49 protein-coding genes are annotated in these 53179 nt (G+C 62.2%); 22 read left to right on the top strand and 27 right to left on the bottom strand.

The window, feature by feature from the left end; genetic code table 11:
• Window positions 1-385: 385 nt before the first annotated feature.
• The 5 genes from accC to BM300_RS25245 form a co-directional block, all read right to left on the bottom strand.
• Entirely contained in the window at window positions 386-1741 is a 1356-nt protein-coding gene (gene accC / locus BM300_RS25265; RefSeq protein WP_092464296.1) for an acetyl-CoA carboxylase biotin carboxylase subunit, read from the bottom strand.
• Between the two features lie 17 nt (window positions 1742-1758).
• Window positions 1759-2223: an acetyl-CoA carboxylase biotin carboxyl carrier protein gene (gene accB, locus BM300_RS25260; RefSeq protein ID WP_003197423.1), complete on the bottom strand. Its 465-nt coding sequence runs from the start codon at window positions 2221-2223 to the stop codon at window positions 1759-1761.
• A 47-nt stretch (window positions 2224-2270) separates the two neighbouring features.
• Window positions 2271-2723, bottom strand: coding sequence for a type II 3-dehydroquinate dehydratase (gene aroQ, locus BM300_RS25255; RefSeq protein WP_063323112.1), 453 nt, complete (start codon window positions 2721-2723; stop codon window positions 2271-2273).
• Between the two features lie 306 nt (window positions 2724-3029).
• Window positions 3030-4073 carry a methyl-accepting chemotaxis protein gene (locus tag BM300_RS31870; protein ID WP_371914670.1) on the bottom strand — a complete coding sequence of 348 codons (1044 nt, stop codon included), beginning with the start codon at window positions 4071-4073 and terminating at the stop codon, window positions 3030-3032.
• Window positions 4074-5028: 955 nt separating this feature from the next.
• Window positions 5029-6699, bottom strand: a complete 1671-nt coding sequence (locus tag BM300_RS25245) for a GGDEF domain-containing response regulator (protein ID WP_092147078.1) — start codon at window positions 6697-6699, stop codon at window positions 5029-5031.
• 284 nt (window positions 6700-6983) lie between these two features.
• Between BM300_RS25245 and BM300_RS25240 the strand changes: the two genes are divergently transcribed.
• The 6 genes from BM300_RS25240 (at window position 6984) to BM300_RS25215 (ending at window position 13806) form a co-directional block, all read left to right on the top strand.
• The gene (locus BM300_RS25240) at window positions 6984-8051 is read left to right on the top strand and encodes a DUF2333 family protein (protein ID WP_003197431.1); all 1068 of its coding nucleotides are present in this window, start codon (window positions 6984-6986) and stop codon (window positions 8049-8051) included.
• Window positions 8052-8054: 3 nt separating this feature from the next.
• Window positions 8055-8612 (top strand): NUDIX hydrolase, encoded by a 558-nt coding sequence (locus BM300_RS25235; protein WP_063323109.1) that lies wholly within the window; start codon window positions 8055-8057, stop codon window positions 8610-8612.
• 168 nt (window positions 8613-8780) lie between these two features.
• Complete coding sequence (locus tag BM300_RS25230; RefSeq protein WP_003197435.1) at window positions 8781-9152, top strand: translation initiation factor Sui1; 372 nt, start codon at window positions 8781-8783, stop codon at window positions 9150-9152.
• Between the two features lie 211 nt (window positions 9153-9363).
• Entirely contained in the window at window positions 9364-11277 is a 1914-nt protein-coding gene (speA, locus tag BM300_RS25225) for an arginine decarboxylase (RefSeq protein ID WP_014336393.1), read from the top strand.
• Between the two features lie 427 nt (window positions 11278-11704).
• Entirely contained in the window at window positions 11705-13012 is a 1308-nt protein-coding gene (locus tag BM300_RS25220) for a type VI secretion system Vgr family protein (protein WP_092413218.1), read from the top strand.
• Entirely contained in the window at window positions 13009-13806 is a 798-nt protein-coding gene (locus BM300_RS25215) for a DUF4123 domain-containing protein (protein ID WP_092464295.1), read from the top strand. The genes BM300_RS25220 and BM300_RS25215 overlap by 4 nt, the downstream gene beginning before the upstream one ends.
• A gap of 3 nt (window positions 13807-13809) precedes the next feature.
• On the opposite strand, the gene BM300_RS25210 is transcribed toward BM300_RS25215, so the two are convergent.
• Together BM300_RS25210 and BM300_RS25205 are read right to left on the bottom strand one after the other, a co-directional pair.
• Window positions 13810-15159: an MATE family efflux transporter gene (locus BM300_RS25210; RefSeq protein WP_092464293.1), complete on the bottom strand. Its 1350-nt coding sequence runs from the start codon at window positions 15157-15159 to the stop codon at window positions 13810-13812.
• A gap of 277 nt (window positions 15160-15436) precedes the next feature.
• On the bottom strand, window positions 15437-15730 hold the full coding sequence (locus tag BM300_RS25205) for a hypothetical protein (RefSeq protein WP_018607618.1): 294 nt from the start codon (window positions 15728-15730) through the stop codon (window positions 15437-15439).
• A gap of 164 nt (window positions 15731-15894) precedes the next feature.
• On the opposite strand from BM300_RS25205, the gene BM300_RS25200 reads away from it, so the two are divergent.
• Genes BM300_RS25200 through BM300_RS25185 form a run of 4 tightly spaced genes read left to right on the top strand, consistent with a single transcriptional unit; the run spans window position 15895 to window position 18151 of the window.
• Window positions 15895-16200 carry a MazG-like family protein gene (locus BM300_RS25200; protein ID WP_003186192.1) on the top strand — a complete coding sequence of 102 codons (306 nt, stop codon included), beginning with the start codon at window positions 15895-15897 and terminating at the stop codon, window positions 16198-16200.
• A complete protein-coding gene (locus tag BM300_RS25195; RefSeq protein ID WP_063323105.1) occupies window positions 16197-16946 on the top strand; it encodes a methyltransferase in 750 nt (249 codons plus the stop codon). The genes BM300_RS25200 and BM300_RS25195 overlap by 4 nt, the downstream gene beginning before the upstream one ends.
• Before the next feature lie 12 nt (window positions 16947-16958).
• Entirely contained in the window at window positions 16959-17576 is a 618-nt protein-coding gene (locus BM300_RS25190; protein ID WP_092464291.1) for a DUF4136 domain-containing protein, read from the top strand.
• A gap of 20 nt (window positions 17577-17596) precedes the next feature.
• On the top strand, window positions 17597-18151 hold the full coding sequence (locus BM300_RS25185) for a DUF4136 domain-containing protein (RefSeq protein ID WP_092147088.1): 555 nt from the start codon (window positions 17597-17599) through the stop codon (window positions 18149-18151).
• Window positions 18152-18224: 73 nt separating this feature from the next.
• Here BM300_RS25185 and BM300_RS25180 read toward each other — a convergent pair whose 3' ends face one another.
• Window positions 18225-19079 (bottom strand): MaoC family dehydratase, encoded by an 855-nt coding sequence (locus BM300_RS25180; protein WP_092347213.1) that lies wholly within the window; start codon window positions 19077-19079, stop codon window positions 18225-18227.
• Between the two features lie 2 nt (window positions 19080-19081).
• The gene (locus tag BM300_RS25175; protein ID WP_092464288.1) at window positions 19082-20434 is read right to left on the bottom strand and encodes a 3-oxoacyl-ACP reductase; all 1353 of its coding nucleotides are present in this window, start codon (window positions 20432-20434) and stop codon (window positions 19082-19084) included.
• A 195-nt stretch (window positions 20435-20629) separates the two neighbouring features.
• On the opposite strand from BM300_RS25175, the gene BM300_RS25170 reads away from it, so the two are divergent.
• Window positions 20630-21907: an acetyl-CoA C-acetyltransferase gene (locus BM300_RS25170; RefSeq protein ID WP_092464286.1), complete on the top strand. Its 1278-nt coding sequence runs from the start codon at window positions 20630-20632 to the stop codon at window positions 21905-21907.
• Here BM300_RS25170 and BM300_RS25165 read toward each other — a convergent pair.
• A complete protein-coding gene (locus BM300_RS25165; RefSeq protein ID WP_092347207.1) occupies window positions 21894-22922 on the bottom strand; it encodes a bile acid:sodium symporter family protein in 1029 nt (342 codons plus the stop codon). The two genes, BM300_RS25170 and BM300_RS25165, sit on opposite strands and share 14 nt — an antisense overlap.
• Window positions 22923-23001: 79 nt before the next feature.
• On the opposite strand from BM300_RS25165, the gene BM300_RS25160 reads away from it, so the two are divergent.
• The gene (locus BM300_RS25160; RefSeq protein WP_092464284.1) at window positions 23002-23793 is read left to right on the top strand and encodes an AraC family transcriptional regulator; all 792 of its coding nucleotides are present in this window, start codon (window positions 23002-23004) and stop codon (window positions 23791-23793) included.
• A 239-nt stretch (window positions 23794-24032) separates the two neighbouring features.
• Window positions 24033-24926 carry a PA4780 family RIO1-like protein kinase gene (locus BM300_RS25155; protein ID WP_079301706.1) on the top strand — a complete coding sequence of 298 codons (894 nt, stop codon included), beginning with the start codon at window positions 24033-24035 and terminating at the stop codon, window positions 24924-24926.
• Window positions 24927-25217: 291 nt separating this feature from the next.
• Here BM300_RS25155 and cueR read toward each other — a convergent pair whose 3' ends face one another.
• The 3 genes from cueR to BM300_RS25140 all read right to left on the bottom strand — a co-directional run bounded on the left by cueR (window position 25218) and on the right by BM300_RS25140 (window position 28598).
• Entirely contained in the window at window positions 25218-25631 is a 414-nt protein-coding gene (cueR, locus tag BM300_RS25150) for a Cu(I)-responsive transcriptional regulator (RefSeq protein ID WP_092464282.1), read from the bottom strand.
• On the bottom strand, window positions 25628-28021 hold the full coding sequence (locus tag BM300_RS25145) for a heavy metal translocating P-type ATPase (protein ID WP_092464280.1): 2394 nt from the start codon (window positions 28019-28021) through the stop codon (window positions 25628-25630). The genes cueR and BM300_RS25145 overlap by 4 nt, the downstream gene beginning before the upstream one ends.
• Before the next feature lie 193 nt (window positions 28022-28214).
• Complete coding sequence (locus BM300_RS25140; RefSeq protein ID WP_092147097.1) at window positions 28215-28598, bottom strand: hypothetical protein; 384 nt, start codon at window positions 28596-28598, stop codon at window positions 28215-28217.
• A gap of 148 nt (window positions 28599-28746) precedes the next feature.
• Here BM300_RS25140 and BM300_RS25135 point away from each other — a divergent pair, with 148 nt between their 5' ends.
• Window positions 28747-28944, top strand: a complete 198-nt coding sequence (locus BM300_RS25135; protein ID WP_092413210.1) for a heavy-metal-associated domain-containing protein — start codon at window positions 28747-28749, stop codon at window positions 28942-28944.
• 95 nt (window positions 28945-29039) lie between these two features.
• On the top strand, window positions 29040-30242 hold the full coding sequence (locus BM300_RS25130; protein ID WP_092413208.1) for a multidrug effflux MFS transporter: 1203 nt from the start codon (window positions 29040-29042) through the stop codon (window positions 30240-30242).
• Between the two features lies 1 nt (window position 30243).
• Here BM300_RS25130 and BM300_RS31100 read toward each other — a convergent pair whose 3' ends face one another.
• Window positions 30244-30414 (bottom strand): hypothetical protein, encoded by a 171-nt coding sequence (locus BM300_RS31100; RefSeq protein WP_170845930.1) that lies wholly within the window; start codon window positions 30412-30414, stop codon window positions 30244-30246.
• Window positions 30415-30588: 174 nt separating this feature from the next.
• Window positions 30589-31602: a zinc-binding alcohol dehydrogenase family protein gene (locus BM300_RS25125; protein ID WP_092347198.1), complete on the bottom strand. Its 1014-nt coding sequence runs from the start codon at window positions 31600-31602 to the stop codon at window positions 30589-30591.
• A 113-nt stretch (window positions 31603-31715) separates the two neighbouring features.
• Here BM300_RS25125 and BM300_RS25120 point away from each other — a divergent pair, with 113 nt between their 5' ends.
• The 3 genes from BM300_RS25120 to BM300_RS25110 all read left to right on the top strand — a co-directional run bounded on the left by BM300_RS25120 (window position 31716) and on the right by BM300_RS25110 (window position 35008).
• Window positions 31716-32645, top strand: a complete 930-nt coding sequence (locus BM300_RS25120; protein WP_092147108.1) for a LysR family transcriptional regulator — start codon at window positions 31716-31718, stop codon at window positions 32643-32645.
• A 141-nt stretch (window positions 32646-32786) separates the two neighbouring features.
• Window positions 32787-33521: an ArsR/SmtB family transcription factor gene (locus BM300_RS25115; protein ID WP_063323090.1), complete on the top strand. Its 735-nt coding sequence runs from the start codon at window positions 32787-32789 to the stop codon at window positions 33519-33521.
• A 110-nt stretch (window positions 33522-33631) separates the two neighbouring features.
• Window positions 33632-35008, top strand: coding sequence for an MFS transporter (locus BM300_RS25110; RefSeq protein WP_092147114.1), 1377 nt, complete (start codon window positions 33632-33634; stop codon window positions 35006-35008).
• Between the two features lie 170 nt (window positions 35009-35178).
• Here the strand turns inward: BM300_RS25110 and BM300_RS25105 are convergent, their stop codons facing one another.
• The 3 genes from BM300_RS25105 to BM300_RS25095 form a co-directional block, all read right to left on the bottom strand.
• On the bottom strand, window positions 35179-36132 hold the full coding sequence (locus BM300_RS25105) for an adenosine deaminase (RefSeq protein ID WP_092147117.1): 954 nt from the start codon (window positions 36130-36132) through the stop codon (window positions 35179-35181).
• Between the two features lie 83 nt (window positions 36133-36215).
• Complete coding sequence (locus tag BM300_RS25100) at window positions 36216-37181, bottom strand: 2-oxoglutarate and iron-dependent oxygenase domain-containing protein (protein WP_092147120.1); 966 nt, start codon at window positions 37179-37181, stop codon at window positions 36216-36218.
• A gap of 84 nt (window positions 37182-37265) precedes the next feature.
• A complete protein-coding gene (locus tag BM300_RS25095) occupies window positions 37266-38348 on the bottom strand; it encodes a BMP family ABC transporter substrate-binding protein (RefSeq protein ID WP_063323087.1) in 1083 nt (360 codons plus the stop codon).
• Window positions 38349-38662: 314 nt separating this feature from the next.
• On the opposite strand from BM300_RS25095, the gene BM300_RS25090 reads away from it, so the two are divergent.
• Window positions 38663-39754 (top strand): calcium:cation antiporter, encoded by a 1092-nt coding sequence (locus tag BM300_RS25090; protein ID WP_092147123.1) that lies wholly within the window; start codon window positions 38663-38665, stop codon window positions 39752-39754.
• Window positions 39755-39997: 243 nt separating this feature from the next.
• On the opposite strand, the gene BM300_RS25085 is transcribed toward BM300_RS25090, so the two are convergent.
• The 3 genes from BM300_RS25085 to BM300_RS25075 form a co-directional block, all read right to left on the bottom strand.
• Window positions 39998-41356 (bottom strand): 8-oxoguanine deaminase, encoded by a 1359-nt coding sequence (locus tag BM300_RS25085; protein WP_092147126.1) that lies wholly within the window; start codon window positions 41354-41356, stop codon window positions 39998-40000.
• Window positions 41357-41603: 247 nt separating this feature from the next.
• Window positions 41604-42290: an SDR family oxidoreductase gene (locus BM300_RS25080; protein WP_063323084.1), complete on the bottom strand. Its 687-nt coding sequence runs from the start codon at window positions 42288-42290 to the stop codon at window positions 41604-41606.
• Window positions 42291-42315: 25 nt separating this feature from the next.
• On the bottom strand, window positions 42316-42666 hold the full coding sequence (locus BM300_RS25075; RefSeq protein WP_092147129.1) for a MerR family DNA-binding transcriptional regulator: 351 nt from the start codon (window positions 42664-42666) through the stop codon (window positions 42316-42318).
• Window positions 42667-42748: 82 nt separating this feature from the next.
• On the opposite strand from BM300_RS25075, the gene BM300_RS25070 reads away from it, so the two are divergent.
• Complete coding sequence (locus tag BM300_RS25070) at window positions 42749-43186, top strand: hypothetical protein (protein ID WP_063323082.1); 438 nt, start codon at window positions 42749-42751, stop codon at window positions 43184-43186.
• A 52-nt stretch (window positions 43187-43238) separates the two neighbouring features.
• Here BM300_RS25070 and BM300_RS25065 read toward each other — a convergent pair whose 3' ends face one another.
• From BM300_RS25065 to BM300_RS25040, 6 genes are all read right to left on the bottom strand, one after another.
• Window positions 43239-44165: an ABC transporter permease gene (locus tag BM300_RS25065; RefSeq protein WP_092464278.1), complete on the bottom strand. Its 927-nt coding sequence runs from the start codon at window positions 44163-44165 to the stop codon at window positions 43239-43241.
• A complete protein-coding gene (locus BM300_RS25060; RefSeq protein WP_063323080.1) occupies window positions 44165-45271 on the bottom strand; it encodes an ABC transporter permease in 1107 nt (368 codons plus the stop codon). The genes BM300_RS25065 and BM300_RS25060 overlap by 1 nt, the downstream gene beginning before the upstream one ends.
• Before the next feature lie 12 nt (window positions 45272-45283).
• Entirely contained in the window at window positions 45284-46837 is a 1554-nt protein-coding gene (locus BM300_RS25055; protein ID WP_092147132.1) for an ABC transporter ATP-binding protein, read from the bottom strand.
• 532 nt (window positions 46838-47369) lie between these two features.
• Window positions 47370-47951: an IMPACT family protein gene (locus BM300_RS25050; RefSeq protein WP_092147136.1), complete on the bottom strand. Its 582-nt coding sequence runs from the start codon at window positions 47949-47951 to the stop codon at window positions 47370-47372.
• Window positions 47952-47958: 7 nt separating this feature from the next.
• Window positions 47959-48609: a TetR/AcrR family transcriptional regulator gene (locus tag BM300_RS25045; protein WP_063323077.1), complete on the bottom strand. Its 651-nt coding sequence runs from the start codon at window positions 48607-48609 to the stop codon at window positions 47959-47961.
• A 201-nt stretch (window positions 48610-48810) separates the two neighbouring features.
• A complete protein-coding gene (locus BM300_RS25040; RefSeq protein WP_092147139.1) occupies window positions 48811-49731 on the bottom strand; it encodes a LysR family transcriptional regulator in 921 nt (306 codons plus the stop codon).
• 122 nt (window positions 49732-49853) lie between these two features.
• Between BM300_RS25040 and BM300_RS25035 the strand changes: the two genes are divergently transcribed.
• The gene (locus BM300_RS25035) at window positions 49854-51203 is read left to right on the top strand and encodes an omega-aminotransferase AptA (protein WP_003197518.1); all 1350 of its coding nucleotides are present in this window, start codon (window positions 49854-49856) and stop codon (window positions 51201-51203) included.
• Between the two features lie 71 nt (window positions 51204-51274).
• Window positions 51275-52768 carry a CoA-acylating methylmalonate-semialdehyde dehydrogenase gene (locus BM300_RS25030; RefSeq protein ID WP_092147142.1) on the top strand — a complete coding sequence of 498 codons (1494 nt, stop codon included), beginning with the start codon at window positions 51275-51277 and terminating at the stop codon, window positions 52766-52768.
• The last annotated feature ends 411 nt before the right edge of the window (window positions 52769-53179 follow it).

Genomic DNA, 53179 nt, shown 5'->3' with positions numbered 1-53179 from the left:
TAGCACACTGGCAAACGGGCAGATCTCCCAAGGTAATTCGCGCGACCTTCCTGCTTATGCCTGTCGGATCTACGTCACAGCGTTCCGTGCAAGTATTGGGCTTTGGCAATTTTGGCTACCTTACCCCGCTGCACCGCCTAATCCGCTTCCTGTTCGTCAGGCCAGCATTTTGCCTCGGGCTTCCTTCAGATTCGCAGTCACCCGCGACACCCTTGCCTCTGGCTAACACTTCCCCTTGCCGGGTGTGTAGAGGACTTTCACCTCCAAGTCACCAGCGTGACCACCACAGCCAAGCTGGTTGCGCTTGCGCGCAACGCGCCATGCCTGGCGCACCAAAAAAAGACCCCGGCCAATGGACCGGGGTCTTTTTAGATCACTTGGAATATCAGTGCTGGTTGCCCAGCTTGTGTTCCAGGTAATGGATGTTGACGCCGCCTTTGCAGAAGCCTTCGTCGCGTACGAGGTCGCGGTGCAGCGGGATGTTGGTCTTGATCCCGTCGACCACGATTTCGTCCAGCGCATTGCGCATGCGCGCCATGGCTTCGTCACGGGTCGCCCCGTAGGTGATCAGCTTGCCGATCAACGAATCGTAGTTCGGCGGAACGGCATAACCGCTGTACAGGTGCGAATCGACGCGAACGCCATTGCCGCCCGGGGCATGGAAATGCTTGACCGTGCCTGGGCTTGGCATGAAGGTTTTCGGGTCTTCGGCGTTGATCCGGCATTCCAGTGCGTGACCGCGGATGACCACGTCTTCCTGGGTAAATGACAGCTTGTTGCCGGCGGCGATGCTGAGCATCTCCTTGACGATGTCGATACCCGTGACCATTTCCGAAACCGGGTGCTCCACCTGAACACGGGTGTTCATTTCGATGAAATAGAAACGACCGTTCTCGTACAGGAACTCGAAGGTGCCGGCGCCGCGATAGCCGATGTCAATGCAGGCCTTGACGCAACGCGCCAGGACTTCCTTGCGAGCCTGCTCGTCGATGCCCGGTGCCGGCGCTTCTTCGAGGACTTTCTGGTGACGACGTTGCAGCGAGCAATCGCGGTCGCCCAAATGGATCGCATGGCCCTGCCCGTCGGACAGCACCTGGACTTCGACGTGGCGTGGGTTGGTCAGGAATTTTTCCAGGTAGACCATCGGGTTGCCAAACGCTGCGCCCGCTTCGGAGCGGGTCAGTTTCGCCGAGGAAATCAGGTCTTCTTCCTTGTGTACCACGCGCATGCCACGACCACCGCCGCCGCCAGCGGCCTTGATGATCACCGGATAACCAACTTCGCGACCGATGCGCAAAGCGGTTTCTTCGTCTTCAGGCAGCGGGCCGTCGGAACCCGGAACGGTTGGCACGCCCGCAGCGATCATGGCGTGTTTGGCCGAGACCTTGTCGCCCATCAGGCGGATGGTGTCGGCTTTCGGACCAATGAAGGCAAAACCGGAGTTTTCGACCTGTTCGGCGAAGTCGGCGTTTTCCGCCAGGAAACCATAGCCCGGGTGAATGGCGGTGGCGCCGGTCACTTCGGCAGCGGCGATGATCGCCGGGATGTGCAGGTAGGAGTGCGCAGCCGACGCCGGACCGATGCAGACGGATTCGTCCGCCAGGCCCAGGTGCATCAGTTCTTTGTCGGCCTTGGAGTAAACGGCGACGGTCTTGATGCCCATCTCTTTGCAGGCACGCAGAATCCGCAGGGCGATCTCACCGCGGTTAGCGATCAGAACTTTTTCCAACTTCGCAGTCATCAAAGGCTCTCCGCGGTTCAAACGATGGTGAACAGCGGTTGGTCGTACTCAACCGGCTGGCCGTCTTCGACGAGGATGGACTCGATCACACCGCTGGTTTCAGCTTCGATGTGGTTCATCATCTTCATGGCTTCGACGATGCACAGGGTGTCGCCTTTCTTCACGGTCTGGCCGACTTCAACGAAGGACGGCGAGGATGGCGAAGACTTGCGATAGAACGTGCCCACCATTGGCGAACGGGCAACAGTGCCGTTGAGCGCTGGCGCAGCCGGTGCGGCGGGCGCGGCTGCGGCAACCGGCGCTGCTGCTGGAGCAGGCGCGGCGGCTGGAGCATGCATCGGTGCCGGTGCATAGAACTGCTGGGCCGGGGTCTTGCTGTGGCGGCTGATGCGTACGGACTCTTCGCCTTCCTTGATCTCAAGCTCGTCGATGCCGGACTCTTCCAGCAATTCGATCAATTTCTTAACTTTACGGATATCCATGAATCATCAACTCCCAAGGGTCGGTCAGGGGCGTTTAACGCTTGTTTTCAAGCTGTCGCCTGTCTTTCAAGCTGCTCTAGAGCGGCCTCCAGGGCCAGTCGGTAACCGCTGGCGCCAAGGCCGCAGATCACTCCCACCGCTACATCGGAGAAGTAAGAGTGATGGCGGAAAGGTTCGCGTTTGTGCACGTTAGACAAATGCACTTCGATGAATGGGATGCTCACCGCCAGCAGCGCGTCACGTAATGCGACGCTTGTGTGTGTAAAAGCTGCTGGATTGATCAAAATGAAGTCCACGCCTTCGCCACGCGCGGCATGGATACGGTCGATCAATTCATATTCGGCGTTGCTTTGCAGATAGAGCAAATGATGGCCGGCGGCGCGGGCCCGCTGTTCCAGGTCCTGGTTGATCTGGGCCAGTGTCACGGCGCCATAGACGCCCGGTTCACGGGTGCCCAGCAGGTTCAGGTTGGGTCCGTGCAGGACCAATAGGGTCGCCATCTGCTGTTCCTTGTTATCTGTGAGCAGGTATCAGAACCTGGCGACTATGCCGCAAAGCCTTTGTGACTGTCCAGTTCTCTGCAATAGCCAGCACGATGACCGATGTTTGCGCGAAATTTGTGACCATGGTCTCTGATCCGGTCATACGGTTGCAAACCGCACCCCGTGGGGGCATCAATTCCAGGGGCCCCTCGAATCAATGTGAGCGAGCTTGCTCGCGATGGCGGCGGCACATCCAGCATCGAAGCAAGCTGACCCACCGCTATCGCGAGCAAGCCCCCATAGTGCTTCATGCCGTCTGTGGCGCTAAACCCGAAAGGCCTGCACGGCGGTGTGCAAACGTCCGCCCAGCACCAGCAGATTGTCACCCTGTTCCCGCCCCTGTCCGATGCGCAGCAGGTTGTCGCCGCCCAGTTGGTGAATCCGCTCGCTGTGATCGCGGATTTCGCTGACGGCGCCGCTTTGTTGGGCGGTGACGTCGGCGATGCGTACTGCCGTGTCGGAGATGGTCTGGATGGCGCCGACGATCTCATCCAGCGCGCCGTCGGCCGCTTGCGCCTGGTTGGCGGTGGCTTCGGCGTGTTCGACCTGGGCGCGCATGCCGTCCACCGATTGGCGTGCGGCCTGTTGCAGACGGGCGATCAGTGTCTGGATTTCGGCGGTGGCACCGGCCGTGCGTTGGGCCAGGGAGCGGACTTCCTCGGCCACCACCGCGAAACCCCGGCCCATTTCCCCGGCGCGGGCCGCTTCGATGGCGGCGTTGAGGGCCAGCAGGTTGGTCTGGTCGGCAATCGAGCGAATCACCGTCAGCACGCCACCGATGGTGGCCGACTCCTCGGCCAGTTGTTCGATCATCTGCGCGTTGCCTTGCACTTCGCCCACCAGCGCATGCAGACCGGTGAGGCTCAGGCCAATGACCTTCTGCCCTTGTTCCACGGCATGCCCGGCGCTGCGGCTGGCGTCTGCGGCCTGGCTGGCATCGCCGGCCACCTGCTGGATCGTCGCTTCCAGTTCGCTGAGGGAGTCGCGGATCAGCGCCGTGTCGCTGGCCTGATCCTCGGCGCCGCTGTGCAGCTCGCCACTCAACTCGGCCAGGGTACGGCTGCTGCCGGCGACCTGTTCGGCGTTCACCCGAATGGTGCCCACCAGATCCACCAGATAAGCCCGCAGGCGATTGAGCGACGCTTCGATGTCTTGCAGTTCGCGGTTGCTGGCGCCCACGCGGATATCACGGCTGAAGTCGCCCTCGGCCCAGGTCGACAGGGCCGGCGCCAGGTGCGTCAAGGTCCGCGCCAGGCGTCGCTGCAAGGTGTCGATGAGCAGGGCGATCAGCAGGATCAGGCCAATCATTACCCCTTGGATCAAGCGAACCTCTCCCTGGATCTGCCCATGCTGGGCGCGCACCGCTGGTTCCATGGCATCGATCGCCTGTTGTACATCGGCGATTTTCAGGTGCGTGGCGCTGCTCAGTTCGGTGCGTTTCTGGATCAGTTCACGGGTGCGGGCCAATTCTGCCGGGTAACGACCGAGCAGGCTGTTTAGCTCGCGCTTGAGGGCGATGCCCGCATCTTCGGCGGCGGTTTTTTCCTGGATTTGCAAACCCATCAGCGCGGCGAAATCATCGCTGCCTGATTCGCTGCTGGCGGTGACGCCCAGCAGTGGCAGGTTGTCGAGGCGTTCGGCCTCCACACGGATGCTCGCCAGTTCCCGCTCGACGTCGGCGGCCAATTCGCTGCGGCCACTGCTGACCAGTTTGTCCCGCGTGAGGGATAGGCGGCCCAGGTGCTGCGACGCGGCAAACAGCGCGGGCAAGTAGGCCGGGGCGCCATTGGCGTATTGGGCCAGTTGATCGAGGCTGGCGCTCAACTCTCGTTCGGCCTGTAGCAGCAAGGCCTGCGGATCACCGGCCAGTTTGCCGGCGGCCAGCAGATCGGTCTTGCTGAAGCTGTCGAGGTTCGCCAGGCTCGGGCGCAGGGTCTTGGCCATTTCCGGGGGAAATTGATCCAGGTCTTTTTGCAGGGTTTCCAGCGCCTGGGTGGCGGTGCTCAAGCGCAGGGCATCGCCGCTGGCCAGATAGTCCTCGATGTTGCGCGCCACTTCGCCCTGGAATTGTCGCGACAGGCCCAGGTAGCGCTCCATCAGCAGATAGGGTCGCTCCAGGGCAATCTGCGACCACCACAGCGTGGCGCCGAGGCCGAGGCACACGGCAACTAAAAGAAGGGTATTGAGATTGGTCAGCAGCTTCAGGCGCATCAAGTGTCTACCAGGGGCAGAATCGTAAGCGCTTGAAGTTATTGCGTTTGCGTTACAGGTTTATGACCGAATCGGTCGATTCCGATGAAAAGGTGGCACTTTGCTTTGATTGGCGGGCGCTCTGTATCCGGTTGCGCCCGGCATGCTTGGCGCGATACAGCGCTTCATCCGCCTGGCTGGCCATCATCAGGCTGTCGGAGTCATCGCTCATCTCCACCACGCCGGCGCTGAAGGTGCACCACAAATCATGGGGCTGGGCTGGATAGTGGATTTCGGCAAAGCGCTGGCGAATTTCATCCAGCACTTTGCAGGCGGCGTCGATGTCGGTGTCGGGCATGACGATGGCGAACTCTTCGCCGCCGTAACGGCCGATGAAGTCGGTCTTGCGCAGGCGTTGCTTGAGAAACAGCGCCAGGCTCTTGATCACCCGGTCGCCCATGGGGTGGCCGTGGCTGTCATTGACCCGTTTGAAATGGTCGATATCGAGCATGGCAAAGCTCAGGGGCTTGCCTTCGCGACGAGCGCGAAAGCTGCAATCCTCGAGCAGTTGCAGGATATGGGTGTGGTTGTACAGGCCGGTGAGGCTGTCGCGCACCATCCGCGCCTTGAGGTTGCGTGCCCGGGCGGCACGGTTGCGCACCGTGGTGATCAGGTGCCGGGGCTTGATCGGTTTGGTCAGGAAGTCGTCGCCACCTTCGCTCATGGCATCGAGTTGCTTGTCCAGGTCGTCTTCGGCGGACAGGTAGATGATCGGCACGCTGACGTAGCGGTCGTTGTGACGTATCACCTTGGCCAGTTCCGTGCCGGTGCAGGCCGGCATGTACATGTCGAGAATGATCAGGTCGGGTTGGAAGTCCGCGAGTTCGGCCATGGCCTGGATCGGCTCGATCAGCGTGCGGGTGATGATGCCGGCGCTATTGAGCAAGCGTTCGGTATGCATGGCCTGGGCACGGGAGTCATCGATGATCAGCACTTTGTACGGATCGTACTGGGCAACGCAGGTCAGCACTTCGATCTTTTCCAGCAGGCTCGAGGCTTCGAGGGTGCCGGTGAGAAACTCCTGCCCACCGGCACGCACCGCGGCCAGGCGTGTCGGCGTGTCGGTTTCCAACAAACTGAAGAACAACAGCGGCAGCGGCTGCTCCAGGCCTTCCTGGGCTTCGGCGGCCAGTTTCAGGCCAGCGCCGGGTCCGCTGAAATCCACATCCATGACAATCGCCGCCGGCAGGCGTTCGACCATGGAGGCGCGGAACCCCGCGACGCTGTCCAGCGCCTGGGCGCCGAGGCCGAAGAACTCCAACTGCTTGGCCAGGCGCTCGGCGCGGTCATGATCTTGCAGCAACACGTAGATGGGTTTGCGCAGCGGCGGCAGGAAGGTTTGTTCGAGTTGGTCGCCATGACGCAGGCCGGTACGCGACAAGCGCTGCATCAAGCGGTTGATTTCGGTGATCAGGTGGCTGCTCAGGCGCCCACGATTGGCGTCCACCGCTTGCAGTGACTGGCTGATGCCTTGGGCCAACTGGGCGTGCTCGGGCTGTTCGAAGCGCTCGGCAAAGCGCAGCAGGCGCAGGTTGGCTTCGCTGAGCTCCGACAGGTCGGTGCTTGACCACTCACTGCGTTGCAGGCGCTGCCAAATCTCCAGGATCTGACGAGCCTGATGAATTACCCGCTGGGCAAAGTGGTGCTTGAGGCGCTCACGGCTGGGGTCTTCTGGCTCGGTCATATCCTGACTACTAGTTAGGGTGCATGCTGAGATCGACTGGTGGCTCTATGCTAGCACCTCTTTTCCTCTGCATGAGTGTCATACGTCAATATTCTGTCCAGTCGCGAAATTCAGTTTGTGACTGACCAGTCTCGTAGGCCGATGGCAACGCTTCCTTTATAGTGCTGTTCGATTGCCCTGTCGCGCCCGGCATGATGGGCGCCGCATTATCGCGTTTCAAATCAGGCACGATGGCGTAGGGTTGTGGTCGAACCGAGAACTCAAGTGATTGAAGGGATATCACCATGCTGGACTGGAAAAACCGCGCGGGCAGCGCGCCTGAACGTGCCGCCGAGCCGAAATCGGACACCCGCAGCTACCTGGGTGGGCTTTTTTTCAGCCGCGCACTGGCGACGCTGATCGGCCTTTACCTGCTGGTGACCATTGCCGTCGGCTGGTATTGGAGCCAGGAGCCCGCGCTGTTCCCTGTGCAGCAGAACGCCCAGGCCGCAGCCGAGAAAGATGGCCGGCAGATGGTGGTGGGCTACACCACGGTCGAGACGCTCAAGACGGTGGCCGGGACCCTGCTGAGCAAGCCGGGTGGCTACATCTCCAACGACCGCTTCCCACCTGGCCTGTGGATGGACAACATGCCGAGCTGGGAATACGGCGTGCTGGTGCAGGTCCGCGACCTGAGCCGTGCCCTGCGCAAGGACTTCGCCCGTTCCCAGTCCCAGTCCGCCGAGGACGCCGACCTGGCCAAGGCCGAACCGCGCTTCAACTTCGACAACCGCAGTTGGGTACTGCCCTCCAGCGAATCTGAATACCAGGAAGGCATCAATTCCCTGAGCCGCTATCAGGCGCGTCTGTCCGACCCAAGCCAGAAAAGCGCACTGTTCTACGCCCGCGCCGACAACCTGAACAACTGGCTCGGGGATGTCGGCACTCGCCTGGGGTCGTTGTCCCAGCGTCTGTCGGCCAGCGTTGGCCGGGTCAAGCTCAACACCTCGCTGAAAACCGAAGTCCCGGCCCCGGGCCAGGTGCCACAGGTGGATGAAGAAGTGGTCGAGACCCCGTGGCTGCAAATCGATAACGTGTTCTATGAGGCCCGTGGCCAGGCATGGGCGTTGTCGCACCTGCTGCGCGCCATCGAAGTGGACTTCGCCGATGTCCTGGCGAAAAAGAACGCCACGGTCAGCGTGCGGCAGATCATCCGTGAACTGGAAGCGTCCCAGGAACCGGTCTGGAGCCCGATGATCCTCAACGGCAGCGGCTTCGGTGTATTGGCGAACCACTCGCTGGTCATGGCCAACTACATTTCCCGAGCCAACGCAGCGGTCATCGACTTGCGGCAACTGCTGAACCAGGGTTGATTCATGAGCGAAAGCCCCCGGGAGGTCGCCCATCGAGTGGCCTCGGATGCCGAGCTGATTGCGTGGGTCGATGAGCAGGACAACCTGCTCGGCAGCCTGGTGCGTTCAGAGCTGCGCGAGCGTGGCCTGATCGGACGCGGCACCTACATCATGCTGTTCAATTCGTCCGGTGAGCTGTGTGTTCATCGGCGCACCCTGAGCAAGGCCATCTACCCGGGTTTCTGGGACGTGGCGGCGGGCGGCATGGTCCAGGCCGACGAGACCTACGCCGAATCGGCTGCCCGTGAACTGGCGGAAGAGCTGGGCGTGAGCGGCGTGGAACTGACCGCACACGACCATTTTTATTTCGAAGACCCTGGCAGTCGTCTGTGGTGCTCGGCGTTCTCGGCGGTATGGGACGGCCCGTTGGTCCTGCAGCCCGAAGAAGTCCTCGAAGCGCGTTTCCTGCCCCTCGAGCAGGTGCTTGATGAAATCCAGCGCAAGCCTTACTGCCCGGACTCTCTGGCGGCGCTTGAACGCTATTTGCGGGTCCATGGCGGCAGCGTCGCAAAGAAGCTATAAATTGGCGCTGATTGGCCCTTAGCAAGTCGGCTTTTTGCCGTTACACTGCGCGACTTTTCAAGCTGAACCGTGTCTGCGGTCCAGTAGCGCTGCCCCTGCCTGAGTGGGGTTTCGCGGTCGAGGCACATTCCCCCTCGACCAGTCTTTGTCCTCCCGAGAGGATTGCCGGTGGCCAAAAAAGCCGCATCCTTCGCCGCCCTGGGCGGCCTGGTATTTTCTACCGACGCCGGTCGTCATTGCCCTGATTGCCGTCAGCCGGTGGATGCCTGCATCTGCAAACAGACCGCCATCCCTGCCGGTGACGGCATAGCGCGCGTGCGCCGTGAAAGCAAAGGTCGCGGCGGCAAGACGGTGACCACGATCACTGGCGTGCCGTTGGCCGAAGACGCGCTCAAGGAGCTGGCCACCACGTTGAAGAAACGCTGTGGCACCGGCGGTGCGTTGAAAGACGGCATCATCGAGATCCAGGGCGATCACGTCGAGCTGCTGCTGGCGGAACTGGTCAAGCACGGCTTCAAGGCAAAGAAATCCGGCGGCTAGCAGCCTCTGTGAAAACCACCCTCGGCTTGACCCGAATCCAACGTTCGAGGTCGCCCGCATGGTTTTCACAGAGCCTGTTCTGAACGGGTTTCTAAACTCATCGCTGGGAGCAGGGTCTACCTTGCTAACAGGCAATTCGTCATTTTCACTCTCTAGACTGCCCCAGCCTCCGACCGGATGGTGCATTTTGACTTCTTTATAGGGGACTTCGATGTCCGTACGACGCACACGCAAAGACGATGGCAGCCAATGGACAGTTGCGGACAGCCGCAGTGTTTACGGGATTCGTCATTGGGGGGCCGGGTATTTCGCGATCAATGAAGCCGGTCGCGTCGAAGTCCGTCCGAACGGTCCCGACAGCTCGCCCATCGACCTGTTCGAGCAAGTCGATCAGTTGCGCCAGAGCGGCCTGTCGCTGCCCTTGCTGGTGCGCTTCCCCGACATCCTGCAAGACCGTGTGCGCCAGCTCACCGGCGCCTTCGACAGCAACATCGCGCGCCTGGAATACCAGAGCAAGTACACCGCGCTCTATCCGATCAAGGTCAACCAGCAGGAAGCGGTGATCGAGAACATCATCGCCACCCAGAACGTCTCCATCGGCCTGGAAGCCGGTTCCAAGCCGGAGCTGCTGGCGGTCCTGGCCCTGGCGCCGAAGGGCGGGACCATCGTCTGCAACGGCTACAAGGACCGCGAATTCATCCGTCTGGCGCTGATGGGCCAGAAGCTCGGTCACAACGTCTTCATCGTCATCGAGAAAGAGTCTGAAGTCGGCCTGGTGATCGAAGAGGCCGCGACGCTCAAGGTCAAGCCGCAGGTCGGCTTGCGCGTGCGCCTGTCATCCCTGGCGTCGAGCAAGTGGGCCGATACCGGTGGCGAGAAGTCCAAGTTCGGCTTGTCGGCCGCGCAACTGCTGTCGGTGGTCGAGCGTTTCCGTGCTGCCGGCCTGGACCAGGGCATTCGCCTGCTGCACTTCCACATGGGTTCGCAGATCGCCAACCTGGCGGACTACCAGCATGGCTTCAAGGAAGCGATCCGTTACTACGGTGAGCTGCGCAACCTCGGCCTGCCGGTGGATCACATCGACGTCGGCGGTGGCCTGGGCGTGGACTACGACGGCACGCACTCGCGCAATGCCAGCTCGATCAACTACGACATGGACGATTACGCCGGTGTCGTGGTCGGCATGCTCAAGGAGTTCTGCGATGCCCAGAGCCTGCCGCATCCGAACATCTTCTCCGAAAGCGGCCGCTCGCTGACCGCTCACCACGCCATGCTGGTGGTGCAAGTGACCGACGTCGAGAAACACAACGACGACGTGCCGGTGATCGACAACAAGCAGGAACTGCCGGAAACCGTGCAATGGCTGGTTGACCTGCTGGGCCCGACCGATATCGAGATGGTCACCGAGACTTACTGGCGCGCCACCCACTACATGAGCGACGTGGCGACCCAATATGCCGACGGCAAGCTGACCCTGGCCGAAAAAGCCTTGGCCGAGCAATGCTATTTCGCGGTGTGCCGTCGCCTGCACAACTCGTTGAAGGCGCGCCAGCGCTCGCACCGCCAGGTGCTGGATGAGCTCAACGACAAGTTGGCCGACAAATACATCTGCAACTTCTCGGTGTTCCAGAGCCTGCCGGACACCTGGGCCATCGGCCAGGTGTTGCCGATCCTGCCGCTGCATCGTCTGGACGAAGAGCCGCTGCGCCGCGCCGTGCTGCAAGACCTGACCTGCGACTCGGACGGCAAGATCAAGCAGTACGTCGACGAGCAGAGCATCGAGACCAGCCTGCCGGTTCACGCTCTCAAGCCGGATGAAGACTATCTGCTGGGCATCTTCCTGGTGGGTGCCTACCAGGAAATCCTTGGTGACATGCACAACCTGTTCGGTGACACCGACTCGGTGAACATCTACCAGAACGCCGATGGCAGCGTGTACCACGCCGGTATCGAAACCCACGACACCATCGAGGACATGCTGCGCTACGTGCACCTGTCGCCGGAGGAGTTGATGACTCACTACCGCGACAAGTGCGCCAGCGCCCGTATCAGCGCCGCCGAACGTACCCAGTTCCTCGATGCCTTGCGCCTGGGGCTGACGCGTTCCTCCTACCTGTCTTCCTGATGAGTCATGAGTATTCGCTGAGCAAAGAACTCCCTTTGTGGCGAGGGGATTTATCCCCGCTGGGTCGCGAAGCGGCCCTAAATGCCGACAACCGGTGTGTCAGGCAGATTGAGTTGGCTGCTTAGGGGCTGCTGCGCAGCCCAGCGGGGATAAATCCCCTCGCCACAAGATTGCAGCGAGGCTCACCTTTTTTACTGATCGGCAATGCCCTCCAGGGCTGTCAGAAAATACACCGCATGCTGCGGGTTTTTTCGGACAGTCCTGAAGGGCATTTTTATGTGTGCCGCCGCTGTTTCAGCACATCGGTGCGTTTAACCGGCGATGTCCTTATTTCGTGTAGTCCCTTTCCTAACTTGTACTTGGCCCCTCTACTCGGCCATGGCTCTCGGCGAGAATCCCCGACCGCCCCTCCTGTAGAGAAACGCCGATGTCCGATCCAGCCAGCGAGCCAGCCTTTCGTCTGGAGATAGCCGGTCTGCCCGAGCCTGTTGACGTCGTGGCCTTCACGGGTAGCGAAGCGATCAGCGAACCCTTCGTCTATGAAGCGCAGCTGTCGTTGCGCGACGCGAACCTGGACCTGGCGGGCCTGTTGTACCGCAGCGTCTGGTTGAGTTTCGGGGCCCCGGGCCGAGGTGTTCATGGGCAGCTTCATGAGTTGGTCCAACACAGTCATGGCGCCGGCTGCCAGGTGCGTATCGGGCCGAAGCTGGCCTGTCTGGCGCAGCGATTCAGCCAGCGGGTTTTCAGCGCCCGCTCGGTGCCGCAGATCATTCGCCAGGTGCTCAAGGCCCATGACATCATTGGCCGCAGCCTGTGCCTGGATTTGAGTGGCGATTATCCACCGCAGGATTTCTGTACCCAGTATCGAGAGTCGGACCTGCAGTTCCTGCAGCGCGTATGCGCCCAGGCGGGTATCCACTTTCATTTCGAACACACCCGGGACGGGCATTGCCTGGTGTTCGCTGATAATCCACACAGTTTTCCCCCTGCCGGTAAGGCGGTCTACGCGGACGACGACCCGATTGCCGCGGTGCGCTCGTTCAGCGTGCAAACCGATGTGTCGGAGGAGCAGGTCGCCCAGGGGCGCAGCGACTTGATGAGCCTGCACGGTGGTCAGGTGCTGAAGCTGACGGGCCATCCGTTTGCCGACTGGAACCGGCGCTGGCTGCTGACGAAGGTCGAGCACCGCGCACAGGCGGGGGTGTACGGCAATCATTTCAGGGCCATTCCCCGGGGCGTGCTGTTCGTGCCGGAGGAGGTCCCGGTAAAACCGCGCATGGTGAGCCGGCAACGTGGCTGGGTCGTGGCGGTGGACGAGCCGTCGGAGCTGGGAGCGGGGCGCGTGGCGGTGCAGTTTGACTGGCTCTACCAGGGCGAAGGCGCGAGCCCCAGTCATTGCTGGCTGCCTTTGGCGCCCGAACTGGTCCCGGGCGTGGCGGGCGCCTTGAGTGACGGCACCGAGGTGCTGGTGAGCTTTATCGAAGGCGATCCGGATCGGCCAATGATCAGTGCATTTCTGGATGCGCCTGCCTCAGTAGAGATTGTGGATGAGTCATCCACAGGCGAAACGCGTGGGCCATCGGTTGCCGATCCGTTTCTGTTGTCTGCAATCCGGGATGCCGAGCCGCTGGTCTTGTTGTGCTTGTTGCCCGAAGGCGGGCCTTTCAGCCCCTGCTCCCAGCCACTGTGCACCTGCCGTATGCTCATGCGGCGTGGCGCGAGTGTCGCTCGATGAACGCCGCGCCCCTGTCTGGATCACCGCCGCAATGGCTGCTGCTCGACGTACCGAGTGCGCCTGGCGCTGCGCGGCTGGTGCGCGCGCAGTTCGCCAAGGCCCGGTGCTTTGCCTTGTTTGAAAACACCGAGCTGCATGGGCTGCGAGAGCACGGTCCGCTGTTGGTGGATCTGCGCCATTCGCCTGCGCTGGCCAGCCTTTGTCACCTGGACCCAGGTTCCTGGCCGGGGCTGTTGTTGGTCAGCCCATCGCCCGCTGCGCAATTGCTGGCGCATCTGCGGCGCATGCTGACGGTGACCCTGGGTCTGCACCACAAAGCTTTGTTGAGCTACTACAACCCGTACATCGCCAGCTATTTCTTCGACGGTTGCGACCCTCAAGAACTCAGTTGCTGGCTGGGCCCGATCAGTTTGTTGCGCTGGTTTGGTGGCACCTGGGCCGACCGGGCGATCGGCAGCCAGGGTTGGCAACAACTGTCCAACCCTGGGCTGCCGGTGGCGGCGCTGGAGAAAGAGCATGGGCTCAGCGACCGGCAGCAGGACCAGTTGCAACGGTGCCTGCTGGAGCGTCACGCCTGGCAATGGTGCCGCTCCACCGGATGTAATTACCAGCGGCTCTGGGGGGATTTGCAGCAGGGCCTGTCGCTGGGGTTTACCGAGCGGGCGGTGCTCGATGACTGGCTGTGGCTACGCCTGCAATACCCCGATGCCCGGCCAGTGCCTGGCCTGGTGGGTGGTTCGCAGCGCGAGCGGTTCGAGCATCTGCGCCGGCGCTGGCAGGGCAGCCAGGATTGAGCGTTAGTGGGCTGATGCGCCGAGCCAGCGATCGTGCCGCTGCAAGTGCCAGGCGAAAGCGCCGAGGGTCAGGCTGCGCAGGGCCATGAACAGCAGGAAGGTTATCCATAGCCCATGGTTGCCCAGCCCTTGCAGCGCCCAGGCGATGGGCAGCACCAGCAGCAGGGTCAGCAGCATGCCGTTGCGCATTTCCCGGGCACGGGTGGCGCCAATGAACAGCCCGTCGAGCAAGTAACTCCAGACCGCAATCAGCGGCAAGGCGGCCAGGTAGGGCAGGTAGTGATAAGCGGTGGCGCGCACGTCAGGAATATCGGTCTGCATGTCGATGAACAGGTGGCCGGCGAGCAGGAACAGCAGTGCAAAGCCCAGGCTTGCGATCAACGACCAGCCGCACGCCACCACCAGCGAGCGACGCAGCGCCAGGCGGTCGCGCGCGCCAATGGCATGGCCGCACAGCGCTTCGACGGCATGGGCCAGGCCGTCCAGGGCATGGGCTGTCAGCAACAGGCCGTTGAGCAGCAGGGCATTGGCCGCCACGGTCGCATCCCCCAGGCGTGCGCCTTGCACGGTAATCAGGAAAAACACCGCTTGCAGCACCAGGCTGCGGATGAAAATGTCCCGGTTCACCGCCAGTAGCGGACGCCAGCTCTGCCACACCCCCAGGGCGGCCCAGGCAATCTGTCCAGGCCAGGCGCGGAGTGTGTGACGAGCCAGGGCCAGGCCGACCAGCGCACCGGTCCACTCGGCGATCACCGACGCCCGGGCCGAACCGGTCACGCCCCAGTCCAGGCCGATCACGAACCACAGGTTCAGGGCGATGTTGATCAGGTTGGTTACCAACAGGATCGCCAACGGTGCCCGGGCATTCTGGGCTCCGAGGAACCAGCCCACCAGCGCATAACTGGCCAGCGCCGCCGGCAGGCCGAACAGCCGGGTGTGAAAGAAATCCTGGGTCAACTGGTTGAGCTCGGCGGACGGCTGCATGAAGTGCAACGCTACGTCGCTCAATGGCACGCCGACGGCAGCGAGCAGTACCGCCAACCCTATCGCCAACAGCAGCCCTTGCAGCAGCACTTGTCGCAACGTCGCCCCATCACCGCGCCCGGCAGCCTGGGCGGCGAACCCGGTGGTGCCCATGCGCAGGAAACCCATGGCCCACGCCAACACCGTATACAAACTCGCCCCGACCGCCACCGCGCCCAACTGATGGGCATGGGGCAAATGGCCGATGACGGTACTGTCCACCAAGGCCACCAGCGGTACGGAAATGTTCGAGAGAATCATTGGCGCAGCCAGCGCCCAGACCCGGCGATGGGTAAGGCGGTCGCGCCAGTCGGTGGTCAGGTTGGACATGCGGGCTCCTTGATGGAGCGCGATTGTAGCGGGTTCCTGAATTGATCGTGCCCGGTGCGGAGGGGAACACGCAATTCTCCAAAGTGACTTCGGACTCATTGTGGCGAGGGAGCTTGCTCCCGCTCGGCTGCGAAGCAGTCGTAAAGCCGGCTGGCGCGATGTGTCTGAAAGATTGCGTCAGCCCATTTGGGGCGGCTTCGCCACCCAGCGGGAGCAAGCTCCCTCGCCACAGGTGCTGTGTCCGGCGCGGGCTCTTTGGTGGGGAGCGATCCGAGTGCTAGTGGATAATCCAGCTCAACAACCACAACCCCAGCACCAGCCAGATGATGCCCATGACGATCGAGGCCCGCATGAACGCGCGGATCGCCGAGTAAAGCAACATCAGCCCGAGGATCAGCGCGATGATGCTGATGATCGAGGTGTCCATGCCCAGGGTACGTGACAGCCCATCGACAAAATTGCCGCCGGCATTGGCCAGGGTGTTGAAGAGACCGCTGAGCAGGTCGACGATGAAACGGATCACCGAACCGAGCGCCTGGCCGAGCCATTCGAAAAAGCTTTCTGCCTGCATGTGTGCATCCTGATGGGAGGGGATCTGAGCTGAGCCGTTGGCTCCTGATTGTAGGAGCTGTAGCGGCCGAGTTGGTTCGATTATGGGGCAAACTGTCGCTTCGTACCGAGACTCTTGCCTTCCCAGGTCATCCCCCTGAAGCTATGCGCATTCAGGAGAACCCGATGAACCTTGTTGAACTGACCGAACGCCTGCATGCCATTCGTGACCGTAACGACTGGCGGCAATTCCACAGCCCGAAAAACCTCGCCATGGCCGCCAGTGTGGAAATGGCCGAACTGGTGGAGATTTTCCAGTGGCTGACCGAGGACCAGTCGCGCCAGTTGCCGGCGGACAAACTGGCCCACGCCGGGCAGGAGGTCGGTGACATCGTGTTGTACCTGTTGCTGCTTTGCAGCGAACTGGGCCTGGACATGGACGCCGTGGTGCGCAGCAAACTGGCTGACAGCGAACGGCGGTTCGGCCAATGAGCGACCGTCATTTCGATCAGCTCGCCACGCGTTTTGCCGAAAAAATCTACGGTGGGGCCAAGGGCGCGATCCGCCTGGCGGTGCTTCAGGCCGATCTGCTGGAAGCCTTGCCACAGCGTCCATTGCGCGTGCTGGACATCGGCGCCGGCCTGGGCCACATGTCGTTGTGGCTGGCCGAACGCGGTCACCAGGTGACCCTGGCCGAGCCGGCCGAGCCCATGCTCGAAGGCGCCCGCCAGCGCTTTGCCGAGGCGGGCCAGAGCGCCACGTTCATCCAGGCGCCGTGGCAGGACCTGCTCGGCCAGCTCACTGAACCTTACGACCTGGTGTTGTGTCACGCGGTGCTGGAATGGCTGGCCGAACCTCACGCGATCCTGCCAGTGCTGCATCAACTCACGGTCCCTGGCGGCTGGCTGTCCCTGGCATTCTACAACCGCGACGCGCTGGTCTATCGCAACCTGCTCAAGGGGCATTTTCGCAAGTTGCGCAAAAATGACATGGCCGGCGAAAAACAGAGCCTGACGCCGCAACAACCTCTTGATCCACGAGAGTTGGCGGCGCAACTTGAAGGCCTGTGGCAGGTCGAAAACCAGAGTGGTGTGCGGGTTTTCCATGACTATATGCCGGTAGAGTTCCAGGGCCGCGTGGAGCTTGCGCAGTTGCTGGAAATGGAACTGGCCCACCGTCGCCATCCGGCGTTTGCCGGGTTGGGACGTTATCTGCACTGGATCTGCCGTCCAGTGTGACCGGAGAGCGAAATGAAAGGTCGTTCAGGGTTGTTGATGCTGTGCCTGGGACTGGCGGCCTGCCAGGGCAGCAACCCCTATGTCGCCACGTCCAATCCACTGCCGCCGGCACCGGCCGAGGCCGCCACGGTGTTCGACCGCAGCGCTTACCCTGCGCCGCCCCGTGACTATGGGCGCTATCGCAGTTGGGCCTGGCGTGACGGGCGCCTGCCGTCGGGTTCCGCCTGGGCGGATTCGGCCCAAGTGGCCGAAGCGGTGAGCAATGCCCTGGACCAGCGTGGCCTGCGCCCGCTGCATGACAACCGGCCCGCCGACCTGTTCGTCAGCGCCGACCTGCGTCTGGAAACCCGCGTGCGCCAGGTCCGCGACGACTATGATGCCGGTTACTACGGCGGCTATAACCGTTATGACCGCTATGGCCCGGGTTATGGGATGTACCATCCGGTGCCGATGGTGCGCACGTATCAGGAGCAGGTCGTGGTGGTGCGGGTGGATCTGTTCGATGCCCGCACGGGGCAACCGGTATGGAGCGCCAGCGCCGAGAGCGGCCAGCGGGGCAGTCAAAGCGAGCGCACCGATGCCATTCGTGCTGCAGTGGAAAAAGCCATGTCGGCGTATCCTCCAAGTTGATTACGCAACGGAGTAAAACCATGTTTCGCCGTCTTGCTCTACTGGCCTTCACCCTATTGTTGGGCGCTTGTGCCTCTAATCAGGTCAACCATGATTTCGACACCAGCCGCGATTTCGCGGCGTATCGCAGTTGGAGCTGGAAAGACCCGGCGCTGCAATATCGCCCCGATGACCCTCGCATCAAGAGCGACCTGACCGAACAGCGGATCCGCCAGGCGGTTGCCGATCAACTCGACCAGCGCGGCTTGCGTCCGGCGGCTGGCGGGCATGGCGATGTGCTGGTCCAGGCCTATTTGATCGTCGAGGACCGCCAGCAGCAGGTCACCACCCACTACGGCGGCGGCTGGGGCGGCCCTTGGAATGGCTATTGGGGCGGGCCGATGTACAACGAAACCCGCAACATCAGCTACAAGGTCGCCACCGTGCAGATCGACCTGCTCGATGGCAAGGACGGCAAGCTGGTGTGGCGTGGCAGTGACGAACAACTGCTCAGCAACTCCCCCAACCCGGCTGACCGCAACACCGCCGTGCGCGAGACGGTTGGGCGGATCCTGTCTAACTACCCGCCGCGCTGAGCACGGCGAATTCAAAATGGGGGGAGGCTGAGCCACTGCCATCGCGAGCAAGCTCGCTCCAACATTGGGGGGCTCAGGTCACCGGCCGCCACTCTCCCACCATATGCTCCAGCGCCCCGGTCCCCACCAGTTGCAGTTGTCCACTGGATCCCGCCGCGCTGGACAGCAGGGTCACTTCGCTGGGCAGGCGTACCGGTTTCTTGAAGGTCACCTCGATCTCGATGTTGGCCTCGGGCAGGTGGTCATCCAGCGCCGCGAGGGTCCTGGCCTTGTTCCACAAGCCGTGGGCGATGGCGGTGGGGAAGCCGAACAGCCTGGCGCTGATACCGCTCAGGTGAATCGGGTTGTAGTCGCCAGACACTTTGGCATATTGCCGCCCGATGTCTGCCGGTGCGGTCCAGTGCGCGACTTCAATCAAGGGCAGGCTGGCCTGCGGTGAGTCCTCCACAAGTGCCCCGTCGAGCTGGACGCCTTTGCAAAGCATCTGGCTCTGGGCCTCCCATAGCGGCCCCAACTGGTCATCGAGGCGGGTCACCAGGTCGAATACCGCGCCCTTGGGGTGGGCTTGAAGATTCTCGACATTGACGCTGGCACGCACTTGGCCAACCCCGCCCATGGGCCGCAATAGACGAATGCGGTTGCTCAAGTGGATCAGCCCCAGCAGTGGAAATGGAAAATTCCGCGCGGTGAGCAATTGCATTTGCAGGGCAAACGCCAAGACGTGGGGATAGGTCGGCGGCAGCAGTCCGTTATCGACGAACCCGCAGACTTTGCGATAGGCCGCCAGGCGTTGCGGGTCGACCTGAAGCATTTGACGCAGCCCTTCCTCGGGCAGGGTCGTTCCGGTGACCTTGCGCCGTGTCGCCGCTTTCGAATAAAGCCCGGACATGGAGGGCGGGCTGCTGACTTCATGCCATTGGATCGTCATGGTCACGCTCCCAGAAGGCTTTGCCCGCATACCCGCAGGGCCTGGCCGGTCACGGCACCCGTGCCCGGTTGCGCCAGCCATGCAACGGCTTCGGCGACATCCTGGGGCAGGCCGCCCTGGCCCAGGGAACTCATGCGCCGCCCGGCTTCGCGTAGCGCGAAGGGAACCTCGGCGGTCATGCGCGTTTCAATGAAACCCGGCGCCACGGCGTTGATGCTGATGCCCCGTGGTTGCAACAACGGTGCCCAGGCCTGGGCCAAGCCGATCAGCCCGGCCTTGCTCGCCGCATAGTTGGTCTGCCCACGGTTGCCGGCAATGCCGCTGATGGAGGCCAGCAGCACGACGCGGCCATTGTCGTGCAGGGTGCCGCTGTCGAGCAGGGCCTTGGTCAATACTTGCGGGGCATTGAGGTTCACGGCCAGCACCGCGTCCCAGAATTCCGGGGTCATGTTGGCGAGGGTCTTGTCCCGGGTGATGCCGGCGTTGTGCACCAGGATATCGACGCCGTCGGGCAGGTGCTCGATCAGCTGTGCCGCGGCATCTTGGGCGCAGATGTCCAGCGTGACGCTGCGCCCGCTCAAGCGAGCCGCCAGGGCGTCGAGGTCGGTCTTGGCCTGCGGCACGTCCAGCAGGATCACGTCGGCGCCATCACGGGCCAGGGTTTCGGCGATGGAAGCGCCGATCCCGCGGGCTGCACCGGTGACCAGTGCCTTGAGCCCAGTCAGTGGTCGGGTCCAGTCCTGGACCTGGGTGTCACAGGCGTTGAGGCGAATGACCTGCCCGGAGATGAAGGCGCTCTTGGGCGACAGGAAAAACCGCAGTGCGCCTTCCAGCTGGGCTTCGGCGCCGTCGCCGACGTACAGCAGTTGCAGCGTCCCACCGTGGCGCAGCTCTTTGGCCAGGGAACGGCTGAAACCCTCCAACGCCCGCTGGGCACTGGCGGCGAATGGGTCGGCAAGACTTTCCGGCGCGCGACCGAGGATGACGACATGGGCGCTGTGGTCGAGGTTTTTCATCAGCGGCTGGAAGAATTCCCGCAACTGCTTGAGCTGGTCGACCTGCAGCAAATGGCTGGCGTCGTACACCACCGCCCTGATTTTCGGGCCATGGCCGGGGATCCACTCGGTGGCCAGGGTCGGCTCGCCGCCGTAGATGAAGATGGTGTCGGTCAGGCGCTTGGCAAACGTGCCGATCTGTTCGGTCAACGGTCCGCCGCCCAGTAGCAATGCGCCTTCGATCGGCCGCAGGCGCCCGGCCTGCCAGCGTTCCAGGCGCACCGGCGATGGCAGGCCGAGGGACCCGACCATGCGCCGGCCAATGGGCGAATTGGCGAAGTCGATATAACGGTCAGACATGGAACACACTCCGGCTGATGAGGTTCCAAGTGTGGACCATGATTGGCAATCAGTCGTTCGATTGGCGAGATAAAGCCTAAGCTTGAGCGGGAGCGCTTTTTTCCAGGGCACCGAATTCCTGTGGGAGCAAAGTTTGCTCCCACAGGGTTCGGTTGAGTCTTCATAGGGCACTAGACCTACACAGGGGAGTTCTTCATGACACAACTACGCCGCGTCGCGATCATCGGTGGTAACCGCATTCCGTTCGCCCGCTCCAACGGGGCCTATGCCACCGCCAGCAACCAGGCGATGTTGACGGCTGCCCTCGAGGGGCTGATCGAACGCTACAACCTGCATGGCTTGCACATCGGCGAAGTGGCTGCCGGTGCGGTGCTCAAGCACTCCCGGGATATGAACATGACCCGCGAATGCGTGCTCGGCTCGCGGCTGTCACCGATGACGCCGGCCTATGACGTACAGCAGGCCTGTGGCACCGGGCTGGAAACGGTGCTGCTGGTGGCCAACAAGATCGCCCTGGGGCAGATCGACAGCGGTATTGCCGGCGGCGTCGACACCACCTCGGATGCGCCGATCGCGGTCAATGAAGGCCTGCGCAGGATCCTGCTGCAAGCCAATCGCGCCAAGACCACCGCCGACAAGATCAAGACCTTCCTGCAGCTGCGTCCCAAGCACCTCGTCCCCGACCTGCCGCGCATCAACGAACCGCGCACCGGCCTGAACATGGGGGAGCATTGCGAATTGATGGCCCAGACCTGGCAGATCCCCCGGGAGGCGCAAGACCAGTTGGCCCTGGAAAGCCATCAGAAAATGGCCGCGTCCTATGCCGAAGGTTGGCAGAACGACTTGATGACACCGTTTCTTGGCCTGACCCGGGACAACAACCTGCGCCCGGACCTGACCCCGGAAAAACTCGCCTCCCTCAAGCCGGCCTTCGAAAAAAGCGCGAAGGGCACGATGACTGCGGGTAATTCCACGCCACTGACCGATGGCGCTTCGTTGGTGCTGCTGGGCAGCGAAGAGTGGGCCAAGGCCCGAGGCCTGCCGATCCTGGCGTACCTGCGCGACGGCGAAACGGCGGCGGTGGATTTCGTCAATGGCGCCGAAGGACTGTTGATGGCCCCGGTCTACGCCGTGCCGCGGTTGCTGGCGCGCAACGGCTTGACCTTGCAGGACTTTGACTACTACGAGATCCATGAAGCGTTCGCCGCCCAAGTGTTATGCACGCTGAAGGCCTGGGAAGACCCGGACTACTGCAAGACGCGCCTGGGCCTCGACGCGCCACTCGGGTCCATCGACCGCAGCCGGTTGAACGTCAAGGGCAGTTCCCTGGCCGCCGGGCACCCGTTTGCCGCCACGGGCGGGCGCATTGTCGCCAACCTCGCCAAGTTGCTTGATGCCGCCGGGCGAGGTCGCGGCTTGATCTCCATCTGCGCCGCCGCAGGCCAGGGGGTGACGGCGATTATCGAGCGTTGAGGACGGCGCCGTCCTGGCGGGACGCCAGTTCCCGGTGATGGCTGGCGTAGCGTTCGGCGAGGATCGAGCAGACGATCAACTGCAGCGGGTGATAGATCATGATCGGCAGCAGGATCAGCCCCAGGCCGGGATGGTTGCCGAAAATCAACGCCGCCATGGGCACTCCGGCGGCGAGGGATTTCTTGCTGGCACAGAACACCGCGGCAACCTCATCGGCGCTGCTGAAGTGCAGGGCGCGGGCGGTGCGGGTGGTCGCCCACAAGATGATCGCCAACAGTACGGCACTGCCAAGCACTGCGCTCAAGAGCACACCGTGGCCTTGCTGTTGCCAGATGCCGGATACCATCGAGTTGCAGAACGCCGCGTAGACCAGCAGCAGGATCACCAGCTTGTCGATGATGCTGGTGTAGCGTTTATACCGACCGAAAAAGCCGGCCAGCCAACGCCGCAGGAACTGCCCCAGCACCAGTGGCAGCAGCAACATCAGGCACAGGTCGAGCAAGGTTGACCCCAGGTCGATACCTCCGGCGCCGCTGCCGACCACGAAACTGACCAGCAGCGGTGTCAGGAAAATCCCCAGTACGCTGGACAGGCTCGCGTTGAGAATCGCCGCCGGCACGTTACCTTTTGCACTGCCAGTCAGGGCCACCGAGGAAGAAATCGTCGAGGGCAGGGCGCACAGGTAGAAGAACCCCAGCATCAACAGCGCAGGCACATGGCTGCCGACTAGCCAGTGGCTGATCAGCCAGATCAATGGAAACACGCCAAAGGTGAAACCCTGCACCATCACATGCAGGCGGATGTTCTTCAAACCGTGGCGGATCTGTTCGCCGGACAGGTTGACCCCGTGCAGGAAGAACACCACGAAGATGCCGATGTTGACCACCCATTCGGCATGCATGGCACCGCCCGTGGCGCCAAAGGTGGGAAAGAAGTACGCCAGCAGCGTGGCGAGCACCATGCCGCACAGGAACCAGTCGGTCACCATGCGTTTGAGGTGTCTGAGGATATGCATAGGGCACCGCAAGTTGTAAGAAAAGTCGACTTAGCCTAACGTCGTCCTCACTAGTCGTCTTGCGACATAAGGCCAATCAATGCCGCCTAACGGACACCGACAGCTCGAACGCCACATCCCCGACCTGGTGCAATTGCCCAGGCCGCTGTACGCCCGCGTCGAAAGCTTGAGCGCCGGCTCCTGGACGCAAGCCCATCGTCATGACTGGGTGCAGTTTTCCTACGCCATCAGCGGCGTTCTCGGCGTACACACCGCCGCGGGTAGCTTCTTTGCCCCGCCACAACGGGGCATCTGGATCCCGGCCGACCTGGAACATCAGGTGGTGACTTCCACTCGAGCGGAAATGCGCAGCTTGTATGTTCATCGTCACGCCTGCCCCTGGGCCGATGAACGTTGTCGGGTGCTGGAAGTCACGCCACTGGCCCGTGAGTTGATCAAGGTGTTCTGTCAGCTTCCGGTCGATTACCCGCAAGGCGATACCCAGGAACAACGGTTGGTGCAGGTGTTGCTGGACCAGCTGGCGGCCCTGCCGGAAGTGGGATTCTCCCTGCCGCTGCCGCGACATGCCCGTCTGCTGGGGCTGTGTAACGAGTTGATCGAACAGCCTGAGCAGAACGTCACCTTGCACGCCTGGGCTGAGCGTCTGGGTACGTCGGAAAAAACCCTGATGCGCCTGTTTCAGCGCGAGACCGGCCTGAGCTTTCGCGCCTGGCGCCAGCGCATGCGCCTGTTGTCGTCCCTGGGGTCGCTGGAGCAGGGCGACAGCGTCACCAGCGCTGCGTTGTCCTGTGGCTATGATTCAACGTCCGCGTTCATTGCCGCGTTCAAGGGGATGTTCGGCTTTACGCCGGGGGAACTGTTCAAGCATTGAGTCGTCGCATCGCTTACAACCGACGGTAGGCACGGCTGTCAGCTCTTGTCGCAAATGCCTTCGCATTCAGTTGCCAACGCCAAGTCCGGTCTCGGCTATGATTCGGCTCGGTCGATTAATCAGGCACATTGTGTGCATCGCAAGTTCATAGGTCGGCAACCCCTCCCCGTGGAGGAAGGATTGCCGTATAACGACTGTCATTCGCGTGTTTGGTAATAAAGGACCCACAATAAAAGCTGATGAAGACTCCAAAACGCATTGAACCCCTGATCGAGGACGGTCTGGTCGACGAGGTGCTGCGCCCACTCATGAGTGGTAAAGAAGCAGCTGTTTATGTGGTGCGCTGCGGCAACGAGCTACGTTGCGCGAAGGTCTACAAGGAGGCGAACAAGCGAAGTTTTCGTCAGGCGGCCGAATATCAGGAGGGCCGCAAGGTCCGCAACAGCCGTCAGGCCCGGGCCATGGCCAAGGGCTCGAAGTTCGGGCGCAAGGAAACCGAGGACGCCTGGCAGAATGCCGAAGTGGCGGCACTGTTCCGCTTGGCCAGCGCGGGTGTGCGCGTGCCCAAGCCGTACGACTTCCTTGAAGGCGTGCTGCTGATGGAACTGGTGGCCGACGAGTACGGCGATGCAGCGCCGCGTCTGAACGACGTGGTGCTGGAGCCGGACCAGGCCCGTGAATATCACGCCTATCTGATTTCCCAGATTGTGCTGATGCTGTGTACCGGTCTGGTGCACGGCGACCTGTCGGAGTTCAACGTCCTGCTCACGCCGACCGGGCCGGTGATCATCGACCTGCCTCAGGCCGTGGATGCGGCGGGTAACAACCATGCTTTCAGCATGTTGGAGCGGGACGTGGGCAACATGGCGTCCTACTTCGGCCGGTTCGCTCCGGAGCTCAAGCGCACCAAGTACGCCAAGGAAATGTGGGCGCTGTATGAAGCCGGCACCTTGCATCCGGCCAGTGTGTTAACCGGCGAGTTCGACGAGCCGGAAGAGCTGGCGGATGTCGGCGGGATCATGCGCGAGATCGAGGCCGCGCGCCTGGACGAGGAACGTCGCCAGGCCGTCCGCGCCGCCGATGATGCCCCACCGGGCAAAGCTGAAGAGCCGCCTCCGCCTTGGATGCAATGATCGGTTGACCAGAAACCCGGCCAAGGCCGTAATGCTGTTCACTTGAGGCCATCGACAAACCCGTGGCGAGGGAGCTTGCTCCCGCTGGGCCGCGAAGCAGCCCCCTAAACCTGCCAAATGCGCAGCGTCAGACACACCGCTCCCGTCGGTTTACGACTGCTTCGCAGCCGAGCGGGAGCAAGCTCCCTCGCCACAGGTTCCTCATTTTCTTGAATGAATAGCATTAGGCCAAGGCCGGGTTTTTTGTAGGCACTGCAAAATCCTAGACCCACCGCGCTCCCACTGGGAATGTCAGAGGGGGGCGTTTTCCTGGCAGCACCCCGACGCCAGTTCCTTGAGGATCGGGCAATCCGGACGGTGGTCGCCGTGACAGTGTTCCACCAGGTCCTGGAGGGTGTCGCGCAGTTCGGCCAGTTCGCGGATTTTCTGGTTCAGCTCGTCGATGTGTTGCCGGGCCAGGGCCTTGACGTCGGCGCTGGCGCGTTGGCGGTCTTGCCAGAGGGTCAGCAATTTGCCGACCTCTTCCAGGGAAAACCCCAAGTCGCGGGAGCGCTTGATGAACGCCAGGGTGTGCAGGTCATCGGCGCCGTAGATCCGGTAGCCGTTGTCGGTGCGATGGGCGGTTTTGAGCAGGCCGATGGACTCGTAGTAACGGATCATCTTCGCGCTCAGGCCACTCTGGCGGGCCGCTTGGCCGATGTTCATCGCTTGTCCTCCAACTGCTTGGGTGTCCAGAACTTCAACAGTAACGCATTGCTGACCACGCTGACGCTCGACAACGCCATGGCCGCGCCGGCCAGCACCGGGTTGAGAAAACCGAACGCCGCCAGGGGGATGCCGATCAAGTTATAGACGAACGCCCAGAACAGGTTCTGGCGGATCTTGGCGTAGGTCTTGCGGCTGATATCCAGCGCCGCCGGCACCAGTCGCGGATCGCCGCGCATGAGGGTGATGCCCGCGGCATGCATCGCCACGTCGGTGCCGCCGCCCATGGCAATGCCGATATCGGCGGCGGCCAGGGCCGGGGCGTCGTTGATGCCGTCGCCGACCATCGCCACTACCGAGTGTGTTTTCAACTGCTGGACGATGGCGGACTTATCCGCCGGCAGCACTTCGGCATGGACCTGGGTGATCCCCAGCGCCTCGGCCACCACCCGGGCGCTACCCCGGTTATCGCCCGTGAGCAAGTGACTGGCGATGTGGCGCTCATTGAGGGCCTGTACGGCAGCGAGGGCGCCGGGCTTGAGGGTATCACCGAAGGCGAACAGGCCCAGCACCCGAGGCGTCGCGCCTTGTTCGATCAGCCAGGACAACGTGCGGCCTTCGGTCTCCCAGGCCTGTGCCGACTCGGCCAGCGAGCCGGGGGCCAGGCCCAGTTCGTCCAGCAGGCGTCGATTGCCCAGGGCCAGGCGGCGTCCGTCGAGGCTGCCGGCGATACCGCGTCCAGCCAGGGACTGGCTGTCGCTGACATCCGGCGCATCCAGGCCGCGCTCGGCGCAGGCATCCAGTACGGCTTTGGCGAGCGGGTGTTCGCTGCCGCGTTGCAGGGCGCCGGCCATTTTCAGCAGCGCGTCTTCATCACCTTCCAGGGCCGTCAAGTGGGCGATGCGCGGTGTGCCGGAGGTCAGGGTGCCGGTCTTGTCGAACACCACGGTGTTGACTTCATGGGCACGCTCCAGCGCCTCGGCGTCCTTGATCAGAATCCCGTGACGCGCGGCCACGCCGGTGCCGGCCATGATCGCCGTGGGCGTTGCCAGGCCCAAGGCGCAGGGGCAGGCGATCACTAGCACGGCGACGGCGTTGATCAGCGCGGTTTCCAGTGGCGCACCGTACAGCCACCAACCGATGAGCGTCGCCAGGGCCAGCGCCAGCACCACCGGTACGAACACCTGGCTGACTTTATCCACCAGTTTCTGGATCGGGGCCTTGGCGGCCTGGGCGTCTTCTACCAGGCGGATGATGCGCGCCAGGACGGTTTCGGTACCCAGGGCCAGCGTGCGTACCAGCAGCCGACCTTCGCCGTTGATGGCGCCGCCGGTGACTTTGTCGCCGGGCTGCTTGGGCACCGGCAGGCTTTCACCGCTGATCAGCGCTTCGTCGGCGTGGCTCTGGCCTTCCAGTACTTCGCCGTCCACCGGGAAGCGTTCGCCGGGCTTGACCAGCACCAGGTCATTCAAGCGCAGGGCACTGATGGCAACATCCCGCTCCTGGCCATCGATCACCTGGATCGCCCGTTCCGGACGCAAGGCTTCGAGGGCGCGGATGGCGCTGGCGGTTTGTCGCTTGGCGCGGCTTTCCAGATATTTGCCGAGCAGTACCAGGGCAATCACTACGGCCGAGGCTTCGAAGTACAGGTGCGGCATGCCGCCAGGGCGGGCGATCACCCATTCATAAAGGCTCAAGCCGTAGCCGGCGCTGGTGCCCAGGGCCACCAGCAGGTCCATGTTCCCGGCACCGGCACGCACGGCCTTGAAGGCGGCGACATAGAAACGCGCACCGAAGATGAATTGCACCGGCGTCGCCAGGGCGAACTGCACCCAGGCCGGGAGCATCCAATGCACGCCGAACGGCTGCAGCAGCATCGGCAGTACCAGCGGCACGGACAGCGCAATCGCCAGCGCCAATATCAGGCGCTCACGGTTCAGACGGTTGGCCTGCGTGTCGGCGGGCTGTTCGGCCTGCCAGACAGTGGCGTCATAGCCGGCGCGCTTGATCGCATCGATCAGGTCTTGTGGATCCACCTGGCCGAGCAGTTCGAGGTGGGCCCGCTCATTGGCCAGGTTGACGCTGACCTTGTTCACACCGTCGACCTTGCCCAAGGCGCGTTCGACCCGGCCGACACAGGAAGCGCAGGTCATGCCTTCGATGTTCAGTTCCAGGGTGTGCACCGGAACGCTATAGCCTGCCTGTTCGACGGCCTGCTTCAAGGCCGGCAGGCTACCTTCGGGGGCCTGGACACGCGCCAGTTCCGTCGCCAGGTTGACGCTGACGGCGCTGGCACCGGTGACTTTGCTCAAGGCCCGCTCGACCCGTCCGGCGCAGCTGGCGCAGGTCATGCCGGCAATGGGTAGATCGAATGTGGTGGATTCGGACATCGGTCACGCTCCCTGTAGTGAATGACTACAGGATCAACCTTGCCATGTTGGCAAGGTCAAGCGCCAATCCTCTGTGGGAGCGAGCTTGCTCGCGATAGCTGCAGGTCAGTCGACATCCATGGTGGATGTTAGATCGCCATCGCGAGCAAGCTCGCTCCCACATGGGCTCGCAGCCACAAGTTCAAGTGGCGTGTCAGTAACCGAGCCCCGCCTGCTTGAGGAACATGCCTTGTTCAGTCATGGCGATGCGGAACTTCAAGATGTCACCGGCCTTGAGGGTGATGTTCTGCGACCCTGGCGCGAGCATGCCCGGGTTGCACCCCTGTGCCTGGCCTGGCAGCAACTTCAGGCGCAAGGAGAACTGGCCCGGCGGCAGGTTGAACGAGGTGCTTTGCTCCTGGAACAGCCTGGCCGAGAGCTGATCCTGGATGTAGATGCCGATTTCGCAACTGGTCGCCACTTCCAGGCGCTCGCGAGAAATGATCAACACGCCGTAGTCTTCGCCGGCGGCCGATGCCTGGGGCGCCACCGCTGAAAAACCGAGCATGCAAAACAGGCTGAACGCTGACCAGCGCATGGCTGAACCTCCGGTGTTAAATCCTTGATGTGTGCAGCTTGGCTGAGCGCGATGCCGATTGCCAGCCCGGCAGTTTTTGTCAGAACTTGACCTTGCCATGATGGCAAGCTTGAGACTGCTGGCAACCTCAATCCCAAGGAGTTATCTCATGCAAACTTTCAATGTCCAGGGCATGTCCTGCGGTCACTGTGTCAAGGCCATCACCCAGGCGCTCAAGTCCAAGGACCCGGCGGCCGATGTGCAAATCGACCTGGGCGCCAAGACTGTCCAGGTCCAGAGTTCGTTGCCGGCCGATGTCGTGCTCGCGGCCATCAAGGAGGAGGGCTACGAGGCCAGCCCTGCTTGAAGTTTTTTAATCGTTAGCGACCTACCGGAATGTTCAAGAGCGTCCGGCACGGCTAGACTGTCGGGCTGTCGAACGACGCCTGAGCTGGACGCCCGATGAACCTCCGTACCATTCTGATTCTTGGCGCCTTGAGCGCTTTCGGTCCCTTGGCGATCGACTTCTACCTGCCTGCCTTTCCAGCGATGGCCACGGCCTTCGGTACCGATGAAAAACACATCCAGTTGACCCTGGCGGCCTATTTCCTCGGCTTGTCCATCGGGCAACTGGCCTATGGGCCGGTGGCGGACCGGTTCGGGCGGCGCATTCCGCTGCTGACTGGCGTCGGCCTGTTCACTCTGGCCTCCCTGGCCTGCGCCTATGCGCCGAGCCTGGAATGGCTGATCGGCGCCCGTTTCGTCCAGGCCCTGGGTGGATGCGCCGGGATGGTGATCTCGCGGGCGGTGGTCAGCGACAAATGCGATGCGGTGGGCTCGGCCAAGGTGTTTTCGCAGTTGATGCTGGTGATGGGCCTGGCGCCGATTCTCGCGCCGATGCTGGGCGGGTTGCTGGTGAACCTGCATGGCTGGCAGTCAATTTTCATTGCCCTGACCCTGTTCAGTGCATTGGCGTCGACGGCGGTGGCCTTGTGGCTGCCGGAAAGTTTGCCGGACTATGTGCCTCGGCAACCGTTGTCGGGGGCGTTGCGCCAATATGGCCGGTTATTGACCGACGCTGTCTTCCTCGGCCATGCGCTGACGGGGGGTATCGCTATCGCTGGGATGTTTGCCTACATCGCTGGTTCGCCTTTCGTCTTTATCAAGCTCTACGGTGTACCGGCCGAACATTTCGGTTGGCTGTTCGGCACCAACGCGGCGGGCTTCATCCTGGTTGCGCAGGTCAACGCCCGGCTGCTGTCCAAGCGCGGCCCGGCGTTCCTGCTGAGCCGCGCGGTATGGGTCTACCTGGGCGCCGGGCTGAGCCTGCTGGCCGTCAGTTCATTGCAACCTGCGCAGTTGTGGCCGCTGCTGCTCCCGCTGTTTATCTGCATCGCCAGCCTGGGGTGCATCCTTCCCAACGCCTCGGCCTGCGCCATGAATGGACAGGGCGCCCGGGCCGGCAGTGCTTCGGCGATGCTGGGATGCCTGCAGTTTTCCGTCGCCGCCGGGGCAGCCTCGTTGGTGGCGGCGCTGCATGACGGCACCGCCGTACCAATGGCGCTGGTCATCAGCCTGTGCGGGCTGTTGGTGGTGGGCGTAGCGATGCTGACTCGTCGCCTGCAAAATGCCCGGGCATTGGCCCAGGCCAGTCGCGAGGGCTGACTCAGCCGACCGCGCGCTGCTGTTGTTCGGGGAAATGATGGGGTGCGAGGATTCGCGCTTGCAGGGTGCTGGCGAAGGCCTGGGCTTCGGCCTCGGTACGGAAGGTGACGACGTGCTGGTCAAGGCGCACTTGCCACTGGGATTTTGCCACTTCTTTTATCAGGATCTTCATTGCTGACCTCCTCACGAAAAGATTGCGTTGCAAAGGCCTCGAGTGTAGACCCGAATGCGATCGCAATTGTGACAAGGATCAATTCTCGGACTGACGGTGCGTTCCCAAGTTAATGCAACACCTGTGGAGAGGGAGCAAGCTCCCTCTCCACAGGTGAAGTGTTTCGACCTGCCGTCAGAAGCCCTCGAGCACAATCTTGCCCTTGGACTTGCCGCTTTCCAGCAAGGCATGCGCCCGGCGCAGGTTCTCGGCGTTGATGGTGCCGAAATGTTCGCCAACCGTAGTCTTCAGTGTGCCTGCGTCGATCAGGGCGGCCACGCGGTTGAGCAGTTTGTGCTGTTCAAGCATGTCGGCCGTTTCGAACAGCGAGCGGGTGTACATGAATTCCCAATGCAACGACAGGCTCTTGCGCTTGAGCTTGGTCACGTCCAGCGCCTTGGGATCGTCGATCAGCGCCAGTTTGCCCTGGGGCGCGAGGGCTTCGACCAACTGGTCCAGATGCTGGTCGGTCTGGGTCAGGCTGGCGACGTGAGTCACCTGGGGCTGGCCCGCTTCTTTCAACACTTCGCTCAATGGCTGGCTGTGGTCGATCACCAGGTCGGCCCCCAGGCTGCGCACCCAATCCTGGGTCTGCACACGGGACGCGGTGCCAATCACCTTCAGCCCGGTGAGTTGGCTGGCCAGTTGCGTCAGGATCGAACCCACGCCTCCCGCCGCGCCGACGATCAACAGGCTCTGGCCCAGGTCGCTTTGGCCTTCCTGGATTTGCAGGCGCTCGAACAACAACTCCCAGGCGGTAATGGCCGTCAGCGGCAGCGCCGCCGCTTCGGCGAAACCGAGGGTCTTGGGCATGTGGCCGACGATGCGCTCATCCACCACGTGCAGCTCGCTGTTGCCGCCGGCCCGGGCGATGGAGCCGGCATAGAACACCTGGTCCCCGGCCTTGAACAGCGTAACCTCGCTGCCCACCGCCTTGACCACTCCGGCCACGTCCCAGCCCAGCACCTTGGCTGCGCCGTCTTCGGGCTGGACGTTCTGGCGGACCTTGGTGTCCACCGGGTTGACCGAAATAGCCTTGACCTCCACCAGCAGGTCCCTGGGACCGGCGACCGGTTCTGGCAGCTCGATGTCCTGGAGCGATTGCGGGTCAGTGATAGGCAACGAGTGGTAGTAGGCGATGGCTTTCATGAAGCGGCTCCGTGAGATGAATTCGATGGAAGCCATGTTTAGCTATTTATCGTCGAGATAAAACCGGCTAAAAGAACAGGCTCTTTCAATGATTTTTTGATAATGGAGTCGTCATGCTTCGCTTCGATGACTTGCAGTTGTTTGTCCGGGCGGCGGACCTGGGCAGTCTTTCGGCTGCGGCCAGGGTCATGGACCTGTCGGCGGCGGTGGCCAGTGCCGCGTTGAAACGGATCGAGCAGCACCTCGGCGCGCGGCTGTTGGCCCGTTCCACCCGTAGCCTGCGCCTGACGGCCGAAGGCGAGGGCTTTCTCGAATATGCCCGGGCTGCATTGAGCAGCCTTGACGAGGGCCGGCGGTTGTTGACCAGTGGCCAGGACCAGGTCAGTGGGGTGTTGCAGTTGTCCGCACCGTCGGACCTGGGACGCAACCTGCTGCTGCCCTGGCTGGATGCGTTCCAGCGCGAGTACCCCGGGCTGACGGTGCGGCTGTTGCTGGGCGATCGCATAGCCGATCTGTTCAAGCAGCCGGTGGACATCGCCTTGCGTTATGGCGATCCGGAAGATTCGAGCCTGGTCGCCCTGCCCATTGCCCCGGATAACCGCCGGGTGCTGTGCGCATCGCCGGACTATCTGGCTCGCCACGGTGCACCCCATCAGTTGGAACAACTGGCCCAGCACAACTGCCTGTTGTACATGCTGGGCAGTCGGGTCCATGACCGGTGGGGTTTTCATGACGGCAAACGGGAAGTGAGCCTCACCGTCAGTGGCGACCGTTTCAGTGACGACGCCGATGTGGTGCGACGCTGGGCGGTGGCGGGTGCCGGGATTGCCTATAAATCGTGGCTGGATGTGTCCACGGACGTGCTGGCCGGACGCTTGAAAATCCTATTGCCGCACCTGCAATGCGAACGCGCGCCCCTCAATCTGCTGTGTGCCCACCGGGCGCAATTAAGCAAGCCCATCAACCTTTTACGGGACATGCTCCAGGCCCGCTGCGGTGAGTTGACGGCTCGTTTTCCAGTCTTGACGGGGGCCGGCCATTAGTCGCGGGCAAATAGAGAATTTTCCCTCAGGAACAATCGCCTCCAAAGGTTTCCGGAGGACAGGAAAGCTCGACCGCCCCGCTTATACTATCGGCCGCCTGCGCCAGAGCAGTAGACGAATGATTCAACAGGGAGTGAATACATGGAACATGCACCTTGCATCAGCCAGATCGCCACGCTGCTGGCTGACCCCAAGCGCAGCGCAATGATGTGGGCCTTGATGGACGGCACGGCCCGCCAGGCCGAGGAGTTGGCATTGCTCGCCGGGTTGTCGCCGTCCTCGGCCAGCGCGCATCTGGGACGCCTGTCCGCTGGAGGCCTGTTGAAAGTCGAAGCCCGGGGCCGCAAGCGGTTTTTCCGCCTGGCAGCCCCTGAAATCGGTGCTGCCGTCGAAGCGCTGGCCAGCGCGACGCTGGTCAGTACGCCGCGCCAGATCCCGGACATCTTCAAGCGCCGGGTCATGCCGACCAAAGCGCCGTCGGCTCCCACGTCGTTGATGCGGGCCAGACTTTGCGACGATCACCTGGGGGGCACCCTGGCGGCGGACCTGTATCAGCAACTGCTGGATGCCGGGTGGATCGAGCAGTTCGAGCAGCGGGTGATCGTCACCCACAAAGGCGCCAATCAGTTGGCCGAACGTGGCCTGTTCATCCAGGCCCTGGCCCATCGCAACGCCCGCATTGCTTGTGCCTGCCCGGACTGGAGCGAGCGTCGTCCACACCTGGGGGGCGCGCTGGGGGCGGCCCTGCTGCAACTGTTCATGCAGTCGGGTTGGCTGAGCTTGCCGAACGATTCGCGAGCCCTGCAGGTGACGACGCTCGGCCAGCAGGAAATCCAGCGGTTCGCCCGGCAGGACACGGTGGAGATGGCAATCTAGAGAACGCTCGATGCGTCGCTCAGGGCTGTCGGCAGGTCGTATTCAGCAATAGCCACCTGCGAGGTTCGCGCACACTCGGTCCGGGGAATTATCGGATTGGGGGAGGCAGCATGGACACTCACGGCTACAGTGCGGCGGAACGATTGGAACGGTTACCCATCAGCGGTTACCACCGGGTCATCTTCATCATCATCGCCCTGGCGTTTTTCTTTGACTCCATGGACCTGGCGATGATGACGTTCCTGTTGGGATCGATCAAAGCCGAGTTCGGCCTGAGTACCGCCCAGGCCGGTTTGCTCGCCAGCTCCAGCTTCTTCGGCATGGTGGTGGGGGCGTCGCTGTCGGGCATGCTGGCCGATCGTTTCGGGCGCAAGCCGGTGTTCCAGTGGAGCATCGTGCTGTGGGGCATTGCCAGTTACTTGTGCTCCACGGCCCAGGACATCGAGACCTTGACGCTGTTTCGCATCCTGCTGGGCATCGGCATGGGCATGGAATTTCCGATTGCCCAGTCGATGCTTTCGGAGCTGATCCCGGCCAAGCGTCGGGGCCGCTACATCGCCTTGATGGACGGCTTCTGGCCGCTGGGTTTCGTGGCGGCGGGGGTGCTGTCGTATTTCCTGCTGCCGGTGGTCGGCTGGCGCGACATCTTTCTGGTGCTGGCGGTGCCAGCGGTGTTTGTCCTGGCGATTCGTTTCTTCATTCCCGAGTCGCCACGCTGGCTGGAGCAAGCCGGTCGGGGCGATGAAGCGGACGCGGTGCTCAAGCGAATCGAAGATAAGGTCCGGACCTCGCTGGGGCATCAGACCCTGCCGGAGCCGATCCGTTTGCCAAGGGTTGAGAGCACGCCAGGCAATTTCTTTTCGGCCCTGGCGCAGATCTGGTCACCGCTGTATCGCCAGCGCACGATGATGATCTGGAGCGTCTGGTTCTTTGCCTTGCTCGGTTTCTACGGCCTGACGTCCTGGCTCAGCGCGTTGTTGCAGCAGTCGGGGTTCGCGGTGACCCAATCGGTGTATTACACGGTGCTGATTTCCCTGGGCGGGATTCCCGGTTTCTTGATGGCAGCCTGGCTGGTGGAGCGCTGGGGGCGCAAACCGGTGTGCGTCATCACGCTGTTGGGCGGTGGGGTGATGGCGTTTCTGTACGGGCAGAGCGCGGTGTTTGGCGGCAACGTCGGCCTGTTGATCGGCACCGGGTTGCTGATGCAGTTTTTCCTGTTCGGCATGTGGGCGGTGCTCTACACCTACACGCCGGAGCTGTACCCCACCTCGGCCCGGGCCACGGGCTCAGGCTTTGCTTCGGCGGTGGGACGCATCGGTTCGCTGCTCGGCCCGCTGGTGACCGGCCTGGTCTTTCCCATCACCGGCCAGGGTGGCGTGTTCGCCCTGGGCGCGTTGTGCTTCGCCGTGGCGGCGGGGGTGGTCTGGTTGTTCGGGATGGAGACCCGGGGCAAGACGTTGGAGGAGTTGAGCGAGGCGATAAGGTGATAGGCATTCCCGTGGCGAGGGAGCTTGCTCCCGCTGGGCTGCGTAGCAGTCCTCTCGTCACATGAACGAAACCCATCGGTTGCGACCGCTTCGCGCTCGAGCGGGAGCAAGCTCCCTCGCCACAGGTTGTTCTTTGTTCCCTGTGGTAAGGGCAGCTCATTTCCACAACGCTAAGGTTTTACCAGCCGCGCGTCCAGGCTGTTCTGCGCCAGGCGCTTGGCCTGGTCCTGGGTCATGCCCAGATGGGTATACAGCGCGTGGAAGTTTTCGGTGACGTAGCCGCCGAAGTACGCCGGGTCATCGGAGTTCACCGTCACCTTCACACCGCGTTCGAGCATGTCGAGGATGTTGTGCTGCGACATGTCGTCGAACACGCACAGCTTGGTGTTGGACAGCGGGCACACGGTCAGCGGAATCTGCTCGTCGATGATCCGCTGCATCAGTCGCTCGTCTTCAATGGCTCGCACGCCATGGTCGATGCGCTGGATCTTCAGCAGGTCCAGGGCTTCCCAGATGTACTCGGGCGGACCTTCTTCGCCGGCGTGGGCGACAGTCAGGAAGCCTTCGTTGCGTGCGCGGTCGAATACGCGCTGGAACTTGCTCGGTGGATGGCCCATTTCCGAGCTGTCCAGGCCCACGGCCACGAAGGCCTCGCGGAACGGCAGCGCCTGGTCGAGGGTCTTCTCGGCTTGTTCTTCGCTCAGGTGGCGCAGGAAACTCAGGATCAGGCCGCTGGTGATGCCCAGTTGCTGCTCACCGTCCTTGAGGGCGGCGGCGATGCCGTTGAGCACCACTTCGAACGCGATACCACGGTCGGTGTGGGTCTGCGGGTCGAAGAACGGTTCGGTGTGGATCACGTTCTGCGCCTTGCAACGCAACAGGTAGGCCCAGGTCAGGTCATAGAAATCCTGGGAGGTGCGCAGCACATCGGCGCCCTGGTAATACAGGTCGAGGAATTCCTGCAGGTTGTTGAAGGCATAGGCCTTGCGCAGGGTATCGACGTCGCTCCACGGCAGGGCGATCTTGTTGCGTTCGGCCAGGGCGAACAGCAGTTCGGGCTCCAGCGAGCCTTCCAGGTGCAGGTGCAGTTCAGCCTTGGGCAGGGCGTTCAGCCAGTCGTACATGGTCTTTTCTCATCAGCGAATCGATGGCGGGCATTCTACAGGCGCTGGCCGCCCTGTCGGGTAAAACCTGACCGGCTGATCCACTACACGGCGAGCGACTCACGCCGATAAGCATAGGTGTCGGCGAAGCGCGACAGCAGGAATTCGGCGCAGGTCGTCGTTGGGTACTTTGGCGGGTGGGCGTCATCCTGGCAACCGGGCAGGCATTGGATCAGCGTGTCGGGGTGCGGCTCGGCAAAGAACGGCATCGAGTACCGGTCCACCCCCAGCGGGCTGATCACTCGATGCGGCGTCGACAGGTAACGGTCGTTGCTCCAGCGCGCCATCATGTCGCCGAGGTTGACCACGAAGGTGCCGTCGATGGGCGGCGCGTCGATCCATTGGCCGTCGACGTTGCGCACTTGCAGGCCGCCGGCGGCGTCCTGATAGAGCAAGGTGATGCAGCCATAATCGGTATGGGCGCCGGCTCCTTGCTGTTCGGCGCTACTGGCAGTGCGGCGGGGCGGGTAGTGGATCAGGCGCAGTACACTGACCGGCTCGTTGAAGCGCGTGTCGAAAAAGTCTCGCTCGATACCCAGGGCCAGGGTCATGGCCCGCAGCAGTGTTTGTGCAAGTGCCTGCATGTCGCGGTAATGCTGCTCCATCAAGCTTTCCCAGCCAATCAGGTCCGGGTGGCGGTTGGGGCCACGCAGGGGTTTTTCCGCCAGCACGTCGGGATGATCGGCCGGCAAGTGCAGGCCCATGTCGAAGGTTTCCTTCAGGTCGCTGGGCTTGGTCGGGTCCAGTTGTTCGGTGGCGACGGCGCCGTAGCCACGGTGGTGGCGGGTCTGGGTGATGTCGATCTTGAGTTTTTCTTCGACGGGCAGGGCGAAGAAGCGTTGGGCACTGCCCAGCACCTCGGCGATACGCGCCGGGCTGATGGGATGACCCTTGATGTAGAAAAAGCCCCATTGGCGGCAGGCTTGGTCGATCTGCTCGGCGACGGTTTGCCAGGCGCTGGGCTCGTCGCCGTAGAGCGGGCTGATGTCGATGATGGGCAGGCTGTTCATGCGGCTTTCCTGGCTTGGAATAGGAGCCCCATGTGGGAGCGAGCAAGCTCTCTCCCACAATAGGTTTTGGGTTGGTTTTGGGGACTATTTGGGAATCTCAGCCTTCATGCCTTCGACGTAATAATTCATCGACGCGAGTTCCGCGTTGGTGGCGCTCACGCCCGCCGGGATTTTCTCGACGCCGGCCTGGTCCTTGATCGGGCCGGTGAACGGATGGAAGGTCCCGCTCTCGATGTCAGCGATGATCTGTTCGGCTTCGCCCTTGACCGCTGCTGGCACCAGGTCGCTGATCGGCAGTTTCACCGTGCCTTCTTTCAGGCCACCCCAGTAGTCCTGGGATTTCCAGTTGTGGTCGAGCACGCTTTGGGTCGCTTGGATGTAGTGCGGGCCCCAGTCATTGACGATGGACGTCAGCACCGCCTTGGGACCGAAGTGAGCCATGTCCGAAGCGTAGCCCACCGCATAGACGCCGCGTCGCTCGGCGGCCTGGATCGGCGCCGGGCTGTCGGTATGCTGGAACACTACGTCCACGCCCTGATCGATCAGCGCGTTGGCGGCGTCGGCTTCCTTGCCCGGGTCGAACCAGGAGTTGACCCACACCACTTTGATCTCGCTGCCGGGGTTGTACTTGTTCAGGGCCAGTTGGATGGCGTTGATGTCGCGGATGACTTCCGGGATCGGGAAGGAGGCGACGTAGCCGATCTTCTTGGTCTTGGTCATCTTGGCCGCGAGAAAACCACCGACGTAGCGGCCCTCATAGGTGCGAGCCAGGTACGTGCCCAGGTTCTTGTCTTGCTTGTAGCCGGTGGCGTGTTCGAAGATCACCTTGGGAAACTGCTTGGCGACTTTCAGTGTCGGGTTCATGTAGCCGAAGGAGGTGGTGAAGATCAGGTCGTATTTGTCCTTGGCCATGTTGCGGATCACCCGCTCGGCATCGGCACCCTCCGGCACGTTTTCCACGTAGTTGGTGGTGATCTGCTCGCCGAATTTCGCCGCCAGCTCCTTGCGCCCTTGTTCATGCTGATAGGTCCAGCCGTGATCGCCGATCGGGCCGATGTAGACGAAGCCGACCTTCAGCGGGTCGGCGGCACTGGCATTCAGGCCGGCGCCCAGGCCGACGGCGGCGACAACGGCGCAAAGCAACTTCTTCAAGGGGCGTTTGTGCATGAACTCGAACTCCATTTTGTTGTGAGGTTGGCTGTACGGCACCAATGCAAAATGCTGACCAACAAGACAACTAATCGACACGGTCCAATTGTGGCGAGGGCGCTTGCTCCCGCTCGGTCGCGCAGCGGCTGTAAAAGCCGGGGGCTGCTGCGCGCCCCAGCGGGAGCAAGCTCCCTCGCCACAGTAAGATCGTCCGGGCGATAAAGGTGCGCGCCGCCCGCCACTCGCCACCCCCTGGTGCATCACACCGAACGAAACGTTCACCGCCTCCTATAGTCAGTAATTCATGACCCGCCCACGCTGACAGGCCTGCGATGCTCACTTTGCTCAAGCAAGAAAAACTGCTGTTGCTGGCGCTGATCGCCGCGTGTATCGCCTATCCGCTGGAACATTGGCTATTGGGCAACGGGCAACTGGTCGCGTTGATCAGCGGCCTGGTGCTGATCGGCTTCATCGTCGCCGCCTCGATGCGTGTGGCCCATCACGCCGAACTGCTGGCGGAAAAGGTCGGTGATCCCTACGGCACGATGATCCTGACCTTGTCGGCGGTGCTGGTGGAGGTGGTGATCCTGGCGATCATGATGAGCAACGAAGCGTCATCGACACTGGTGCGGGACACGATCTACTCGGCGGTGATGCTCGACATCAACGGCATCCTCGGGCTCGCGGCGCTGATGGGCGGGATCAAGCATGGCGAGCAGGCCTACAACGACGATTCGGCGCGCACCTACAGCGTGATGATTCTTACCGCCATGGGGGTATCGATGGTGGTGCCGGAGTTCATTCCCCGCGAGAGCTGGAAAATGTATTCGGCCTTTACCATTGGCGCGATGATCGTGCTGTACACCTTGTTCCTGCGCATGCAGGTCGGGCCTCACAGTTACTTCTTCAGCTACAGCTACCCGGAAAAACGCCGCAAGAAAGAGCCGGTGGAAAACGAACCGGAACCCATCAGCCTGGCGCTTTCCATCGGTGCGCTGGTGGTTGGCGTGGTGATTATCGGCGCCCTGGCCGAAGTCATGTCCAAGGCCCTCGACCTGGGGTTGGAAGGCTCGGGTGCGCCGCCGGTGGTCACGGCGATCCTGGTGGCCGCCATCTCCGCCGCACCGGAAATCCTCACCGCCCTGCGCGCGGCCCTGGCGAACCGCATGCAGTCGGTGGTGAACATTGCATTGGGCGCTTCGCTGTCCACGGTGATTCTCACCGTGCCCGTGATGGAGGCCATGGCCCTTTATACCGGCCAGCCTTTCCAAATGGCCATGACGCCAGTGCAGACCGTGATGATCTTCATCACCCTGATCGTCAGCGCCATCAACCTCAACGATGGCGAAACCAATGCCATTGAAGGCATGACCCACTTTGTGTTGTTCGCGACGTTTATCATGTTGTCGTTGCTGGGACTCTAGACTCTGCACAAAGCCAAACTGTGGGAGCGGGCTTGCTGTTCACTTAGGGCAATCGACAAACCCGTGGCGAGGGAGCTTGCTCCCGCTGGGCCGCGGAGCGGCCCCAAAACCTGCCAAATGCGGAGCATCGGACACACCGGTTTACGACTGCTTCGCAGCCGTGCGGGAGCAAGCTCCCTCGCCACAGGTCCATCATTTTTCTTAAATGAACCGCATTGGCTCCCACCGGGGATTTTGGCTGGATCAGGCTCCGGCGATCAGTTCCCGCGCCGCCTGGCTGTGATCGGCAATCAGCCCCTTCAAATCCAAGCCCTCGACCTGCCCATCGATCACTCGCCAGTGCCCGCCGATCATCATCCGATCCGCCCGATCCGCACCGCACAGCAGCAGCGCCGAGACCGGGTCGTGGCTGCCGGAAAAGCGCAGCTCATCAAGCTTGAACAGCGCCAGGTCGGCCTGCTTGCCCACCGCCAATTCACCGATATCGCCGCGCCCGAGCAGTTGCGCCGAGCCCCGGGTTGCCCAGCCCAGTACGCGTTCCGGTGTGATCGCTTGCGCGCCATAGCGCAGGCGCTGGATGTACAGCGCCTGGCGGGTTTCGAGGATCATGTTCGAGGCATCGTTGGATGCCGAACCGTCTACCCCCAGGCCCACGGGAGCGCCGGCGGCGGTCAGGTCCAGGGTCGGGCAAATGCCCGAGGCCAGGCGCATGTTCGAACTTGGGCAGTGACAGATGCCGGTGCCGGCGGTGCCGAGGCGGACGATTTCATCCGGGTTGAAATGAATCCCATGGGCCAGCCAGGTGCGCGGTCCGAGCCAGCCGACGCTGTCCAGGTAATCGACGGTGCGCAGGCCGAAGCGTTGCAGGCAAAAGTCCTCTTCATCGAGGGTCTCGGCCAGGTGCGTGTGCAGGCGTACGTCGAGTTTTTCCGCCAGCTCGGCGCTGGCCTGCATGATCTCGGGCGTGACCGAAAACGGTGAGCAGGGCGCCAGGGCAATCTGGATCCGGGCGCCGTCACCGCGCTCATGGTACTGGCTGATCAAGCGCTGGCTGTCGTCGAGAATCACCTGGCCCTGCTGCACGGTCTGCTGCGGCGGCAAGCCACCGTCGGCCTCGCCCAGGCTCATGGAACCGCGGGTCAGCATCGCGCGCATGCCCAGTTCACGAACACTCTGCACCTGCACATCGATGGCATTTTCCAGGCCTTCGGGGAACAGGTAGTGGTGGTCGGCCGCCGTGGTGCAGCCTGACAGCAGCAACTCCGCCAAGGCCACTTTGCTGGCCAGGGCAAGTTTTTCCGGGGTCAGCCGCGCCCACACTGGGTAGAGGGTCTTGAGCCAGGGAAACAACGGCTGGTTCACCACCGGCGCCCAGGCGCGGGTCAGGGTTTGGTAGAAGTGATGGTGGGTGTTGATCAACCCCGGCAGGATCACATGCTCGCGCGCATCGAAGATGTCGTCACAGGGCTGGGTGGGTTGTTGGCCGGCGCTCAGCAGTTCGACGATCACACCGTCCTGCAGGACGAGGCCGCCACGGGCATCGAGGTCGTTGGCGGTGAAAATGGCGAGGGGATTTTTTAACCAGGTACGGGTCGCAGGCATGGTGGCCGGCTCCTCTGAAAGTGGGTTCAGGTTAGCCAGCTCAGTGATGCCCTGTCTGCTGATCCAGGGTCGCCCGTTGGACTGGGCGAGGTGCGGAGTTTACTCAGGTTGTCGGGCGCAGATCCAGTGTCAGGTCGAGACCCCTGTGGGAGCGAGCTTGCTCGCGATAGCGGTAGATCAGCGACATCAATCTTGGATGTAAGGCCGCCATCGCGAGCAAGCTCGCTCCCACAGAGGAAAGATGGGGTTACCAGGGAATCGTTTCGCCCCTGTAGTTGACGAAGTGATGCCCGCCCTTGCCGACGAAGGCATTCACTTGGTCGATCAACCCGCGGGTGCTGGTCTCGACATCGATGTCCGCGCCTTCACCGCCCATGTCGGTCTTGACCCAGCCCGGGTGCAGCGACAGTACGGTCAATGCCTGCTCGCCCAGTTGGCTGACAAAACTGTTGGTCATCGAATTGAGCGCCGCCTTGCTGGCCTTGTACAGCGCCAGTTCCGGGGCGTCGGGCATGGTCACGCTGCCCAGCACCGAGCTCATGAACGCCAGCACGCCGCTGCCGTCGCGGATCTGGCCGACAAAGCGCTGGGCCAGGTTGATCGGGGCCACGGCGTTGGTGAAGAACAACTGGCCGACTTCGGCCAGCGTCGCGCCGCCTGGGCTCTGGTTGTCCGGACCCTTGACGCCGGCGTTGACGAACAGCAGGTCGAAGGTTTCGCCCTTGAGTTGTTGACTCAGGGCGATGACCGCTTGCTGGTCGTCCATGTCGAGTCTTTCGATCCGCACCGGGCCCAGCGCCCTCAAAGCCTCTGCGTTCTGCGGGTTGCGCACGGTGGCGGTCACGTTCCAGCCATCGCTGAGCAGGGTCTTCACCAGACCAAGGCCCAGGCCCCGGGAGGCGCCGATGATCAATGCGTTTCTTGCCGAATTCATGAGAGGCATCCTTGAAAGAAAAAGGTCATGGATTTAATGGACAGCGTTGCCCGAGCCGTTGTTTCAGCTCGTGACGCAACGCGTCGAGTTCGGTCATACGGGTTTCGATCAGGTTCAGTTTGTCTTGCAGCAATTGCGTCACGGCGCAGTCCGGGTCGGGGGCGTTCCACAGGGCGGCGACGCTGGCGCCGATCTCGCCCAGGGTAAAGCCCAGGCGCTGGGCGGTCTTGATATAGAGCACCAGTTGGACAACGTCGGCGGGGTAGTCGCGATAGCCGTTAGCGCTGCGCGTCGCCGCGATCAGGCCCCGCTGCTCGTAGAAGCGCAGGGTGTCTCGACTGACATCGCAGGCTTGGGCTAATTCACCGATACGCATGGACGACTCCAGAAGGGGCTTGACCTTGGAGCATACCCCAGGCTTTAGCCTTTTCGCTCCCCAATTATCTGGAGCAAAGTGTATGTGGACTTCGATGCAATATCGCCGGGTGGTGCTCGGCAGTGCCTGGTACGACCTGATCGTGTCGGCCGCGCTAGTCACGCCGTGGAGCTTTGCGGCGCTGCATGGTGTGTTGATGAGCTTGGCTCAGCTATTCGACCTGCCTGGAGAACTGCCGCCGTTTGCGCCGGCGCATGTGCTGATGGTGAATCTGCTGGGCTCGATTGTCTGCGTATGGGCGGTGCTGCGGATTCGGGATCCGCAGCCGCTGTATGGGCGTTATGACGCGACGGGGCGGTTTCTGTTTGCCGCCTGGATGCTGTATGCGCTGCTTCATGGGGCCAGTGCGGTGTTGTGGGTTTTCCTGTTTTTCGAGGTAGTGTGGGGCGTCGTGCAGACACTGCCCGTCCGTGGCGAGGGAGCTTGCTCCCGTTCGACTGCGCAGCAGTCGCCTTCCTAAGAGGGACGCTGCGCGCCCCAGCGGGAGCAAGCTCCCTCGCCACAGGTGTACTTCAATGCCCCGCCTGCCAAGGTTGCCCCAAGGACACCGGCGCATACAGTCGGGTGCGCACGGCGTCCCGGGACAGCAGCACCAGCACCACAATGGTCGCGGCATACGGCAACATCGCCAGCAAGCTCGATGGAATCGCCAGCCCCAAGCCCTGGGCCACCAGGTGCAGGATGCTGGCGAGGCCGAACAGGTAGGCGCCCAGCAGCAGGCGCCACACCCGCCAACTGGCGAACACCACCAGCGCCAGGGCGATCCAGCCGCGCCCGGCGCTCATGTTCTCGGCCCACATCGGCGTGTAGGCCAACGATAGATAGGCGCCGGCCAGGCCGGCCATGGCGCCGCCGAACAGCACCGCCAGGGTCCGCACCCTTAACACCGGCAGGCCCATGGCACTGGCGGCGTCGGGGTTCTCGCCGACGGCCTGGATGATCAACCCGACGCGACTTTTCACAATCATCCACGCCACCAGGGCAAACAGGGCGAAGGACAGGTAAACCAGCAGATCCCGGGCAAACAGCATCCGCCCGATCAACGGAATGTCACTCAGGTAAGGAATGGCCAGCGGCTCGAACCCCGCCAGCGGCTTGCCGACCCAGGCCGCCCCGACAAAACTCGACAGGCCCACGCCGAAAATCGTCAACGCCAGCCCGGTGGCCACCTGATTGGCGTTGAATACCAGCGCCACCAACGCGAACAGCGCCGACAACAGCATGCCGGCAGCCATCGCTAGCAGCACGCCGAGCCAGAGGTTGCCGCTGTTGAAGGCGACGATAAAACCGATCACCGCACCGAACAGCATCATGCCTTCCTGGCCCAGGTTGAGGACGCCGCTTTTTTCGCAGACCAATTCACCCAAGGCCACCAGCAGTAACGGCGTACCGCAGCGGACCATGGCGTAGAAAATATTGCTCAACAGGTCGATATCCATCACAGCGCTCCTGCCTGTACGGCGGTGGTTCGGGTGCGCCGGGCCCAGCGCAGGTTGAGGCGTGGCCGGTACAGGATCAGCACGTCGCAGGCCAACAGGAAAAACAGCATCATTCCCTGGAACAGTTGGGTGATTGCCTGGGGAAGGTTCAGCGACATCTGCGCGCTCTCGCCGCCGATATACAGCAACGCCATCAACAGGCTGGAAAACAGAATGCCGATGGGATTGAGCCGTCCCAGGAACGCCACGGTAATTGCCGCATAGCCGTAGCCCGGCGACACCTGCGGCACCAGTTGGCCGATCGGCCCGGTCACTTCGCAGACGCCGGCCAGCCCGGCCAGCGCCCCGCTGATCAACAGCGCCAGCCACACCAGCGGCTTCTGGCGAAAACCGGCGAAACCGGCGGCGCGGGCATCGAGGCCCAGCACCTTGATTTGAAAGCCGACGAAGCTTTTCTGCAGCAACACCCACACCGCCACCAGCGCCAGCAGGGCGAAATATAGCCCGGCATGGACCCGACCATCTTCCAGCAGCAACGGCAGGCGACTGGCCTCGCCGAACATCGCCGACTCCGGGAAATTGAAACCCGCTGGGTCTTTCAACGGTCCGTGAACGCAAAACAACAGCAGGTTCAGGGCGATGTAATTGAGCATGATGCTGGTGAGGATTTCGTTGGCATTGAAGCGCGTGCGCAGCCACGCCGTGAGCCCGGCCCAGGCGGCACCGGCCAGGGTGCCGGTCAGCAGGATCAGCACCAGTGCCCAGCGGCTTTGCACGTCGATGATGTTCACCGCCAAGGCACTGCCGGCCAAGGCGCCCAGCAACAGCTGGCCTTCAGCGCCGATGTTCCAGATTCGCGCCTGATAGGCCACTGCCAGGCCGAGGGCGCACAGCAGGATCGGCAAGGTCTTGACCAGCCACTCGGACACGCCGTACAGATCGCTGATCGGGGCGATCAACAGGGTGTACAGCGTTTGCAGCGGGTCATGCCCCAGGGCGATAAACAGCAGCGAGCCACAGGCCAGGGTCAACACGGCGGCCAGTAGCGGCGAGCACCAGAGCATCAGGCGCGATTGTTGGCCGCGAGGTTCGAGAGAGAGCAGCATGTAGAACTCCGTTTAAACCGGTGCGGGGGCAGGGGATTGAGGGGCGTCGAACTGGCCGGCCATCCAGCCGCCGACGTCACTGAGACGGGTCTCGACGGTGGGTCTCAAGGCCGACAGACGCCCGCCGCACAAGGCGCCGAGGCGATCGCTGATCTGGAACAGTTCGTCGAGGTCTTCGGAGATCACCAGAATCGCCGCGCCCGCATCGCGCAGGGCGATCAGGGCGCGATGGATGGTCGCCGCCGCGCCGACGTCCACGCCCCAGGTCGGGTGAGCGGCCACCAGCAGCTTCGGCTGTTGCAGGATTTCCCGACCGAGAATGAATTTCTGCAGGTTGCCCCCCGAAAGGCTGCGCGCCGGGGTTTTGGTGTCGCGTGTCTTCACGCCAAAGCGACGGATGATCTCCTCGGCCAGGTGTTCGACCTTGCTGCGGCGAATCAGTCCGTGGCTGACCAGGCCCTGTTGGAAAGCGCTGAGCAAGGCGTTATCCGCCAGGCTCAATTGCGGCACGGCGCCATGGCCCAGGCGCTCGGCGGGGACAAATGCCAGCCCGAGCCGGCGACGGGCGTCGGGGCGTAGATGAGCCACGGGTTGCCCGTCGAATCGGATCGTTTCGCCTTGCGGGCGGGCAAGCGGAGTCTCTCCGCTGAGCAACGCCAGCCATTCGTCCTGACCATTGCCCGCCACCCCGGCGATGCCGACGATTTCGCCGCTGCGCACCTCCAGGTCGATCTCCCGCAACGAGCAGCCGAACGGGTCCGGGTTGTGCCAGGACAGCTTGTCGATCTGCAGAAAGGCTTTGTCGGCGCTGACCTTGGGATAATCCGTGATCAGCCCGGCCGCTTCGCCGACCATCAGTTGCGCCAACTCCCGGTCCGAGCAATGCGCCGGGGTGCAATGCCCCGATACCCGTCCTGCGCGCAGCACCGTGGCGCTGTGGCACAACGCTCGCACTTCCCCAAGCTTGTGGCTGATAAACAAGATGCTGCAGCCCTCGCTCGCCAGGCGGCGCAGGGTCACGAACAGCTCTTCGGCTTCAACGGGCGTGAGCACCGAGGTCGGTTCGTCGAGAATCAGCAGGCGAATGTCCTGCATCAGGCAGCGAATGATTTCCACCCGTTGCCGCTCGCCAATCGACAGGCTGTGGACCAGCCGCTGCGGCTCCAGCGCCATGCCGTAGCGTCGGGAAACCTCGCGGATCCGGGGTTCCAGCTGCGCCGGCGTACCGGCTGCCGCGCCCATTGCCAGGGCAATGTTTTGCGCAACGGTGAGCGTTTCGAACAGCGAGAAATGCTGGAACACCATGCCGATTCCCAGGCTGCGGGCCTGGGCCGGGTTGCGCAGGTTGACGCGCTGGCCTTGCCAGATCACCTCGCCCGAATCGGCAGGGGTGACGCCGTAGATAATCTTCATCAGGGTGCTTTTACCCGCACCATTTTCCCCGAGCAGGGCGTGGATCTCCCCGGGTTGGATGCTCAGGTCGATGGCGTCGTTGGCCAGGCAACCGGGGTAGCGTTTGCTGATGTTGCGCAATTGCAGGCGCGCGATGGAGTCGGGGTTGGACATGACAGGCTCGGGCCGATGGACAGGAATGCCTGTGGATAAAGCAATTTCCTGGCCATCAGGTCAGGAAATCGCCTCGGCCCGCGCCGCCAAGGCTCTTTGCAGGTAGCCTGGGCATCTGCCATAGGAAAATTCTGCACCGGTTTGGAGCGCGCAAGTTTTGCGCAGGCATCGGTTTGCCCTGAAATGGGTGGTTAAAAATTGAGCAAGCGGCTGCGAGCCATGCCCTCCTTGGGGTAGCAGGAGCCATGAACGGGTTATCCACAGGTTGCTCCACAGTTATTGTGTGCAAGCCGGAAACTCGGGCATAAGCACTGCGGGGCTTTCTTCTAAAGGTGATAAACCGCCGCAAGCGTTTGTTTTATGGATGGATTTGTCGATTCGACGGGACTTTGGCTGAAAAATGAGCAACTCTCTGAAACCCGCATGACAGAAGGGTTACAGAGGGATTTGCTCAGGTTATCCACAGTCGGGCCCACAGTGGATGTGGGCAAGTTGAACGATTGCGGGCGCCCTGAAAGGTCGCAGGATGATCTCAACGTGCCAGCAGAATCCGGCCGCGACTCAGGTCGGCCAGGTGCGTTTGTAATGTTTCGATCTGCGCTTCACCCACGGCCAGTTGAAGGTCGACGCCATTGGCCGTAAAGCGTTCTTCATTGACCAACCCGTCGCATTCGGCGACGCGCAGTTTCACCAGGGCCAGTTCGGCGAAGCCGCAGGAACAGCGCAACGCTACGCGACTGATCAATTCGATTTTCTCGGCGTTTTGCAGGCATTTGTTCGCGCCGCCGCCATAAGCCCGGGCCAGCCCGCCTGTGCCCAGTTGAATCCCGCCGTACCAGCGGATCACCAGCACCGCGACCTGATCGCAGGCTTGTGCTTCGATCGCGGCCAGGATCGGCCGCCCGGCGGTGCCTCCCGGCTCGCCATCGTCGTTGCTGCGGTATTGGTCGCCGAGTTTCCAGGCCCAGCAATTGTGCGAGGCATTCAGGTCGCTGTGCTGGTCGATAAAGGCCTGGGCGTCGGCGGGGCTGCTGATGGGCGCGGCGAACGTGATGAAGCGGCTTTTGCGAATTTCTTCGCGGTATTCGCAAAAGCCGGCAAGGGTAAAGGGCATGGCGATCTTAGAGGGCAGGTGTCAGGCCGCAGCCCTTGAGAATGATGCGGATCAGGTTATCGCCAGCCTCGACCATGTCCTGCTTGGTCAACTTGCTGCGACCGGTCACGCGACAGATCTGGGTGGCGAAGTCGGCGTAATGCTGGGTACTGCCCCACAACAGGAAAATGAGGTGAACCGGGTCGATCGGGTCCATCTTGCCGGCATCGATCCAGGCTTGGAATACGGCCGCCCGACCATTGAACCAGGTGCGATAATCCTGGTTGAAATACTCGCTCAGGCATTCGCCACCGCTGATCACTTCCATGGCAAACAACCGCGACGCCTGGGGTTGGCGACGAGAGAACTCCATCTTGGCGCGGATATAGCGGGTCAAGGCTTCGGCCGGATCATCCTCGGCGGTGAGGGTGTTGAAGGTGCTGTCCCACAATTCGATGATGTTGCTCAGCACCGCCACGTACAACCCGAGTTTATTGGTGAAGTAATAATGCAGGTTCGCCTTGGGCAGCCCGGCCTTAAGGGCGATGGCATTCATGCTGGTGCCTTTGAACCCGTGACGGGCGAATTCATCTTCGGCAGCCTTGAGGATCGTCTCTTCGTTCTTTTGACGAATGCGACTGGTGGGCTTGCCACCGTGGGCAGGGACTTCAAAGGTCATGGGCGTTTCCGAGCTGGGTCTGTGGGCAAGCAAATGCGTTGATAGCGCACCGGCATCAATCCGACAAGTGCCATCACACTAAAAGCCCGACTAAACACCTGTGGGAGCGAGCTTGCTCGCGATAGCAGTGGATCCGTCACATCTTTATTGACTGAATAACCGCTATTGCGAGCAAGCTCGCTCCCACAAAGAGCAAAAGGGTTAACGGGTGGCCGCCAGGCTTTCGAGAAAACTCTCCAGCACCAGATGAGGCCGACGCCCCTTGCGGGTGACCGACGCCAGGCTCAGGTCATAGAAACGTGCCGAGGGCTTCAAGGCCCGCAGCCGACCTTGCTGGACCCAGAGGCTGGCGTAGTGATCGGGCAAGTAACCGATGTAGCGTCCGGTGAGGATCAGGAACGCCATGCCTTCGCGGTCCGATGCGCTCGCGGTGCAATTGAGCGCCTGGTAATGGGCCTGTATGTCGGCTGGCAGGCGGAAGGTCGGCGCGATGGCGTCCTGGCTGTTGAGGCGAGCGTCCTCAAGTTGCTGGTCATCGACATAAAACAGCGGATGCCCGACCGCGCAGTACAGCAGCGATCGTTCACTGTACAGCGGTTGATATTCCAGCCCGGACAGGGCACTGGCCTGGGGAACTACGCCGACATGCAAACGCCCGTCGAGCACGCCTTGCTCGACTTCGTTGGGGGCGATCATGCGAATCTGGATCTGCACGTCGGGCCCGCGTTCCTTCAATTGCGCCAAAGCGTGGGTGATGCGCATGTGGGGCAGGGTGACCAGGTTGTCGGTCAGGCCGATGGTCAGTTCACCGCGCAGATGCTGGTGCAAGCCGTTAACCTCGGTGCGAAAGCTTTCCAGTGCGCTCAAGAGCTGCAACGCCGATTGATACACCTCGCGACCTTCCTCGGTCAGGGAAAACCCCGCGCGCCCGCGTTGGCACAGGCGCAGGCCGAGACGTTGTTCGAGGTCGCTCATCTGCTGGCTGATGGCCGACCGGCCGATGCCAAGCACGGTTTCCGCTGCGGAGAAACCACCACATTCCACCACGCTGCGGAAAATGCGCAGCAGGCGAATATCAAAGTCGCTGACCTGGGCCAGTGGATCGGGACGACGAGCGCTCATAGTTTAGTGATCCGCCGACTGAAGGTTACAAAAGTTGGATTTCACCGACTTTATCGTCGTGGCAACTTAGCTGCAAGAACGCTTTCGATCCCCTGTCGCTTATGACCTGCGAGGTTTTGTCGATGAACATGCCCGAACACGCTGCCGGTTCCCTGGCCAGCCAGCTCAAGCTGGATGCCCACTGGATGCCTTACACCGCCAACCGCAATTTCCAGCGCGATCCGCGCCTGATCGTCGCTGCCGAAGGCAGTTGGCTAGTGGATGACAAGGGGCGCAAGGTGTACGACTCGTTGTCGGGCCTGTGGACATGCGGCGCCGGGCACACCCGCAAGGAAATCCAGGAAGCGGTCGCCAAGCAGCTGGGCACCCTTGATTACTCGCCGGGGTTTCAGTACGGCCATCCGCTGTCGTTCCAACTGGCGGAAAAAATCACCAGCCTGACCCCGGGCAATCTCAATCATGTGTTCTTTACCGACTCCGGCTCCGAGTGCGCCGATACCGCGGTGAAGATGGTCCGCGCCTACTGGCGTCTCAAGGGGCAGGCGACCAAGACCAAGATGATTGGTCGTGCTCGTGGCTATCACGGCGTGAACATCGCGGGCACCAGCCTCGGCGGTGTCAACGGCAACCGCAAACTGTTCGGCCAGGCCATGATGGACGTCGACCACTTGCCGCACACCTTGCTGGCCAGCAATGCCTATTCCCGTGGCATGCCAAAAGAGGGCGGCATCGCCTTGGCCGATGAGCTGTTGAAGCTGATCGAGCTGCACGATGCTTCCAACATCGCGGCGGTGTTCGTCGAACCGATGGCTGGTTCGGCCGGCGTGCTGGTTCCGCCAGAGGGTTATCTCAAGCGTCTGCGGGAAATCTGCGACCAGCACAGCATCCTGCTGGTGTTCGACGAAGTGATCACCGGTTTCGGCCGCACCGGTTCGATGTTCGGTGCCGACAGCTTTGGTGTGACCCCCGACCTGATGTGCATCGCCAAGCAAGTCACCAATGGCGCGATCCCCATGGGCGCAGTGATTGCCAGCTCCGAGATCTACCAGACGTTCATGAACCAGCCGACGCCTGAGTACGCGGTGGAGTTTCCCCACGGCTACACCTACTCGGCTCACCCGGTGGCCTGCGCGGCGGGCCTGGCGGCGCTGGACCTGCTGCAGAAGGAAAACCTGGTACAGAGCGTGGCCGAAATTGCCCCGCATTTCGAGAACGCGTTGCACGGTTTGAAGGGCGCGAAGAACGTCATCGACATTCGTAACTATGGCCTGGCCGGCGCGATCCAGATCGCCGGGCGCGACGGCGATGCCATCGTGCGTCCATTCGAGGCCGGCATGGCGTTGTGGAAAGCCGGGTTCTATGTGCGGTTCGGCGGCGACACCCTGCAGTTCGGGCCGACGTTCAACAGCAAGCCGCAGGACCTGGATCGCCTGTTCGACGCGGTCGGTGAAGTGCTGAACAAGCTCGACTGATCCGTTCTTCCATATAGCTTTCAATAACAGGCGTCCGTTCACGGGCGCCTGTGGATAATTCTGGAGTCCCCATGAGCCTCATCCCGCATTTGATCAATGGCGAATTGCTGAGCGACAGCGCTCGCACCGCCGATGTGTTCAACCCTTCCACTGGCCAGGCCATCCATAAAGTACCGTTGGCTGATCGCGCGACCATCCAGCAGGCCATCGACGCCGCGAAGGCAGCTTTCCCGGCCTGGCGCAATACACCTGCGGCCAAGCGTGCACAGGTGATGTTTCGTTTCAAGCAATTGCTGGAGCAAAACGAGTCGCGTATCGCCCAGTTGATCAGTGAAGAACACGGCAAGACACTGGAAGACGCGGCCGGTGAGCTCAAGCGTGGCATCGAGAATGTCGAATTCGCCTGCGCAGCGCCGGAAGTCCTGAAGGGCGAATACAGCCGTAACGTAGGACCGAACATCGACGCCTGGTCAGACTTCCAGCCTCTGGGCGTGGTGGCGGGCATCACGCCGTTCAACTTTCCGGCGATGGTGCCGCTGTGGATGTATCCGCTGGCGATCGTTTGCGGTAACTGCTTCATCCTCAAACCATCCGAGCGTGACCCAAGTTCGACATTGCTGATCGCCCAGTTGCTGTTGGAAGCCGGTTTGCCCAAAGGTGTGTTGAGCGTTGTGCATGGCGACAAGGCCGCCGTGGACGCACTGATCGAAGCGCCGGAAGTGAAGGCATTGAGTTTTGTCGGTTCGACACCGATTGCCGAATACATCTATGCCGAGGGCACGCGGCGTGGCAAACGCGTCCAGGCACTGGGCGGGGCGAAGAACCATGCGGTGCTGATGCCGGATGCCGACCTGGACAATGCCGTCAGCGCACTGATGGGCGCGGCGTACGGTTCGTGCGGTGAACGCTGCATGGCGATTTCGGTGGCGGTGTGTGTCGGCGACCAGGTGGCGGATGCACTGGTGTCCAAGCTGGTGCCGCAGATCAAGGCGTTGAAAATCGGCGCTGGCACGTCTTGCGGGCTGGACATGGGGCCGTTGGTGACCGGTCAGCACCGGGACAAGGTCAGTGGCTATATAGAAGAGGGTGTGGCGGCGGGTGCCTCGCTGATTGTCGATGGTCGCGGCTTGAGTGTGACGGGTCATGAGGAGGGCTTCTTCCTCGGTGGCTGCCTGTTCGATCGTGTGACCCCCGAGATGCGCATCTATAAGGAAGAGATCTTTGGGCCGGTGCTGTGCATCGTCCGGGTCAACAGCCTGGAAGAGGCGATGCAGTTGATCAACGATCATGAGTATGGCAACGGCACCTGCATCTTTACCCGCGATGGCGAAGCGGCGCGGTTGTTCTGCGATGAGATTGAAGTCGGCATGGTGGGCGTCAACGTTCCATTGCCGGTGCCGGTTGCCTATCACAGCTTTGGCGGCTGGAAGCGCTCGCTGTTCGGTGACCTGCACGCCTACGGCCCGGACGGCGTGCGTTTCTATACCCGTCGCAAAGCGATTACCCAGCGTTGGCCGCAGCGTGCCAGCCATGAGGCTTCGCAGTTTGCGTTCCCCAGCTTGTAACCGGTAAGTGAAGAGGCCGGCGCCCTAGGGCGCCGGCCTCTGTGTTTGCGGGGCTTTTTGACTGATGTGACAGAATTGTGAAAATAGGTGTTGACGGCAGATTCTGGAAGTCTATAATTCGCCCCACTTCCGGCGCAGTCGAAACGGAAAACTCCTTGAGATTCAATGAGTTAAGTAGGTTTCGAAGGTGCGGGGCTTCAGTTCATCGAAGCCCGGAAGGAGCAGGTGGAGCGGTGTTGTTTGGCTCTATCGGCGGTTCGATCTTCTCGGTCGAAAGCGGTGAAAAAGAGGTGTTGACAGCAGCGAGTAACGCTGTAGAATTCGCCTCCCGCTAACGAGAGATCGGAAGCGCAAGTGGTTGAAGTTGTTGATGTTTCCGAAGCGAAACTTTGAAAACTTCTGAAAATAACC

The organism is Pseudomonas sp. NFACC46-3 (genome assembly GCF_900114515.1).
In the GTDB taxonomy this organism is placed as follows: Bacteria; Pseudomonadota; Gammaproteobacteria; order Pseudomonadales; family Pseudomonadaceae; genus Aquipseudomonas; species Aquipseudomonas fluorescens_Q.
This window is presented reverse-complemented; position numbering and strand designations above follow the sequence as displayed.

Coding starts and splice junctions, on each gene's coding strand:
- accC (WP_092464296.1), bottom strand. CDS start 1,741: ATGACTGCGAAGTTGGAAAAAGTTCTGATCGCTAACCGCGGTGAGATC.
- accB (WP_003197423.1), bottom strand. CDS start 2,223: ATGGATATCCGTAAAGTTAAGAAATTGATCGAATTGCTGGAAGAGTCC.
- aroQ (WP_063323112.1), bottom strand. CDS start 2,723: ATGGCGACCCTATTGGTCCTGCACGGACCCAACCTGAACCTGCTGGGC.
- BM300_RS31870 (WP_371914670.1), bottom strand. CDS start 4,073: ATGATTGGCCTGATCCTGCTGATCGCCCTGCTCATCGACACCTTGCAG.
- BM300_RS25245 (WP_092147078.1), bottom strand. CDS start 6,699: ATGACCGAGCCAGAAGACCCCAGCCGTGAGCGCCTCAAGCACCACTTT.
- BM300_RS25240 (WP_003197431.1), top strand. CDS start 6,984: ATGCTGGACTGGAAAAACCGCGCGGGCAGCGCGCCTGAACGTGCCGCC.
- BM300_RS25235 (WP_063323109.1), top strand. CDS start 8,055: ATGAGCGAAAGCCCCCGGGAGGTCGCCCATCGAGTGGCCTCGGATGCC.
- speA (WP_014336393.1), top strand. CDS start 9,364: ATGTCCGTACGACGCACACGCAAAGACGATGGCAGCCAATGGACAGTT.
- BM300_RS25220 (WP_092413218.1), top strand. CDS start 11,705: ATGTCCGATCCAGCCAGCGAGCCAGCCTTTCGTCTGGAGATAGCCGGT.
- BM300_RS25215 (WP_092464295.1), top strand. CDS start 13,009: ATGAACGCCGCGCCCCTGTCTGGATCACCGCCGCAATGGCTGCTGCTC.
- BM300_RS25210 (WP_092464293.1), bottom strand. CDS start 15,159: ATGTCCAACCTGACCACCGACTGGCGCGACCGCCTTACCCATCGCCGG.
- BM300_RS25205 (WP_018607618.1), bottom strand. CDS start 15,730: ATGCAGGCAGAAAGCTTTTTCGAATGGCTCGGCCAGGCGCTCGGTTCG.
- BM300_RS25200 (WP_003186192.1), top strand. CDS start 15,895: ATGAACCTTGTTGAACTGACCGAACGCCTGCATGCCATTCGTGACCGT.
- BM300_RS25195 (WP_063323105.1), top strand. CDS start 16,197: ATGAGCGACCGTCATTTCGATCAGCTCGCCACGCGTTTTGCCGAAAAA.
- BM300_RS25190 (WP_092464291.1), top strand. CDS start 16,959: ATGAAAGGTCGTTCAGGGTTGTTGATGCTGTGCCTGGGACTGGCGGCC.
- BM300_RS25185 (WP_092147088.1), top strand. CDS start 17,597: ATGTTTCGCCGTCTTGCTCTACTGGCCTTCACCCTATTGTTGGGCGCT.
- BM300_RS25180 (WP_092347213.1), bottom strand. CDS start 19,079: ATGACGATCCAATGGCATGAAGTCAGCAGCCCGCCCTCCATGTCCGGG.
- BM300_RS25175 (WP_092464288.1), bottom strand. CDS start 20,434: ATGTCTGACCGTTATATCGACTTCGCCAATTCGCCCATTGGCCGGCGC.
- BM300_RS25170 (WP_092464286.1), top strand. CDS start 20,630: ATGACACAACTACGCCGCGTCGCGATCATCGGTGGTAACCGCATTCCG.
- BM300_RS25165 (WP_092347207.1), bottom strand. CDS start 22,922: ATGCATATCCTCAGACACCTCAAACGCATGGTGACCGACTGGTTCCTG.
- BM300_RS25160 (WP_092464284.1), top strand. CDS start 23,002: ATGCCGCCTAACGGACACCGACAGCTCGAACGCCACATCCCCGACCTG.
- BM300_RS25155 (WP_079301706.1), top strand. CDS start 24,033: ATGAAGACTCCAAAACGCATTGAACCCCTGATCGAGGACGGTCTGGTC.
- cueR (WP_092464282.1), bottom strand. CDS start 25,631: ATGAACATCGGCCAAGCGGCCCGCCAGAGTGGCCTGAGCGCGAAGATG.
- BM300_RS25145 (WP_092464280.1), bottom strand. CDS start 28,021: ATGTCCGAATCCACCACATTCGATCTACCCATTGCCGGCATGACCTGC.
- BM300_RS25140 (WP_092147097.1), bottom strand. CDS start 28,598: ATGCGCTGGTCAGCGTTCAGCCTGTTTTGCATGCTCGGTTTTTCAGCG.
- BM300_RS25135 (WP_092413210.1), top strand. CDS start 28,747: ATGCAAACTTTCAATGTCCAGGGCATGTCCTGCGGTCACTGTGTCAAG.
- BM300_RS25130 (WP_092413208.1), top strand. CDS start 29,040: ATGAACCTCCGTACCATTCTGATTCTTGGCGCCTTGAGCGCTTTCGGT.
- BM300_RS31100 (WP_170845930.1), bottom strand. CDS start 30,414: ATGAAGATCCTGATAAAAGAAGTGGCAAAATCCCAGTGGCAAGTGCGC.
- BM300_RS25125 (WP_092347198.1), bottom strand. CDS start 31,602: ATGAAAGCCATCGCCTACTACCACTCGTTGCCTATCACTGACCCGCAA.
- BM300_RS25120 (WP_092147108.1), top strand. CDS start 31,716: ATGCTTCGCTTCGATGACTTGCAGTTGTTTGTCCGGGCGGCGGACCTG.
- BM300_RS25115 (WP_063323090.1), top strand. CDS start 32,787: ATGGAACATGCACCTTGCATCAGCCAGATCGCCACGCTGCTGGCTGAC.
- BM300_RS25110 (WP_092147114.1), top strand. CDS start 33,632: ATGGACACTCACGGCTACAGTGCGGCGGAACGATTGGAACGGTTACCC.
- BM300_RS25105 (WP_092147117.1), bottom strand. CDS start 36,132: ATGTACGACTGGCTGAACGCCCTGCCCAAGGCTGAACTGCACCTGCAC.
- BM300_RS25100 (WP_092147120.1), bottom strand. CDS start 37,181: ATGAACAGCCTGCCCATCATCGACATCAGCCCGCTCTACGGCGACGAG.
- BM300_RS25095 (WP_063323087.1), bottom strand. CDS start 38,348: ATGCACAAACGCCCCTTGAAGAAGTTGCTTTGCGCCGTTGTCGCCGCC.
- BM300_RS25090 (WP_092147123.1), top strand. CDS start 38,663: ATGCTCACTTTGCTCAAGCAAGAAAAACTGCTGTTGCTGGCGCTGATC.
- BM300_RS25085 (WP_092147126.1), bottom strand. CDS start 41,356: ATGCCTGCGACCCGTACCTGGTTAAAAAATCCCCTCGCCATTTTCACC.
- BM300_RS25080 (WP_063323084.1), bottom strand. CDS start 42,290: ATGAATTCGGCAAGAAACGCATTGATCATCGGCGCCTCCCGGGGCCTG.
- BM300_RS25075 (WP_092147129.1), bottom strand. CDS start 42,666: ATGCGTATCGGTGAATTAGCCCAAGCCTGCGATGTCAGTCGAGACACC.
- BM300_RS25070 (WP_063323082.1), top strand. CDS start 42,749: ATGTGGACTTCGATGCAATATCGCCGGGTGGTGCTCGGCAGTGCCTGG.
- BM300_RS25065 (WP_092464278.1), bottom strand. CDS start 44,165: ATGGATATCGACCTGTTGAGCAATATTTTCTACGCCATGGTCCGCTGC.
- BM300_RS25060 (WP_063323080.1), bottom strand. CDS start 45,271: ATGCTGCTCTCTCTCGAACCTCGCGGCCAACAATCGCGCCTGATGCTC.
- BM300_RS25055 (WP_092147132.1), bottom strand. CDS start 46,837: ATGTCCAACCCCGACTCCATCGCGCGCCTGCAATTGCGCAACATCAGC.
- BM300_RS25050 (WP_092147136.1), bottom strand. CDS start 47,951: ATGCCCTTTACCCTTGCCGGCTTTTGCGAATACCGCGAAGAAATTCGC.
- BM300_RS25045 (WP_063323077.1), bottom strand. CDS start 48,609: ATGACCTTTGAAGTCCCTGCCCACGGTGGCAAGCCCACCAGTCGCATT.
- BM300_RS25040 (WP_092147139.1), bottom strand. CDS start 49,731: ATGAGCGCTCGTCGTCCCGATCCACTGGCCCAGGTCAGCGACTTTGAT.
- BM300_RS25035 (WP_003197518.1), top strand. CDS start 49,854: ATGAACATGCCCGAACACGCTGCCGGTTCCCTGGCCAGCCAGCTCAAG.
- BM300_RS25030 (WP_092147142.1), top strand. CDS start 51,275: ATGAGCCTCATCCCGCATTTGATCAATGGCGAATTGCTGAGCGACAGC.